Origin of the sequence: Cupriavidus oxalaticus (assembly GCF_038900635.1) — a bacterium.
Lineage (GTDB): Bacteria > Pseudomonadota > Gammaproteobacteria > Burkholderiales > Burkholderiaceae > Cupriavidus > Cupriavidus oxalaticus_B.
The window spans coordinates 1-56369 of the sequence record NZ_JAYMRX010000026.1; the positions used below are offsets into that span (position 1 = coordinate 1).

The 56369-nt window shown below is 63.6% G+C and carries 54 protein-coding genes, 1 tRNA gene and 1 pseudogene (1 of these 56 running past the window's edge); 22 read left to right on the forward strand and 34 right to left on the reverse strand.

Annotated features, from left to right (window positions below):
- Positions 1-120 precede the first annotated feature (120 nt).
- Together VSR71_RS29030 and VSR71_RS35365 are read right to left on the reverse strand one after the other, a co-directional pair.
- Positions 121-615, reverse strand: coding sequence for a GNAT family N-acetyltransferase (locus VSR71_RS29030; RefSeq protein ID WP_342917109.1), 495 nt, complete (start codon positions 613-615; stop codon positions 121-123).
- The gene (locus VSR71_RS35365; RefSeq protein ID WP_428979472.1) at positions 612-818 is read right to left on the reverse strand and encodes a YciI family protein; all 207 of its coding nucleotides are present in this window, start codon (positions 816-818) and stop codon (positions 612-614) included. Before VSR71_RS35365 ends, VSR71_RS29030 begins: the two co-directional genes overlap by 4 nt.
- Positions 819-932: 114 nt before the next feature.
- Between VSR71_RS35365 and VSR71_RS29035 the strand changes: the two genes are divergently transcribed.
- Entirely contained in the window at positions 933-1436 is a 504-nt protein-coding gene (locus tag VSR71_RS29035; protein ID WP_342917110.1) for a GNAT family N-acetyltransferase, read from the forward strand.
- A gap of 103 nt (positions 1437-1539) precedes the next feature.
- Here VSR71_RS29035 and VSR71_RS29040 read toward each other — a convergent pair whose 3' ends face one another.
- The 4 genes from VSR71_RS29040 to VSR71_RS29055 all read right to left on the reverse strand — a co-directional run bounded on the left by VSR71_RS29040 (position 1540) and on the right by VSR71_RS29055 (position 5754).
- Complete coding sequence (locus VSR71_RS29040; RefSeq protein ID WP_342917111.1) at positions 1540-2385, reverse strand: enoyl-CoA hydratase/isomerase family protein; 846 nt, start codon at positions 2383-2385, stop codon at positions 1540-1542.
- Positions 2382-3617, reverse strand: a complete 1236-nt coding sequence (locus VSR71_RS29045) for a CoA transferase (protein WP_342917112.1) — start codon at positions 3615-3617, stop codon at positions 2382-2384. Before VSR71_RS29045 ends, VSR71_RS29040 begins: the two co-directional genes overlap by 4 nt.
- Positions 3618-3675: 58 nt before the next feature.
- Entirely contained in the window at positions 3676-4644 is a 969-nt protein-coding gene (locus tag VSR71_RS29050; protein WP_342917113.1) for a tripartite tricarboxylate transporter substrate binding protein, read from the reverse strand.
- Positions 4645-4710: 66 nt separating this feature from the next.
- Positions 4711-5754: a LysR family transcriptional regulator gene (locus tag VSR71_RS29055; RefSeq protein WP_342917114.1), complete on the reverse strand. Its 1044-nt coding sequence runs from the start codon at positions 5752-5754 to the stop codon at positions 4711-4713.
- A 320-nt stretch (positions 5755-6074) separates the two neighbouring features.
- Between VSR71_RS29055 and VSR71_RS29060 the strand changes: the two genes are divergently transcribed.
- Positions 6075-6473 (forward strand): hydroxyquinol 1,2-dioxygenase, encoded by a 399-nt coding sequence (locus tag VSR71_RS29060; protein ID WP_342917115.1) that lies wholly within the window; start codon positions 6075-6077, stop codon positions 6471-6473.
- 88 nt (positions 6474-6561) lie between these two features.
- Here the strand turns inward: VSR71_RS29060 and VSR71_RS29065 are convergent, their stop codons facing one another.
- Positions 6562-7056 (reverse strand): hypothetical protein, encoded by a 495-nt coding sequence (locus tag VSR71_RS29065; RefSeq protein ID WP_342917116.1) that lies wholly within the window; start codon positions 7054-7056, stop codon positions 6562-6564.
- Positions 7053-7175, reverse strand: coding sequence for a hypothetical protein (locus tag VSR71_RS29070; RefSeq protein ID WP_342917117.1), 123 nt, complete (start codon positions 7173-7175; stop codon positions 7053-7055). The genes VSR71_RS29065 and VSR71_RS29070 overlap by 4 nt, the downstream gene beginning before the upstream one ends.
- Before the next feature lie 375 nt (positions 7176-7550).
- Between VSR71_RS29070 and VSR71_RS29075 the strand changes: the two genes are divergently transcribed.
- Positions 7551-8201 carry a PAAR domain-containing protein gene (locus VSR71_RS29075; RefSeq protein ID WP_342917118.1) on the forward strand — a complete coding sequence of 217 codons (651 nt, stop codon included), beginning with the start codon at positions 7551-7553 and terminating at the stop codon, positions 8199-8201.
- A 628-nt stretch (positions 8202-8829) separates the two neighbouring features.
- Positions 8830-9141, forward strand: a complete 312-nt coding sequence (locus VSR71_RS29080) for a hypothetical protein (RefSeq protein WP_342917119.1) — start codon at positions 8830-8832, stop codon at positions 9139-9141.
- Positions 9142-10110: 969 nt separating this feature from the next.
- Here VSR71_RS29080 and VSR71_RS35370 read toward each other — a convergent pair.
- The 4 genes and pseudogenes from VSR71_RS35370 to VSR71_RS29090 form a co-directional block, all read right to left on the reverse strand.
- Positions 10111-10305, reverse strand: a pseudogene (locus VSR71_RS35370) (M35 family metallo-endopeptidase); the annotation flags it as partial.
- Between the two features lie 30 nt (positions 10306-10335).
- The gene (locus VSR71_RS35375) at positions 10336-10611 is read right to left on the reverse strand and encodes a PAAR domain-containing protein (protein ID WP_428979473.1); all 276 of its coding nucleotides are present in this window, start codon (positions 10609-10611) and stop codon (positions 10336-10338) included.
- Between the two features lie 116 nt (positions 10612-10727).
- Entirely contained in the window at positions 10728-11711 is a 984-nt protein-coding gene (locus VSR71_RS29085) for a phosphotransferase enzyme family protein (protein WP_342917120.1), read from the reverse strand.
- 307 nt (positions 11712-12018) lie between these two features.
- Positions 12019-13005 (reverse strand): LysR substrate-binding domain-containing protein, encoded by a 987-nt coding sequence (locus VSR71_RS29090; RefSeq protein WP_342917175.1) that lies wholly within the window; start codon positions 13003-13005, stop codon positions 12019-12021.
- Positions 13006-13103: 98 nt separating this feature from the next.
- Here VSR71_RS29090 and VSR71_RS29095 point away from each other — a divergent pair, with 98 nt between their 5' ends.
- From VSR71_RS29095 to VSR71_RS35380, 4 genes are all read left to right on the forward strand, one after another.
- A complete protein-coding gene (locus tag VSR71_RS29095; protein ID WP_342917121.1) occupies positions 13104-14444 on the forward strand; it encodes a D-serine ammonia-lyase in 1341 nt (446 codons plus the stop codon).
- 41 nt (positions 14445-14485) lie between these two features.
- Entirely contained in the window at positions 14486-15805 is a 1320-nt protein-coding gene (locus tag VSR71_RS29100) for an MFS transporter (protein WP_342917122.1), read from the forward strand.
- A 34-nt stretch (positions 15806-15839) separates the two neighbouring features.
- Positions 15840-17363, forward strand: a complete 1524-nt coding sequence (locus tag VSR71_RS29105; protein WP_342917123.1) for a M81 family metallopeptidase — start codon at positions 15840-15842, stop codon at positions 17361-17363.
- 402 nt (positions 17364-17765) lie between these two features.
- Entirely contained in the window at positions 17766-17981 is a 216-nt protein-coding gene (locus VSR71_RS35380; RefSeq protein ID WP_428979474.1) for a SymE family type I addiction module toxin, read from the forward strand.
- 261 nt (positions 17982-18242) lie between these two features.
- Here the strand turns inward: VSR71_RS35380 and VSR71_RS29110 are convergent, their stop codons facing one another.
- Positions 18243-18641 carry a GIY-YIG nuclease family protein gene (locus VSR71_RS29110; protein ID WP_342917124.1) on the reverse strand — a complete coding sequence of 133 codons (399 nt, stop codon included), beginning with the start codon at positions 18639-18641 and terminating at the stop codon, positions 18243-18245.
- A 324-nt stretch (positions 18642-18965) separates the two neighbouring features.
- On the opposite strand from VSR71_RS29110, the gene VSR71_RS29115 reads away from it, so the two are divergent.
- The gene (locus VSR71_RS29115; protein ID WP_342917125.1) at positions 18966-20555 is read left to right on the forward strand and encodes an AAA family ATPase; all 1590 of its coding nucleotides are present in this window, start codon (positions 18966-18968) and stop codon (positions 20553-20555) included.
- Positions 20542-21429, forward strand: a complete 888-nt coding sequence (locus VSR71_RS29120) for a hypothetical protein (protein WP_342917126.1) — start codon at positions 20542-20544, stop codon at positions 21427-21429. The genes VSR71_RS29115 and VSR71_RS29120 overlap by 14 nt, the downstream gene beginning before the upstream one ends.
- A gap of 496 nt (positions 21430-21925) precedes the next feature.
- On the opposite strand, the gene VSR71_RS29125 is transcribed toward VSR71_RS29120, so the two are convergent.
- The 8 genes from VSR71_RS29125 to VSR71_RS29160 all read right to left on the reverse strand — a co-directional run bounded on the left by VSR71_RS29125 (position 21926) and on the right by VSR71_RS29160 (position 33491).
- Positions 21926-22966, reverse strand: coding sequence for a hypothetical protein (locus VSR71_RS29125; protein ID WP_342917176.1), 1041 nt, complete (start codon positions 22964-22966; stop codon positions 21926-21928).
- A gap of 94 nt (positions 22967-23060) precedes the next feature.
- On the reverse strand, positions 23061-24248 hold the full coding sequence (locus VSR71_RS29130; protein WP_029048109.1) for a ribonucleotide-diphosphate reductase subunit beta: 1188 nt from the start codon (positions 24246-24248) through the stop codon (positions 23061-23063).
- 148 nt (positions 24249-24396) lie between these two features.
- The gene (locus VSR71_RS29135) at positions 24397-27336 is read right to left on the reverse strand and encodes a ribonucleoside-diphosphate reductase subunit alpha (protein WP_342917127.1); all 2940 of its coding nucleotides are present in this window, start codon (positions 27334-27336) and stop codon (positions 24397-24399) included.
- 509 nt (positions 27337-27845) lie between these two features.
- Positions 27846-28442, reverse strand: coding sequence for a 1,6-anhydro-N-acetylmuramyl-L-alanine amidase AmpD (ampD, locus tag VSR71_RS29140; protein WP_342917128.1), 597 nt, complete (start codon positions 28440-28442; stop codon positions 27846-27848).
- Complete coding sequence (locus VSR71_RS29145; RefSeq protein WP_342917129.1) at positions 28439-30073, reverse strand: sigma-54 dependent transcriptional regulator; 1635 nt, start codon at positions 30071-30073, stop codon at positions 28439-28441. The genes ampD and VSR71_RS29145 overlap by 4 nt, the downstream gene beginning before the upstream one ends.
- A 29-nt stretch (positions 30074-30102) precedes the next feature.
- Positions 30103-32226 (reverse strand): sensor histidine kinase, encoded by a 2124-nt coding sequence (locus VSR71_RS29150; protein WP_342917130.1) that lies wholly within the window; start codon positions 32224-32226, stop codon positions 30103-30105.
- Positions 32223-32522 (reverse strand): PP0621 family protein, encoded by a 300-nt coding sequence (locus tag VSR71_RS29155; RefSeq protein ID WP_342917131.1) that lies wholly within the window; start codon positions 32520-32522, stop codon positions 32223-32225. The genes VSR71_RS29150 and VSR71_RS29155 overlap by 4 nt, the downstream gene beginning before the upstream one ends.
- A gap of 6 nt (positions 32523-32528) precedes the next feature.
- Positions 32529-33491, reverse strand: a complete 963-nt coding sequence (locus tag VSR71_RS29160) for a cytochrome C assembly family protein (RefSeq protein ID WP_342917132.1) — start codon at positions 33489-33491, stop codon at positions 32529-32531.
- A 131-nt stretch (positions 33492-33622) separates the two neighbouring features.
- Between VSR71_RS29160 and ffh the strand changes: the two genes are divergently transcribed.
- Together ffh and VSR71_RS29170 are read left to right on the forward strand one after the other, a co-directional pair.
- Positions 33623-35017, forward strand: coding sequence for a signal recognition particle protein (gene ffh, locus VSR71_RS29165; RefSeq protein ID WP_342917133.1), 1395 nt, complete (start codon positions 33623-33625; stop codon positions 35015-35017).
- 52 nt (positions 35018-35069) lie between these two features.
- Positions 35070-35612, forward strand: a complete 543-nt coding sequence (locus VSR71_RS29170; RefSeq protein WP_342917134.1) for a hypoxanthine-guanine phosphoribosyltransferase — start codon at positions 35070-35072, stop codon at positions 35610-35612.
- A 69-nt stretch (positions 35613-35681) separates the two neighbouring features.
- Here VSR71_RS29170 and VSR71_RS29175 read toward each other — a convergent pair whose 3' ends face one another.
- From VSR71_RS29175 to VSR71_RS29190, 4 genes are all read right to left on the reverse strand, one after another.
- On the reverse strand, positions 35682-36299 hold the full coding sequence (locus VSR71_RS29175; RefSeq protein ID WP_342917135.1) for a LysE family translocator: 618 nt from the start codon (positions 36297-36299) through the stop codon (positions 35682-35684).
- Positions 36300-36455: 156 nt separating this feature from the next.
- The gene (locus VSR71_RS29180) at positions 36456-37385 is read right to left on the reverse strand and encodes a 2OG-Fe(II) oxygenase (RefSeq protein ID WP_342917136.1); all 930 of its coding nucleotides are present in this window, start codon (positions 37383-37385) and stop codon (positions 36456-36458) included.
- The gene (locus VSR71_RS29185) at positions 37382-38122 is read right to left on the reverse strand and encodes a lytic transglycosylase domain-containing protein (protein ID WP_342917137.1); all 741 of its coding nucleotides are present in this window, start codon (positions 38120-38122) and stop codon (positions 37382-37384) included. Before VSR71_RS29185 ends, VSR71_RS29180 begins: the two co-directional genes overlap by 4 nt.
- A gap of 5 nt (positions 38123-38127) precedes the next feature.
- A complete protein-coding gene (locus VSR71_RS29190) occupies positions 38128-39849 on the reverse strand; it encodes a proline--tRNA ligase (RefSeq protein ID WP_342917138.1) in 1722 nt (573 codons plus the stop codon).
- Between the two features lie 182 nt (positions 39850-40031).
- Here VSR71_RS29190 and VSR71_RS29195 point away from each other — a divergent pair, with 182 nt between their 5' ends.
- Both VSR71_RS29195 and VSR71_RS29200 read left to right on the forward strand, forming a co-directional pair.
- Complete coding sequence (locus VSR71_RS29195; protein ID WP_342917139.1) at positions 40032-40694, forward strand: RNA pyrophosphohydrolase; 663 nt, start codon at positions 40032-40034, stop codon at positions 40692-40694.
- Positions 40687-41268, forward strand: coding sequence for a CNP1-like family protein (locus tag VSR71_RS29200; protein ID WP_342917140.1), 582 nt, complete (start codon positions 40687-40689; stop codon positions 41266-41268). Before VSR71_RS29195 ends, VSR71_RS29200 begins: the two co-directional genes overlap by 8 nt.
- A gap of 112 nt (positions 41269-41380) precedes the next feature.
- Here VSR71_RS29200 and proB read toward each other — a convergent pair whose 3' ends face one another.
- The 5 genes from proB to VSR71_RS29225 all read right to left on the reverse strand — a co-directional run bounded on the left by proB (position 41381) and on the right by VSR71_RS29225 (position 44892).
- Positions 41381-42499: a glutamate 5-kinase gene (proB, locus tag VSR71_RS29205; protein WP_342917141.1), complete on the reverse strand. Its 1119-nt coding sequence runs from the start codon at positions 42497-42499 to the stop codon at positions 41381-41383.
- Positions 42500-42544: 45 nt separating this feature from the next.
- Complete coding sequence (gene obgE / locus VSR71_RS29210; RefSeq protein ID WP_342917142.1) at positions 42545-43642, reverse strand: GTPase ObgE; 1098 nt, start codon at positions 43640-43642, stop codon at positions 42545-42547.
- Positions 43643-43803: 161 nt separating this feature from the next.
- Complete coding sequence (gene rpmA / locus VSR71_RS29215) at positions 43804-44064, reverse strand: 50S ribosomal protein L27 (protein ID WP_010814747.1); 261 nt, start codon at positions 44062-44064, stop codon at positions 43804-43806.
- A 39-nt stretch (positions 44065-44103) separates the two neighbouring features.
- Positions 44104-44415 carry a 50S ribosomal protein L21 gene (gene rplU, locus VSR71_RS29220; protein WP_006576525.1) on the reverse strand — a complete coding sequence of 104 codons (312 nt, stop codon included), beginning with the start codon at positions 44413-44415 and terminating at the stop codon, positions 44104-44106.
- 195 nt (positions 44416-44610) lie between these two features.
- On the reverse strand, positions 44611-44892 hold the full coding sequence (locus VSR71_RS29225; RefSeq protein ID WP_342917143.1) for a hypothetical protein: 282 nt from the start codon (positions 44890-44892) through the stop codon (positions 44611-44613).
- Here VSR71_RS29225 and ispB point away from each other — a divergent pair.
- The 8 genes from ispB to VSR71_RS29265 all read left to right on the forward strand — a co-directional run bounded on the left by ispB (position 44891) and on the right by VSR71_RS29265 (position 52213).
- On the forward strand, positions 44891-45820 hold the full coding sequence (gene ispB / locus VSR71_RS29230) for an octaprenyl diphosphate synthase (protein WP_342917144.1): 930 nt from the start codon (positions 44891-44893) through the stop codon (positions 45818-45820). The two genes, VSR71_RS29225 and ispB, sit on opposite strands and share 2 nt — an antisense overlap.
- Before the next feature lie 90 nt (positions 45821-45910).
- A tRNA-Pro gene (locus VSR71_RS29235) sits at positions 45911-45987 on the forward strand.
- A gap of 336 nt (positions 45988-46323) precedes the next feature.
- Positions 46324-48084 carry an ATPase, T2SS/T4P/T4SS family gene (locus tag VSR71_RS29240; protein ID WP_342917145.1) on the forward strand — a complete coding sequence of 587 codons (1761 nt, stop codon included), beginning with the start codon at positions 46324-46326 and terminating at the stop codon, positions 48082-48084.
- A gap of 69 nt (positions 48085-48153) precedes the next feature.
- Positions 48154-49425, forward strand: coding sequence for a type II secretion system F family protein (locus VSR71_RS29245; protein WP_342917146.1), 1272 nt, complete (start codon positions 48154-48156; stop codon positions 49423-49425).
- Positions 49426-49428: 3 nt separating this feature from the next.
- Positions 49429-50331 carry an A24 family peptidase gene (locus tag VSR71_RS29250; RefSeq protein WP_342917147.1) on the forward strand — a complete coding sequence of 301 codons (903 nt, stop codon included), beginning with the start codon at positions 49429-49431 and terminating at the stop codon, positions 50329-50331.
- A 51-nt stretch (positions 50332-50382) separates the two neighbouring features.
- The gene (gene coaE / locus VSR71_RS29255; RefSeq protein WP_342917148.1) at positions 50383-51021 is read left to right on the forward strand and encodes a dephospho-CoA kinase; all 639 of its coding nucleotides are present in this window, start codon (positions 50383-50385) and stop codon (positions 51019-51021) included.
- Between the two features lie 237 nt (positions 51022-51258).
- Positions 51259-52017, forward strand: a complete 759-nt coding sequence (gene zapD / locus VSR71_RS29260; RefSeq protein WP_063241554.1) for a cell division protein ZapD — start codon at positions 51259-51261, stop codon at positions 52015-52017.
- A gap of 4 nt (positions 52018-52021) precedes the next feature.
- A complete protein-coding gene (locus tag VSR71_RS29265; RefSeq protein ID WP_029048086.1) occupies positions 52022-52213 on the forward strand; it encodes a DNA gyrase inhibitor YacG in 192 nt (63 codons plus the stop codon).
- Between the two features lie 27 nt (positions 52214-52240).
- On the opposite strand, the gene VSR71_RS29270 is transcribed toward VSR71_RS29265, so the two are convergent.
- The 4 genes from VSR71_RS29270 to argJ all read right to left on the reverse strand — a co-directional run.
- On the reverse strand, positions 52241-54289 hold the full coding sequence (locus tag VSR71_RS29270; protein ID WP_342917149.1) for an OPT family oligopeptide transporter: 2049 nt from the start codon (positions 54287-54289) through the stop codon (positions 52241-52243).
- Between the two features lie 113 nt (positions 54290-54402).
- Positions 54403-54840: an NUDIX domain-containing protein gene (locus VSR71_RS29275; protein WP_133098004.1), complete on the reverse strand. Its 438-nt coding sequence runs from the start codon at positions 54838-54840 to the stop codon at positions 54403-54405.
- A complete protein-coding gene (locus VSR71_RS29280) occupies positions 54837-55742 on the reverse strand; it encodes an ATP-binding protein (protein WP_342917150.1) in 906 nt (301 codons plus the stop codon). The genes VSR71_RS29275 and VSR71_RS29280 overlap by 4 nt, the downstream gene beginning before the upstream one ends.
- A 58-nt stretch (positions 55743-55800) precedes the next feature.
- Positions 55801-56369, reverse strand: partial view of a bifunctional glutamate N-acetyltransferase/amino-acid acetyltransferase ArgJ gene (gene argJ, locus VSR71_RS29285; protein WP_342917151.1) — the final stretch only. 670 nt of this gene lie beyond the right edge of the window; only the last 569 of its 1239 coding nucleotides appear in the window; its start codon lies off the right edge, out of view; the stop codon is at positions 55801-55803.

The following is a 56369-nucleotide window of genomic DNA, read 5'->3' on the forward strand; positions in this document are numbered from 1 at the left end:
GGCACCAAGGATGAGCCGACCTCGTTGCCGATACCAGATGGCATCTTATGCCGATCCAATCGCAAGTCACCAACCGCAAGCGCGCTTCATCCTTCGGGGTCGGGCGCGCCCGATGCACAACTATTGACGGCCGAAGTCCGGCGACAGCGCAATCATGATTGCCTCGTCTGCCGAATACAGATCGGGAATCACGGCCTTCGTTACCGCGCCCAGCGTCGACGCATAGATCCGTTGCGCCACATTGTCTGTCCGTGTCGTGACCATCACGCCTTTGATCCTTGCACCTCGCTTCTCAAGCTCACCAGCAACTTGCGGCAATGACTGCCTGATAAGCGCGCGCGCAAGGCCCCTGCCTCTGTTCTCGGGAAGCACCGCCATCTGTTCCAGCTCGAGCACAACTTCCTCACGGAAGCCGCTTTTCTCAGTCCACTGGATGTAGCCGACGATCTTCTCGTCTTCAACTGCGACAAAGTAACGGATACGTGGATAGGCGGCAGCGTTGCAGGATATCCAAAGCAGTGATTCCAATTGACGCGGAAATGCGGCTTGATGAATGGCCGCGACATGCTCGATATCGCTGGCGACCAAAGGACGGACAAAAGGGGCTTGGCTCATAAAGCTCGCAGGATGCGCGCAGGACTAGACGGCCTCACAATCCACAATCCTCCGATCGGCGCCTCTTGTGGATCGTCCCTGAGCGAACCAGCCGCGATCACTTCGTCTTGATGCTGACGAAGCCATTCCAGATGCGTCGGCATGAAGGCCTTCCTCACCTCCAGTCTGGATGGATCATCATGGAAGCGAACAGCAAACAACATGGAACCACCTCCCGTAGATAGCAGCCGCTTGATTCCTGCAATGCAAAGCGTACACCGGCAGAATGGATTCCTGTACGCAATAATGATCGTGCCCGACTTCCGACCGAGACCACCATGTGCGCCCCGTTGATCCACTCGGCACGCCTCGCCCTGATCCCCTTCTGCGGCGCCGATGCCGGCGAAATCTGGCCTTGCATCACGCCAACGCTGGCCCGCTACATGGAATGGGATCCCGCCCCATCCCCCGCGGCATTCCGCGACGTCTGGCAAGCATGGCTGCCGGCGATGGATGACGGGTCGGATTACGTCTTTACCATCCGCGGGGCGAGTGACGGCCAATTCCTGGGGCTGGCCGGGCTGCATCACGCCGATACGCCGGCACCGGAGTTCGGGATCTGGATCAGGGAAGACGCCCACGGCCACGGCTACGGAATGGAGGCCGTGCTGGCGGTGAAGGACTGGGCAATGGCCGCGCTGCAGCCGTTGCGGTTCATCTATCCGGTGGCGGAAGAGAATTGGGCAAGCCGGCGGATTGCGGAGGCGATGGGCGGCGTGGTGGTGGACAGCCAGCCTGCGCCAAAGTATGTGCGGCTGATTTACGAAGTGCCCGCGCGGTGACGCGGGGAAACAGCCGGATGCCGCGGAGGTGACGGAGACCGCATCGCGGCAAACGGAAATGGTCCGGCGCGAACCGTCATTCGCGCCGGACATGCCAAAGCATTTAACGCCCCTTCCACTCCGGCGGCCGCCGGCCTACAAACGCCTCCACCCCTTCCCGGAAGTCTTCGCTCCCGTAGCACAAGCGCACGAGGTCATCGGTATCGGCCACCGCCTCCACGGTCTGCCTCCGCAGTGCCTCCTTGATGACCGTTTGCGTAACAGGCGCAAGCGCGGCGAGCCGGTTACATAGCGCAGCGACCTCGCTCTCCAGCGACTCGGCGGCGTGGACGCCCTCCAGGAATCCGCACGCCAAGGCCGCATCGGCATCCAGGATCTGCGCCAGCAGCAGCATGCGACGCACCGGCTGCAAACCCCACGCCGCGCGCAGCTTGGCGAGGTTCAGCGCCGACAGCGTGTTGCCGAGCGTCCTGGCGATCGGCACGCCGAAGCGGGCCTTGGGCGTCGCCACGCGGAAATCGCAGGCAGTCGCGATGGCCAGCCCGCCGCCCACCGCCCAGCCCTCGATGACGGCCACGGTTGGCATCGGCAGCTGTTCGACAAGGCGGATGCCCTCGTCGATGCGCGCTTCGTAGGCCACCCCGTCATCGCCGTTCGAGAACTGCCGGAACTGCGCGATGTCCGTGCCTGCGACAAAGGCCTCGCCGCCCTCGCCGCGCAGCACCACCACGCGCACGCCCGCGCTGCCATCCGCGGCGAGCGCACGGCAATGCGTGGCGAGCTGCTCGTACATCGCCCACGTCATCGCATTGCGCGCGGCCGGGCGGTCGAACGTCAGCGTCGCGACCTGTCCCTGCACCGTGAGCCTGACCTGTCCGTCGCCGCCAGCGCCGACTTCGCGCTGGCTCGCTTCGGATTGACCGCCTCCCGGCGGCAGCGCGGCGCTCATGCGCCGAAGGCGCCGGCCGCGGCCAGCGACTGCTGTTCGTCCTTCGACAACCCCAGCTCGGCCAGGATCTCTTCCGTATGCTGGCCCAGCAGCGGCGGCGGACGACGAACCTGCTGCGGCGTGCCGCCCATCTTCACCGCGAAGCCGATATTGGGCACCTTGCCTTCGATCGGATGGTCGATCTCGATGCGCATCTGGCGGTGCCGGCCGTGCTCGCTGTCGAAGGCCTGCGGATAGGTCAGGATGGGCCCGGCCGGGATGCCGACTTCCAGCAACTGCTCGATCCAGTAATCCGCGGTCTGTTTGGCGAAGCTCTCTTCCAGCGCCGCGATCAGCGGCTGCCGGTTGGCCAGCCGCAGCGGCACGGTGGCGAAGCGCTCATCCGCCAGCAGGTCTTGCCGATCGAGCGTATTGCACAGCAGCTGCCACAGCTTCTGGTTGGTGGCCCCCATGACAAAGTAGCCGTCTGCGGCCTTCATCGCCTGGTAAGGCGCGCTCATGCGGTTGGCCGTGCCCAGCGGCTCGGGCTCGCGGCCCGTGCCCCAGTACTCGCAGGTGTCCCACACAGAGAATGCCAGCGCCGAGTCGAACAGCGACGCATCGACATACTGCCCCTTCCCCGTCTCCTTGGCGCCGATATAAGCCGCCAGCATGCCGTAGGTCGCGAACAGCGCGCAGCCGATATCGGCCACCGGCACGCCCGCCTTCACCGGCGCGCCGCCCGGGTAGCCGGTGACGCTCATCACGCCCGACATCGCCTGCGCCATCAGGTCGAAGCCCGGCCGCGTGGCCCACGGCCCGCTCTGGCCGAAGCCCGAGATGCTGCAGTAGACCAGCTTCGGGTTGATCTTGCTGAGCGTGTCATAGTCGATGCCCAGGCGCTTCATCACGCCGGGGCGATAGTTCTCCACCAGGATGTCGGCCGATTCCGCCAGGCGATACAGCACCTGCCGGCCGGACTCGGTCTTCAGGTCCAGCGTGACGCTGCGCTTGTTGCGGTTCATGTTGAGGAAGCCCATGCTGTCCGGGCCCTTCATCTTGAATCCCATCGAGCCACGCGTCTGGTCGCCGCCCTCGGGCGGTTCGATCTTGATCACGTCCGCGCCAAGGTCGGCCAGCAGCATGCACGCATACGGACCGGCCATTACCTGGCTGACGTCGAGCACGCGCACGCCGGACAGCGGCAGTTTGGTGGCAGGCGCTTGTGCGCCGGTTTCGGTGAAATCGGTCATGGGTGCTTCCTGGGAAATTCGATAAGTCGGCGTATGTGGGCGCGACGGCTCCGCGCCATCAGCTCTCGGCCTTCACGCCGGCGTCCTTCACGACCTTGGCCCACTTGGTGGACTCGGATGCGATGAAGGCGCCGAACTGCTGGTTCGTGCCGCCCGAGTCCTCGGCGCCAAAGCTCTTGAGCCGCTCGGCCACGTCGGGCATCGCCAGCGCGCGGTTGACGTCCGCGTTCATGCGCTGCACCAGCGCCGGCGGCATGCCCTTGGGCCCCACCAGGCCGTACCACGATGCCGCGTCCAGTCCAGGAAAGCCCGACTCCGCCAGCGTCGGCACATTGGGATGGCTGGCCGCGCGCTTGAGCCGGGTCTGCGCGATCGCGATCACCTTGCCCTGCTGGATAAACGGCGTGGCGGCGGTCATCGTGTCGAACGCATAGTCGATCTGACCGCCGATCAGGTCCGCCACCAGCGGGCCCGAGCCCTTGTACGGGACATGCACCACGTCGATCTTGGCCTGCATCCGGAACAGTTCCAGTGCCAGGTGCTGCGCCGAACCGATGCCTGACGAACCGAAGGAAATCTTGCCCGGGTTCTTGCGGCACAGCGCCACGATGTCCGAAACGGTCCGTACCTTCTGTTCCGGACGGCAGGTCAGCATATTGGGCGTGACGCCCACCATCGAAATCGGTGTGAAGTCAGTGCGCGGGTCGTACTTGACGTCCAGCAGCGCCGGAGCGATCGCATGGCTGTTGACGTGCGCCATCAGCAGTGTGGTGCCATCCGGCGGCTGCTTGGCCACATAGGCAGCGGCGATCGCGCCGGTCGCGCCGGGCTTGTTCTCCACCACCACGCTGGTATTCCACATGACCCCGAGCTTCTGCCCGATCACGCGCGCCAGCACGTCCGTGCCGCCACCGGGGGCAAAACCCACCACGATGCGCACCGGCCCTTGCACGTCAGCGGCGGCGCGCGCCAGCCCGGGCATCGCCAGTCCGGCCGCTGCGGCCAGGATGAATTGTCTGCGCTGCATTGCGTGTCTCCGTAGTACTGATCGTTATGGAGCCATCATCCGCAATGCGCACGCCGCGGGCTATCGCTATTTTCGGGATTCTGGTTTCGCGTTTTGCGCAAGCACTTCCAGCACGCCGAGCGCGGCGGAGGAAAGTGCGCCATGGGGCCGGTGGCAAAGCACGAATTGCCGTTTCGCCCAGGGCTCGGCAACGGGCAATCGCACGAAGCGGCTGCCGGCTGCGACCTCGGCGGCGATCGCCTCCGGCATTACCCCGACACCCAGGTTCTGCGCCACCAGGGCGGCGATGCTGTCGAAGCCGCCGACCCGCATGCGCATATGGAGCACGCGGCCGGCTTCCTCCGCCAGACGCTCCAGGCCGATCGAGATGGCCGAGCTTTCGCCGAGGACGATCAGGTCGCAGTCCAGCACATCCTCCGTCGTGACCTGCTTGCGCCGCGCCAGCGCATGGCCGCGCGCCACCACCAGGACCAGCCGGTCATCGCGATACGGCTCGGTCGGCAGGTCGATCACGCCCAGGCTGCCTTCATAGATGCCGATGTCCACGGTGCCGCGGCGCAGCGACTGCTGGACTTCCTGGCTGTTCATTTCCTGCAGGTCGATGCGGACACCGGGGCAGGTGGTGTTGCAGCGCTGGATGTCGAACGGGAGGAACTGGATGACCGCCGATTTCGGCGCTGCCACCCGCACCACGCCCAGGTCGCCGCCGACGAAAGAGGCGGCATCGTCCTGCATGCGCTGGACGGTATGGGTGATGCCGCGGGCGTGGGCCAGCAGTGCACGGCCGGCTTCGGTCAGAGCCATGCCGTGCGGGAGGCGTTCGAAGACGGAGACGCCGAGCTGGGATTCGAGTTCGAGGATGCGTCTGGACGCCGCTGCGGCCGCCAGATGCAGCCGTTCCGCGCCGCGGGTGATGCTGCCCTGGTCGGCTACGGCGATAAAGAGCTGAATGGTGGTCAGGTCGAAATGCAGGCGCGGCGCGCGGAAGGGTGCGGAGGACGTCACGATGGTCGGCGCTAAGTGGGCGTCGTTTGGGGGGCGAGCTACCGTTCGAGCGCAAGGAACTCTGGTACGAAGTGCCTTGAAATGCTCTACCGCGGGCTGCGCCATTCTCCACCTATGAAGCGGTGTCAGCAAGCGGCATTCTCCCGCGAAGCCGAGCCGGGATATCCGGCATGACCGGCGAATAAACGGCGAACAATCGGCGATTTGGGGTGGCTCCCGCTGCCCAACGTGTTGGCGGAGGAGGGTCTTTTGTACGGTTTTGTATTACGCCCCGCTGACGATACGCACGCCGACAAATCCGGCCGCCGCGTTCTACAGGCGCGATACATCGGTCTCCTTTAATGCTTTCCACGGGCCCACGGCGAACTGCAACGACGCAGCCCTCAACGGACCCATACCCTGTCAAACGTTAGAGGAAATCGATCATGACCACCAACATCGCCAAGCGCTTTGCCGTCGCCATCGCCCTGGTTGCCGCTGCAGCCGGCGCACAGGCCGCCAGCCTGTCACACGCTGGCGCACGCGATCCGTTCACCGATGGTGCCCGCTCCGTCAGCGATGCACGTGACCCGTACAGCGACGGCGCGCGCTCGGTGCACGAATCGCGCAGCCCGTTTGTCGACGGTGCACGCAACGTGGATCCGTTCCTGGACGGCGCCCGCTCGCTGGCCGGCCTGGACCGCGCGGGTGTCTCGGCGGACCCTGCTCGCAGCGTCGATCCGTTTTCCGATGGCGCCCGCTCCCTGGCCGGCCGGGACCGGACGTGGCCCTCGAACGATCCCGCGCGTAATGTCGATCTCTATCTTGATGGCGCTCTGGCGTGATGCCGTGCGCCGATCGGAAGCGCTGCGCGGGCCTGCCTGAACTCCGACGGGTGGCCCGCGCCGCGGCGATCAGCGGTTGATCGACAGGCTATCGGATCGACGCCCCGCGACTCGGCCTGCAGCCGTGGATGCCGTTTCGGACGATCGAAGCAGTGTCTGCATCAAAGTAGATGCCATCGTATCTGTCACCGGTGTAGAAAAGCGTGTAGATCAGCTTGCGCTTGAACTGCCCTCGCAAGCGGACGACGGGGCTCATGCAGTCATTGCGAGAGGCGGTGATTGGATCCACGTACTTAATGAGCGGCTGGTCAGAGCCCTTGTATAGAACAACGACATCCCAGCCAATGAGCCGCATCGGGGTATCGTTCTCGTTATCGAACGTTCTGGCTTGCATCTGGCCATCTTCGCCACCAGCCTTTAGCACCCGGTACTGTACGTAGCAATCCCCGCAGGCATACTGCATGTAGATGACATCAATCGCTACGTTCTCGTCTGACAGGCTAAAGGGATACACAACGACAAGAGAAATGCCGGCCAGCAATACAAGCAAATGAGTGGAGACTGCGCGAAGGATAGGTTTCATTTCGCCAACTCACGCTCGTCCCAGGCCAGGACTCCGGCGCCCACGAGCAGCATCGAAGCCAGCACATAGCCTGCGACCTCGCAGGCAAACGATTTCATCTTTTCGGCCACCTTGCACAAAAAGGTATCTCCTCTTACGGGACTGGCGTCTAGCGAATTGGCTGTGGCCCAGGACAACACGGATGAGGGCAGGCCGTGTTGACGATATAACCAGCAATGCTGTCCGGCATTCGCGATGCAGAACTGATCGCACATAGCCATACTCGCGTCCTTTTCCCTGTTTGCAGCAAGCGGAGATTTCCAGCGCCATTTTTGGATATTCCCGATTGATTCCGTACCGGGCACCTTGTTCCATGACTCCAGTGGCGACTTGCCATGCTCATCGGAGTCGGATATGGCCTCAATCAGACACGCGATTCTCTCAGGACCAACCTACCCAGACCTTTGCGCGCCGTCAGCAATCTCTGCCGTACACATGCGTGCGGAGGTTTCGCCATGGTGACCCGGACCTATCTCATCAGAGGCGATAAGGCCAACAACGGCGCCACTATTTCCGGCGGCAGCGATTCGTACTTCTGGCACAACGTTCCGGTCGCCCGGGAAGGCGATGCCGTGTATTGCCCCGTATGCAAGCGCGCGGGCACGGCGCTGGATGAGTCTGTCAGACCGTCTTGTATCGGAAAGGCTCAACTGATGAAGCCAACGGCAAGCAAAGCCATCAGACTTGTGGATCTGTGCGCTATCGCAATGAGCCTGCTGGGCATCGCGTTTGCAGCAATCGCGGCGTGCACGCGAGTTACGCTGGCACAAGTTACGACCGGCCCTTTAGGTGCATTTGCAGGTATCACGGTCCTGTGCGCGGCAGTGATCGCCTTCGGTGGCTTGCTGCCTTTGTTCTACATACTGGTGCGCCGGCCGGGCGAACGGTTGCGGGCCTTCCTCGCCTACACGGCTGGTGTCGTCTTCTTTTCTGCGTCTTTTCTTGCGACGGATCGATGGGTGACGCGCCAACTTCCTAGTCGGCACAATATCGTCAACGCTGATGTGTTACACGCTGCAGCAACTAGCCATCGATGCGCACAAGGCGCCCGCCAAAGCAGGGTGATCAATGAATGCGACTTCGCGACTAGGCGCTCACGCTGGTAACGGCACGCCGGGCAGAGATTTGGCGATGGCTTCCACCTGATCAGCGTTGGTTTGAAATGTGGGCTCGCGTCCTAGCGCGCGATCGAAGGACTATTGAAGATGCTCACATCATCGCGGGCTACATCGTCTCTTCTGAGTAACGCGGCGGCGGTGTTCTGGCTCTCGTGCGCATCATTGCCTAGTGCGACTGCGTGCAACCCTGTCCGCTCGTTGGATCTCTCTTTTCCCGTTAAGTCGTCTGCATTGGACACCGCTCAGGCACTGCGACTTGGAAGCTGGATAGCCGACTTGAAATCAAGCTTTCCGAACTATGAGGGCTTCTTCATTACCGGACATGTTGACAAGTCGGAGAAGGGAGACAAGCACCTGGCTCATGACAGAGCTGACACGGTCCGTCGATTTCTGGCGGATCGGGGCTTTGGCATAGCCCGCATCCAAATCGACGACCCAGGAACCAGCTACAACAAGCCGATCTCAGGTTTGCCAACACGATCCGCTTCCATCGATTTTCTGCCGGCATGCCCGCATGAATGTTGCGATCGTTCAACGAACACCGCCGAGGGTCGGGGCAGCCCGATGCCGGGCAGGTAGCTAAGGGGAGCCTCTTCTGGCAAAGAGAGACCGAGCAATGATCCTACGATGGTTGTTCCTGATACCTTCGGTATTGTTGCCTGCTTCACTTGTCGGGCTGAGCCTGTTTCACATCGTCGCAGCACCAACGCGAGACGACATGTTCGTCGGATATGCAGGCGTTGTATCCGCCGCCGTGCTCCTGATTGACCTCGTCCTCGCGCTGGTATGGCTCGGCGCATTTGGATACCTGTTCTACGTCAGCCCCGGACAGCGACGGCGATTGCTGATGATTGCGGGAATGATCATTCTGGCGTTCGTCGCCTGCTATGTCCTGGACAGCAAGCTGATTCGGGTACTTCCGGGATAAGGGAACGCCACATCTGAAGCATGGGCGGCAACGTAGGCTCGACGGGATAAGGTATGAAGGTTGCGTCTCCGACAATTGGCAAAGTATTCGTGTGGAGTACATGTGCAGCTACGTTATGCCTCGCATATGCATGGTTCAGCGGCTATGTCATTGACGTCGTGGGACGAACCGCGGTAGCCCCCGTTCCGCTGCACGAAACCGCGCTTGACGTATTGCAGCGGCACGGACCTTTCAAGGGAACCGTTCAGCCGGGCACACGATGCCGACTGGTCAATGCCGAAACAAAAGCTCTAGTTTCCTACCGGATGAAATGCGGCAACCTCGACGGTTGGACAGACGAAGCCGAATCGTTTGATCCACCGCTGGGAATTGGTTTGTTCGGAAGCGCGGGCCTCAAATCATGTGCGCCATTCCACGAACTCGGCCGCGCCGACCCATGTCGATATGTCATGCGGCAACACGACACCGTCGAGCGAAGCCGAGGTCCACGACACTCCTGATACTTGGGTCAGTGCCGGATAGGTTGCGGCCCCGGACAACAAGCATGTGGGCATCTGGGGTTGATCGCAATAGCGGCAGTATTGATGTAGCGGACTACCTGCGACTTCAGATCCGTTCTTGCCAGGTGCGCTGGGTCAACGCTTCTCTCGACAACTCTGGACACCTGGAGATCAGCCACCCCGACGCCGAGATTCTGGAGGGCTTCCATTAGGTGTATCCGCCGGATTTCCGCAAGCCGAGCGGGTACGCCCGCAGCTTTGTTTGCCTGGACCTCAACGTAGAACTCGCCCGCATTTGGAAACCTGAGCCTCAGTTCAGACCGCCAGTCGGCCAATCGCAGCATCTCTTGTGCAGACAAACGAGAAGCACCCGGCTCGAAGATGGGATCCAGCTCCAGGTTACCCAAGCTGCAGCCGAAGGAAGGTATGGGCGTGACAAGCAGGAGTGCCAACAAGGCGAGGATCCTCTTCATTGCTGCCTCCAAATCGGCTTATCCCCGTTCCAGTTCGGGATGTTCACCACGTAGGCGGAAATATTGTCGGCATTGCTCAAGCAGAACATATCGCGGGCAGCCGCCCGCTCCTGCGACCGCGTCATACTGTACCAGTGGTCATCTGTATTCATCGCAGCGGGAAAATGCGACACCTCGTGAATCAACGTACCAGCTTGGAGTTCTTTGCAAGAGGCATGCCGTCAGGTGAAGTTGTTTTGGGATGAAATGACGAATGGCTTAACGGCACAAGAGCAATACACCCGCGCCCCTTCGACGAGTATCTGCTTGCCCATCAGGTCGAAGACAGGATGGCGGTCGTTGAATGCCTTTCCACCCTTCTTGCACACCGGACACGTGGCAACATCTCCTTCCACTGCTACACGAACGCCGTGGTGCCAAATATCGCCAGTACCGATGAGGGTACCTCCGGTACTTGTCCTGTCTCCGTCAACGAGTGCATTTCGGACACCAGCCATGGCTTTCCTCTTTCGTGGTTGGTGCTGAAGTCCTATACGTCGCGCCCTTAGTGCCGTGCCTCGCAGTGCGAATCTCAATCTTCATGGGAGCCGCTTCGCTGGTATTTCCTTCTTGCTTACGCGGACCAACGGTCAATGGCCAGCTGTCCTGACACTGCGCGGTAGCTCAGATCATCCACACGTTTGCACATCTCGCGCCAAGTGGTCTCCTCCAGTAGACAGTAATCAAGGAGAAAGCCGATGGACCTGATCTCGTTAAGCAGGACCAGAACAGGGATCGAATGGCGAAACCCCGGGGAGCCATACAACGCTGGCATATAGGCATTGACGAACGCGCGCCACAAAGACGCTGAATCGTCTCGGCCTTCGGTCTCGAGCCACCATCCAATGGTGGCTAGGTCAAACCATTGCGGCCCGCATCCACAGTCGTCGAAGTCGAACAACGTGACTCGCCTGCCTTCGATCCGCATATTCGCAATTCGGAAATCGCCATGGCAGAAGCCGATGGGCATGCCGGTAGGCGGCCAACCGGCAGCCGCCAAGTGCTTGCAACGGTCCCTGACAGTCGCGGCTGCGCTACCGGCAAAGGCGAACGATTCGGCCAAACGGTTCAGCGTCCGATATGCCTCACCAAGCTCTGCGATATGTCTGCTGGGTGCGAGCTCGCCCAACGCAGACTGCGCATGAAGACGCTTCAGTGCGTTCGCGGCTGCAGCAAGATCATCACAGGTCATCTCCAAAGGACGTCCCACTGCCGCGTCAAACAAAGCTGCATGACGTATAGCACCGTCGGACAAGGCAAGACGAAAGCGCCTTCCTCCCCGTAGCGTTGAATGTGCACTCGATACTTCCAGCAGGTCATCCCGCTCGATTCGCGCTAGCAAACACAGTTCGGCGTCGATCTCGACTTCAACTCGTCCATGGGTTCTGTACAGACGAAGGTAGTAGGTCCGATCGGCAGAATCCGTCAGCGAGAATGTTCGATTCACCCCGCGCACGACTTCATGCACGTCGATCGCCTCTATGCCGTAGACGGTTGCGACGGCCCGCCACACCAGTGCGACGTCGCCAGCCGATTTGGTATCGTGATCAGTGGTCATGGCCTATGCGACTTGTCTCATGAACCGCTCAAGGAAAAGGAAGATTGCCAGCGGAGCCGTCGCCGCGATATCACGCGTATCAGCGACGCGCTTCAACACGCTTTGCACCCCTTCATATCGACCAGACCGAGGTCAGCAAGTGCACATTCTCGTAGCTGGATGCGGAAAGGGGACAGATCTATTTCTGATTTCTGAAATAGATCTGTCCATTTTTTGTTCGATGCGACAACAGCTTACGACGGCGGGAGAGTGCCGACGGGTCGCTCGGCAACAGAGGGAACAACTGCCCTGCATGGCAAGCTGCGGATCAATCAGCTATCGAATTCCCCCTGCCCAGCCCTTCGCAGCATTCCGCTAGCGAAGATAACTCCATCCGCGCAATATCAAAGCGAGCACACTCTGCCTTGAGCCACGAAGAGAAAATGGTCACGCGCCGATCCTCGGGATTACGAGAAAGCAGCATGTAGCGCGCCGGCGCGCGTACATGCTTGCCGAAAACATCCACCAGCCGTCCGCTCCTGAGCTCGTCATAGACCAACGCCGTACGTCCCATCGCCACTCCCTGGTGGTTCAATGCCGCGCTGATCGCAAGGCTCGACAGATTGAATTGCGGCCCCTCCAGATGCGCAATCCATGCCGGGTGAAACGCCTCGAGCCATGTGCGCCATTCCACGAACTCGGCTGCGCCGACCCACGGCGATGCGTCATGCAGCAACACGACGCCGTCGAGCGACACCCCGCCAGACAGCCCAGGATGCTGGGCGAGGTACTCGGGCGTGGCCACCGGAATCAGGTACTCGTCGAGCAATACATCCGCATGCAACTGGCTGTAGCGGACCGGGTCGTAACGCACTGCCACGTCAATGTCTTCCGCCTCCATCGATTGCCTGTCCAGGGCCTGGAACTCGGCTTTCAGGCGCACGGACACATCCGGCTGCTCGCGGTGGAACTCGGTCAGGCGCGGCATCAGCCATTGCAGTGCAAACGACGGCAGGCAATTGACCTGCAACGGCGCGTTGGGCAGGCCGAGTCGCTGGATGGTCTGCTGGATGTCATGCAGTGCGCGCGTCGTCGTCTCAAATAGCGCCTCGCCCTTTGGCGTCAGTTTCAGGTTGCGCGGCTGGCGCACGAAGAGCATGTAGCCGAGACGGTCTTCCAGATGCCGTATCTGCTGGCTCACCGCGCTTTGGGTGAGGCTCAGCGATTCGGCGGCCTTGGTGAAGCTCAGCAGGCGCCCCGCGGCTTCGAAACACCGCAGCGCGCCGAGAACAGAGGAGTCGAGCTGCATTTGGATTAGCCTGGCTAATGCATTCGTTAGAAACGATCGCTATTCTTGCATGAATGCAGGGTCTACGATCACGGCTCTTAAGGCATTCCTTGGAGTAGGACTTTATGGCCACCCTGCCGCTGCCCCCAGAGCTATTAGCAAAACTTCAGGCGAGACAGCCGCTGCTTTGGCTGAATCCGAGGCTGGGGCAACCCCTGCCGGCTTCCGCCCCATCGACGGAACTGATCGAGGCAGCCGAGGCGCGTCTTGCGCGCTGCGCACCGCTCATGGCAACGCTGTTTCCCGAACTGGCGTCAAGCCATGGGCAAGTGGAATCGCAACTGATGCCTGCCACCGCGCTCCAGCACACGCTCATTGGCAACGACGGCGCCGAAGGCGCCTGGTTCATCAAGCGAGACGACGAACTGCCGATTGCCGGCTCCATCAAGGCACGCGGCGGCTTTCATGAAGTGCTGGCGATTGCAGAGTCCATCGCGATCGAGCATGGCATCCTCGACCCGGACGGTGACCGCCGCGTGCTCGCGACGGCGGAAGCGCGCGCGCTGTTCTCGCAATACTCGGTAACGGTTGGCAGCACCGGCAACCTCGGCTTGAGCATCGGCGTCATGGCGGCGGCGCTCGGTTTCGATGCGGTGGTGCATATGTCCGCGGACGCCAAGGCGTGGAAGAAGGACCGCCTGCGCAAGCGCGGCGTGCGCGTCGTGGAACATGAAGGCGACTACGCGGAAGCCGTGGCAGCGGGCCGGGAGCAGGCGTTGGCGGCGCCGCGCTGCCATTTCGTTGATGACGAACGCTCCGCCCTGCTCTTCTTTGGGTACGCTGCCGCCGCCCGTTACTTGTCGCGCCAGCTGGCCGAAGCCGGCCGCGTCGTGGATGCCGCACATCCACTCGTCGTCTATCTCCCCTGCGGTGTCGGCGGCGCGCCCGGCGGCATCACTTACGGGCTCAAGGCTCTGTTCGGCGAACATGTGCACTGCTTCTTTGCCGAGCCCGTGGCCTCGCCTTGCGTGCTGGTGCAGTTGGCCTCAGGTGCGGACGCGCCCGTATCCGTCTACGACATCGGCCTGGATAACCGGACCGATGCCGATGGTCTCGCCGTCGGCCAGGCATCCCATCTGGTCGGCCCGTTGATGGCTTCCCAGCTCGCCGGCGTGTTCACCGTCCCCGACGATCAACTCTACGTTCAGTTGCTGGCGCTCATGACGTCGATGGGCGTGGAAGTCGAGCCTTCAGCGGCGGCCGGCGTCGGCGGTCCGGGCTGGCTGCGGGACTCGCCCGAAGGCCAGGCGTATGTGCGCGATCACGGGCTCGACATGCGCGATGCAACGCATGTGATCTGGGCCACCGGTGGCTCGCTCGTCCCGCGCGAGGAGCTTCGCCGGTTCCAGGCTTACGCGGAGACGCTGGCAGGCCATAAGTCCGGGGCCATGCAACAAGTAGCCTGAACTCTCGTCGTCGCCCCCAAAACAAACAAGGAGACACCTTCATGGAACAGAACGCCACGCTTTCGCCCGAGGTTCAGGGGCGGCCTGACGCTTACGCATTCGCAGACGCCACCTACCGCAAGGTCGCCCTGCGCTTCATCCCGTTCCTGATGCTTTGCTACGTCGTCGCGTATCTCGACCGCGTGAACATCGGCATCGCCAAACTCAACATGCTGTCCGACCTGCAGTTCAGCGAGGCGGCCTATGGACTTGGCGCGGGGCTGTTCTTTATCGGCTACATGCTGTTCGAAGTACCGAGCAATCTCATCATGCATCGTGTCGGCGCGCGACGCTGGATTGCCCGCATCATGATCTCGTGGGGCCTACTTTCGGGGATCATGGCATTTGTCACGACGCCAGGGCAGTTCTACACGGTGCGCTTTCTGCTCGGCGTCGCCGAAGCTGGCTTCTACCCCGGCGTGATCCTCTACCTCACCTACTGGTTCCCGAATCGCCGCCGCGCCAAGGTCACGGCAATTTTTCAGGCGGGCATTCCCATCGCCGGCCTGCTCGGCAGTCCTTTGTCGGGCTGGATCCTGGAGCGCTTTCACCTCGTCGGCGGTCACGCCGGCTGGCAATGGGTGTTTGTGCTCGAAGCCCTGCCGACGCTCCCGCTTGCCATCGGCGTGCTGTGGATCCTGACGGATCGCGTCAAGGACGCCAAATGGCTGACGCCGGCGCAACGGCAGCTGATCGAGAACGATATCGCGCAGGATGACCATGGCCGCGAGCACATGCCGCTGACCGGCATTCTGCGCGACATGCGGATCTGCAAGATCATCCTGATGACGTTTCCGGCGATGATGGCGTTGTACACGCTCGGCTTTTACCTGCCCACGCTGATCAAGGACGCAGGGGCGGTCAGTGGCGTGCAGATCGGCCTGCTCAGCGCGATTCCGTATTGCGTGGCCGTGGTGGCCATGGTGCTGGTGGGGCGGAGCTCGGATCGGCATGGAGAGCGTCGCTGGCACCTTGCCGGCATCATGCTGGTGGGCGCGTTCGGGCTCGTGGCTAGCGTGTTCGCGGGACAGAATCTCGTGCTCGCCGTGATCTCGCTGTCGATCGCGGCAGCGGGGATCATCAGCTTCTCGCCGATCATGTGGACGTTGCCGACGGCATTCCTCGGCGGGGCGACGGCTGCGGCGTGCATCGGCGCGATCAACAGCCTGGCGAACCTTGGCGGCTTTGTCAGCCCGTACCTGATTGGCTGGATCCGCGACACGTACCACAGCACCGCCCCGGCCGTTTTCATCATCGCCGGCGCACTTGTCGCCGGCGCCCTGGTCGCCCTAAGCTTTGATCCAAAGAAGGTCAATCGCTGATCGTGCGCAAAACAAGACTGCAGGAGGCATTCCCGTGACTTCAGACCAATCGCCCGTCCGCCTGGCCGTTGCCGGACTCATCCACGAGACCAATACGTACGCCGCCGAATTCGCGGGCATGACGCCGCTGCGCGCGTTCGAGCAGTATCGGGGCGACGAGATCCTGGCGGCGTTCGACAAATCGAATCATCAGGTGGGCGGATTTATCGAAGGCGCACGCAAGACCGGCGCCACGCTCGCTCCCACCTACGTCGGGCAGGCGACGCCATCGGGCACCATCGAAGCCGGCGCGTATGCCGCCATGAAGCAGGAAATCCTCGATGGCATTCGCGCCGCGCTGCCGGTTGACGGCGTGCTGCTGGCCCTGCATGGCGCCGGTGTCGCCGACGGCACCGAGGACATCGAAGGCGATCTGGCGCTTGCCGTTCGCGCGCTGGTCGGGCCAGGTGTCCCGATTGCCGCGGTCTACGACTTGCACGGCAATATGACGGACGCGATGCGGGATGCTTGCAACCTGACGTTGCCGTGCAAGCTGTATCCGCATACCGACTTCCATGAACGGGGCGTCGAAGCCGTCGAGCTGCTGCTTGAGATGATTCGGGGAAGGCTCACACCGGTCACCGCAATGCGACGCCTGCCGATGCTGCCGTACATCGTGACGACACAGGACGGGTTCATCCCGGCGGAAGTCAATGACGTTTGCCGGAAGCTGGCCGCACAGCCCGGCGTGATTGACTGTTCGTGGTTCCACGGCTTCCCCTACGCGGATATCGCGGCACCCTGCCCGGTGGTCGTGTGTACCACGACCGGAGACGCCGCGCTCGCGCAGCGTTGCGCCGACGAAGTCGCGCAGTGGATCTGGTCGCATCGTGAGGAATTCCGTCCGTCGTTTCCGTCGCCGGCACAGGGCGTCGCCCTGGCCCTGTCGGCGCCAGACAGCCCGGTCGTTGTCAACGAGTACGCTGACAACCCGGGGGGCGGCACACCCGGCGACGGCACGCATTTGCTTCGCGCGTTACTGGAGGCCAATCCGCCCGCCGGTACGTGCTGCTTCGCGTCGATCAACGATGCTGCCGTGGTTGCACAGGCTCAGCACGCGGGTGTCGGCGCTACGATCAGGGTTTCGCTGGGTGGCAAGCAAGGTCGGTTCCAGGGCGCGCCGATCGAGGCCGATGCTTATGTGAAATGCATAACGGACGGTCGTTTCGTCAATCGGCCTGGTTCGATGTTTGAAGGGGTTCGCTTCGATCTGGGTGTGATGTGTCGGCTGATCATCAATGGCGTTGATGTCATCGTGGCTTCGCGGGCGGAGCAGATTTTTGATGTCGAGCCGTTTGTGCTGCATGGGCTGGATGTCACTGGGTACAAGATCGTTGCGATCAAGGGGGCCAACCACTTCCGGGCAGGATATCGGACGGTGGCCAAGCAGATCATTTCTGTCGACAGTGAAGGTTTGAGTACGGCCGCGATTGCGTCGTTTCCGCGTGAAAGGCTCGTCGGGGAGTTTTGGCCTTTGTCGGACGAGGTGCGGTTTGATGGCGGTGCCGCTGTCGCATGACGCGGGAACCAACGGCTGGCAAGGAAAGGGGACAGAGCTATTTCCAATCTTGATCTTGAAATAGATCTGTCCCCTTTCGTTCTTACTACCGCGTCGCCGGTCAATCCGAAGGTGGTAAGCGGCCGTGGCCAACCAAGACAGGACAACTCAGATTCGTCTCATTTTCCGACTCACACGTGCCGCTTACGCTTGCCCATGGTGCTGAACACACCGCCTCGCAACGGCCTCACCGCTGCCCGTCAGCTTGCGGTTAGCTTCATCTTCCGTAGCCTTCCTAAGGCCGGGTAGCGCGCATCGATACAAGACCCGAAAGGGGAAACATGCGGGCCGTTTGCGAGCGGTGTTCACGTACCTGGCCGCCCTCTGAACAGGGCGAACCTAACAATCTTCGCAAGGATTGTAATGACGAAACGAAACTCCCCGGTGCCCATTCGCACTGTCAAGATTGGCCGCACTCACTTTCCCGTTATCCCGGGCAGCAGCAATGGCTTTACCGGCCTACGAGCAATTCCTTGGATACGACTACGGGGTATTTGGCTGGAAAAGGCTGGATTCAGTATCGGGCAGTCGTTGAAGGTCAAAGTGTTTAAAAAGCGGGTCGTGATTTGGGTGGCATAGCGGCAAGGACCCTAGCTGGTACGCGTTGGCGATCTCCCGGGGACAGAGGCCTATCCGTACCTCCCAACCCAATCATGCGTCGGGAGGGCGGCACCGGCCACAATGCGACACTAAACATAAGCGCACTTGAGACGTTCGTTCGTAGGATCCATCACGCTAAGAGCCGTTGCGATCGATTGCAGGACTGACGGCCGCGCACCATCATTTCGGTGCGAGACCACTGCCGATTCGTCAGCGGTAGCAAGTCTGTGCAGGTGAGTCCTACCGTTGCGTTGCCCTGAGTTGCAACGAAATCGGTCTTTCAGGGCGCAGTCTCCTCGTCAATGCGCGTTTCATTTCGTGCGGGAAATCCTCGCTGGCCATCTTGTAGACGAGGCTCGCGGTGAAGTGAGACTCGAAGTTTAGATGCTGCACCAGTCGTTTAATGACACTGCGGGAGATGCCCACATAGACAGGCCGGTCTTTGTCGATGAAAACGTAGCAGCCGGGGAAATCTGTCGTGCGTCCCGTGCGCGCCACGGCCTCGCGTGAAGCACTCTTGTAGCCCACGAACGTGGAAGCCGGCATCGGCAATTGCATGGCCACCTTCAGTCGTTCGAGGTGGGCAGGCAGGATCGTCGCGGCGAGTTCGTCAAACGTGTGGGCGCAGTCGATGGGCATAGGTAACGGATCAGTAGAACGAGACAGCAGGTCTTAAGCCGCTCATCCCCGCGGATTTCACAAGTTCCTCAGAAGAGTGGATTCGCGACGCCGTTGTTGGAATGCCTCTCGCGCCCTGACCACTCCGCACTTGGCGCCCTCTGCGCTGGGCGTGTTGGGTAGAATGGGCGTCGAAACCGATCAGGCTACGTTTGCAATCTCACTAACCTTGACACGGAAATGCCGAAACTAAATGTGGGACGGTGTAGTTAATTATGGCTGTCATGTGAAGCGTAAAAGTCTTGCCAGCCAATCGCGCCATTATTAACATTACTATTGACGAAAATGACCTCCTCCCGCCTTTTGGCGATAACAATTAGCAGATTTAAAAGCATCTATGAGGCGACTCGTGTTGAGTTCGGCCTTATGACGGTCTTCTTGGGAAAAAATAACAGCGGAAAGAGTACGATCACGCAAGCGCTCCTTCTGCTTAAGCAAACACTTGAGCTTTCGCGGGTTGAAACTACGTTGCACCTTGACGGCTACGTGTCCACAAATAGTCTAAGAGAGATTATTTCTGGATGGCCAGATGGGGACGAACGCATTGAAGGCCCTACTTTTTCTTTAGAGTGGTCGTCGTGGGTGGATGTGAATTCAGCCCTGGAAATTTCAGGATCCCCTGATATTAGCACGTTGGCTGACAGAGCGGAAATTCCTTGGATAACATCCGCGCTTAGTGGTCGGGTTCAAATTTTTACTCGTATCGACCTCGGTTATTCTGACATAAGAGGCAAAGTAAGTCTCGATTACGTTGAACTGCGCTCATCATTAACCAATGACCTTTCAAACCAAGCGACACTGTCCGCGGCAGTAAAATTAACGAAGGGTGAGGACGGTAAATATGAATGTAGATGGAATGGACAAGTCGCAAAAAAAATGGAGGTGAGCTTTCACCACTTCATTCCTTCCCTGTCAATTGATCGTCGAAATGTTGGGCCAAGGGATAGGCAAAGGTCATTTGCAAATGCATTCAACATTTTATTCGCCCAACCTTTGGATAGTTTGGAAGGCCTCTTAAAGGGATTTTCCTATCTCAGTTCTACCCGTGGGCTTCCGCCACCTTTCTATCCCCCGGCACTCTCAGGCGGCGATGATCTTGGCATGAGTGGAGAATTCGCCCCACAGTTGCTTTATGCGCATCAGGCCGATTTGGTTCATTATCTTCTTCCAAATTTTGAAGATATAAATGCACCCTCCCAATTTAGAGAAAAACCATTGGCGGAGGCAATTAATGAAGTGCTCGGCGGCTTAGGGATTGATACGCCGCTTTCTATTCATGAAATCGAAAAAGTGGGATTCAGGCTGATGTTTGGCCGGGCTACGCTTTCTCATGTCGGACGTGGCCTCACATATTTGTTGCCGATCGTTCAACTCGGGCTATTTAGTGACCCGCTGCGTTTTAAGAAGGTGACGGAAGAAGCTATGCCTTCTCGGGCGACCGAAAATAGGCTGTGTGCCTTTGAGGAGCCCGAATCGCATCTTCATCCCAAAGTGCAGAGTCGCTTGGCGAGTTGGTTTGTGGCATTGAGTCGCGCCGGCCGCCAAGTTATCGTCGAAACACACAGTGACCACCTCGTACGTCGCTTACGTGTACTGATTGCGCAAGCCTCACCTAATAGTGAGATAGAGACTTGGTTATCCGAAAATATTCGCATCGTAAGCGTGAATCAGATCGATGGGAAAACGTCTATCGAAACTACTCGGATTCACAGAGATGGTGGCTTGGAAATCTGGCCGGCGGATTTTATGGATGCAGCGGTCAAGGGTGAGCAAGAAATCTATTACGCCGCGATGGATAAAGAAGAAGAATCAACAAATCATTCTGATGGCGCAATCGTGCACGAAGACGAGGACGAGCCCGATGCTAATCATTGATCCGTATTTGTTTTGCCCAGATAATATTAAATCCGAATATGATAGAGATAGAATTCAGCAAATAAAAGAGCAGCTACATGAAATTATTTCCATATGCCGAAAATTTAATTGGAAGGTTATTTTTGATCGCAAAGGCTGGCGAAATATCGAACTAAATTTTATCCGCAAAATTACTGCACAATGCCAGGATGCCGATCTCAACGTTGCACTATCCGCGCTGCGCCGCGACTTTCTTCAGATGGTTGACATAGATGGCGTCGAAGGGATTCGCACCTGGGGAATAAAGCCGCTTTTCAATGGAGTTAACACGCCGATTGATTCTGATTTTGCTGACAGCGTTGCTAGAAGCGCATCAATTTCTTTTGAGCATTACGGAAGAGCATTATTATTCGTCCGCGAAATTGAAGGCAGAAACATAACAACTCGCGCTGCCGGTAATTCTTATATTTGCGAGCGAACCAGATGGAGGATTTATTTCTCGAAAACCGGCCTTAATGGGGCCATTCCAGTCCCGTGTGTTACGCGGGTTCGTAATGTGTCAGTGGAATGGACAGCCAGATATGACGTGGGACTGCCGGATTGTGGGAGGTATGCATTTCAACCGTCAGCTCACTGGCATCTTAGAAGAACCGTCGTAGTTGGCGTTATGCAGGCGAAGCCAGTTTTCCTCGACACAAAGGCGAATGGCTGGGCCAAGCCAAACACACCAGGCGCTGGCTATCACTGGGATGTCTATTTATCTGACCGAGAATGGATCGATGCAATTCGATTGACGCAGATTAATGTTTGCCGCAGTGACGTTCCAGCAAGTCAAGGTGCACCTGGAGAAATTCATCATATACCCGCGGCAAAAGCCGGCCGAGCAAGAGCGTGAGGAGAAGATTTAGAGGATCCATGGCGCTTGAGGCTGCTATGATCGCCCAGATGTGAGCATCAAGGGACCCACCCAGTTTGAAAATTGATTTGATAGCCGTCTGCGGAACCCGCTCAACCACACGCTGGCACGCGCTCGGTGTTGCGATGGTCGTAGTGTAGTAGGAGGCGGCGCTGGCGTTCGTCAAGCGATTGCTTCGAGTCCCCCCGTCTTCTTGGCCCGACTCCTCGTCAAGTTGGGTGAGGTCGCCGTTGTTTCGCTTGCGCGAATTTGTACGGCCGTTCAGGGTCCCGAATCGGTCGCAGCTTCCTCATGGGTCGAAGAACGGCTTAGCGGCCACCTCGGCGGTCTGCCAAAGCAAGGGGGGCCAAATTTGGCAGGTAGCACGCGGCACTATGCGGCTCCATCGGTTGTTCCAATATCCCGATGACTGCTGCAATGCTAGCCATTTGCACACATTTGACATTGATACAAAGCCCATGCTCCTGCACTGAACCTATATTGTCGTTGCCATGATCTGCTCATGAAACTCTAGCTTGACGATCCGCTTCTTGATCAAAGCTTGCAGCGTTGCAATAAGCAAAGCAGCACCGAATTGATTAAGTTCGTAAAGATTACGCATGTGGCCATCTAAACTCCGATCGATTACTTCACTGGCAATCGGATGTGGCACAGCGTAGCCGCCATGCACAAACGAGCTACGCAGATCGTAAAGCTGACGCAATCGCTTGTTCAAATTCTTCTGCATCGTCGCGTCCATCTCCAGAATCTCGCCCAGACGCCGCACCAGACCAGACACGCTCTCCCCAACTCTAGTCGACACTAGAGCTTCGAGCCCATGAAAGATCCAAGTTATGGAGTCGATTCGAGTATTGTCTTTGGCGATATGCAATAGCACATACAATGCCTTTTCGATTCCCGTATCGGCGCGCTGCTTATAGCCGATTTCCAGCGCCCTAAACCACTCGCATACCTCCTCCCGTGGGATCGTCTGAAACCTTGGCCACTCCCCATTTAGCGAATCGACCCAACCATTCTCGAACACGAAGGCTGAAAGCCCCATCTCTGTTGGATGGCGCTCCTCTGCGCCCGCGATCGATAGTGTGTAGAAGTTCGCCGAGCCCGGTACTGCGAGATTGGCGATGAGGAATACTTCGTGAACAAACATTTCGACGAAGAAGGCTGGGTACCACTGATAGGATGCGGTATCGTTTGTACCGCTGACCGTTACTTCAGCTTGAAGCTTCAAAGGTCGGGAGATTTTCCGGAACCAGTCGTTGTCGGAGCGTGCCCCCGTTCTAACAGGACGTAAGAGTTCATTGTCACGACGGATTCGATTTGCCAAACGTTGCCAGTTAATATCAACACGAATGGTACAACCATTATGCTTGTACTCGCGTTGATTCAGCGCACTTGGAGCCTTGTGCCAAAATCCCTCAATCAGCGGATCAATGGTTTCATAATGCTCCTCCCCATCCCTCCCCACACGCTTAAACTCTAAAACCCGGACATATGAGGCCAACTTTGATTCTGGCATATTCAATTATTATATTTCGAGCAAAAAAATAGGAGCCTTCTGGCTCCTATTCCTCATTACATCACCGGCGAGAGGGTTGAAGAAGAACGAATCCTCAATCCCAAGACAACGCCCCACCCGTCTGATACTCAATAACCCGAGTCTCAAAGAAGTTCCTCTCCTTCTTCAGATCGATCATCTCGCTCATCCACGGGAACGGGTTCTCCTCGTTCGGGAACAGCTGATCAAGACCAATCTGCTGGCAACGACGGTTGCAGATAAACCGCAGATACGACTTAAACATCGGCGCATTCAGCCCCAGCACGCCACGCGGCATCGTGTCCTCAGCGTACCGGTACTCAAGATCAACAGCCTTCTTGAACAACTCAGTAATCTCAGCCTTGAATTCCGCCGTCCAAAGATGCGGATTCTCCAGCTTGATCTGGTTAATCAAATCAATCCCAAAATTGCAGTGCAGCGACTCATCCCGCAGGATGTACTGATACTGCTCCGCCGCACCAGTCATCTTGTTCTGCCGCCCCATCGCCAGGATCTGCGTGAAGCCCACATAGAAGAACAGCCCTTCCATGATGCAGGCGAACACGATCAGCGACTTCAGCAGCTTCTGGTCGTTTTCCGGCGTGCCGGTCTTGAACGACGGGTCGGTCAGCGTGTCGATGAACGGGATCAGGAACTCGTCCTTGTCGCGGATCGACTGCACTTCGTGGTACGCGTTGAAGATCTCGGCTTCGTTCAGGCCCAGCGATTCAACGATGTACTGGTAGGCGTGCGTGTGGATGGCCTCTTCAAAGGCCTGGCGCAGCAGGTACTGGCGGCATTCCGGCGCGGTGATCTGGCGGTAGGTGCCCAGCACGATGTTGTTGGCGGCCAGCGAGTCGGCGGTGACGAAGAAGCCGAGGTTGCGCTTGATGATGCGGCGCTCGTCTTCGGTCAGGCCGTTGGGGTCTTTCCACGTCGCGATGTCGCGGGACATGTTGATTTCCTGCGGCATCCAGTGGTTGGCGCAGCCGGCCAGGTACTTTTCCCACGCCCACTTGTACTTGAACGGGACGAGCTGGTTGACGTCGGTCGAGCCGTTGATGACGCGCTTGTCGGCGGCATTGACGCGGCGGTTGCTTTGCGCGGCGGCGGCGTTGGGGTTGTTGCCCAGGATGCCGGCTTGCGTGGCGCTCGGCGGCAGGACGCCTTGCTGGTCAGCGGTGGCAGCCGATGCAGCGGGTTGCAGGGCAGGCTGCGGTGCAGCCTGCGGGGTGGCTTGAACGTCGTCGTCCCAGCTCAGCATGATTTGTTCTCCGTGATTCGGTTTGGGGGGCGCGGTGGTTGGTCAGGTTTGACGCTTCACTTCGTTGATGCGCCGGCCCTCACCCCCGCCCCTCTCCCGCGAGCGGGAGAGGGGCGGGGGTGGTTTTTGCTCTCTAGTCTTTTTTGCCTTATTGGCAGGCTTCGCACTCTTCGAAGCCAGGGTCGCCCGGGCGCATCGTGCAGACCGCGCCTTCCGCTTCCGGCATGGCCGGTGCTGCGGCTGCTGCGGCGTCCATGGCGGAGCTGCTGTCGCTACCCGACGACACTGCGTTCAGCGAGCCGCGCGACACGGTGGACTTCTCCACGTGCGTGGCAGCCATCGTGCGCAGGTAGTACGTGGTCTTCAGGCCGCGCAGCCAGGCCAGCTTGTAGGTGTCGTCCAGCTTCTTGCCCGAGGCGCCGGCCATGTAGATGTTCAGGGACTGGGCCTGGTCGATCCACTTCTGGCGGCGGCTGGCGGCTTCGACCAGCCAGGTCGGCTCGACTTCGAACGCGGTGGCGTAGATGTCGCGCAGGTCTTGCGGAATGCGGTCGATGCGCGACAGCGAGCCGTCGAAGTACTTCAGGTCGGCGACCATCACTTCGTCCCACAGGCCGCGTTCCTTCAGGTCGCGCACCAGGTAGTCATTGACCACGGTGAACTCGCCCGACAGGTTGGACTTGACGTACAGGTTCTGGAAGGTCGGCTCGATGCAGGCGGACACGCCGATGATGTTCGAAATGGTCGCGGTCGGAGCGATCGCGATGCAGTTCGAGTTGCGCATGCCGTGCTGCTTGATGCGGGCGCGCAGGCTGTCCCAGTCCATGCTGCTCGACAGGTCCACTTCCAGGTAGCCGCCGCGCTCTTCGGCCAGCAGCTTGAGCGAGTCCTGCGGCAGGATGCCGCGGTCCCACAGCGAGCCGGTGTAGGTCTCGTAGCGGCCACGCTCTTCGGCCAGTTCGGTGGAGGCCTGGTAGGCGTAGTAGCACACGGCTTCCATCGAGCTGTCGGCGAACTTCACCGCGGCGTCGCTGGCGTACGGCGTGCGCAGCACGTGCAGGCAGTCCTGGAAGCCCATGATGCCCATGCCGACCGGACGGTGGCGCAGGTTGGAGTTGCGGGCCTTTTCGACAGCGTAGTAGTTGATGTCGATGACGTTGTCGAGCATCCGCATGGCGGTGCGGATGGTCTTCTGCAGCTTGGCGTGGTCGAGCACGTACGAGCCATCGGCCTGCTTGGCCAGGTGGGCGACCAGGTTGACCGAGCCCAGGTTGCACACGGCGATTTCGCTGTCATTGGTGTTCAGCGTGATTTCCGTGCACAGGTTGGAGCTGTGGACGACGCCGACGTGCTGCTGCGGGCTGCGGATGTTGCACGGATCCTTGAAGGTGATCCACGGGTGGCCGGTTTCGAACAGCATGCCCAGCATCTTGCGCCAGAGCTGCATGGCCGGGACCTTCTTGAACAGCTTCAGTTCGCCATTGGCGGCCTTGGCTTCATAGCCGAGGTAGGCCTGCTCGAACGCCTTGCCGACCTTGTCGTGCAGGTCCGGGCAGGTGGACGGCGAGAACAGCGTCCATTCGCCGTTTTCCATCACGCGCTTCATGAACAGGTCCGGAATCCAGTTGGCCGTGTTCATGTCGTGGGTGCGGCGGCGGTCGTCGCCGGTGTTCTTGCGCAGCTCCAGGAATTCTTCGATGTCCAGGTGCCACGTTTCCAGGTAGGCGCAGACAGCGCCCTTGCGCTTGCCACCCTGGTTCACGGCCACGGCGGTGTCGTTCACCACCTTCAGGAACGGCACCACGCCCTGCGACTTGCCGTTGGTGCCCTTGATGTGCGAGCCGAGCGCGCGCACGTTGGTCCAGTCATTGCCCAGGCCGCCGGCGAACTTGGACAGCAGCGCGTTTTCCTTGAGCGCTTCGTAGATGCCTTCCAGGTCGTCCGAGACGGTGGTCAGGTAGCACGACGACAGCTGCGAGCGCTGGGTGCCCGAGTTGAACAGGGTCGGCGTGGACGACATGAAGTCGAACGACGACAGCAGCTGGTAGAACTCGATGGCGCGCGCTTCGCGGTCGGCTTCGTTGAGGGCCAGGCCCATGGCGACGCGCATGAAGAATGCCTGCGGCATCTCGATGCGAGTCTCGTCGATGTGCAGGAAGTAGCGGTCATACAGCGTCTGCAGGCCCAGGTAGTTGAACTGGAAGTCGCGGCCGGCGTCCAGCGCGGCGCCCAGGCGGGCCAGGTCGTACGTGGCCAGCTTTTCGTCCAGCAGCTCGGCGGCGATACCGCGCGCGATGAACTTCGGGAAGTACTCGGCGTAACGCGTGGTCATTTCGGCCTGCGTCACTTCGGCACCGAGGATTTCCTTGCGGATGGTGTGCAGCAGGATACGGGCGGTAACCTGGCTGTAGTCCGGGTCCTTTTCGATCAGGGTACGCGCGGCCAGGATGGCGGAGTCGTACACCTGCGTCATCGGCACGCCTTCGTACAGGTTCTTCAGCGTTTCCTTGAGGATCGGCTCGGCGCTGACGGTCTTGCCCAGGCCGGCGCAGGCGTTGTCGAGCAGTTCGTGCAGGGCGACGATGTCCAGCGGCTTGGTCACGCCGGCGTCGGTCACGTTGATGTTGATGCCGGCTTCCTGCACGCGGGCCACGGCCTCGGCGCTGGCGCTGGCGCGCTCGGCCTTGCGCTTTTCGCGGTACAGAACGTAGGCGCGGGCCACTTCATGCTCGCCCGAGCGCATCAGCGCCAGTTCGACGTGGTCCTGCACGTCTTCGATGTGGATGGCGCCACCGCTCGGGCGGCTGCGCACCAGCGCGCGCACGACGTTCTGCGTCAGTTGCTCGACGATCTCGCGCACGCGCGCGGAAGCGGCGCCCTGCCCGCCGTTCACGGCGAGGAAGGCCTTGGTCATGGCGACGTTGATCTTGGACGGCTCGAACGCCACCACGGCGCCGTTACGGCGGATGATCTTGTAATCCTGGTAGTTCGTCGTGCCGGCTTGGGCTGCGGGGGCCTGTTGCGCGGTACCTGCAATACCGGCGGCGCCCGTCGCGCCCGTGGTGATTTCGTTCTGGGCCGTTTGCATATAGGAACTCCTGTTTTTAGCCTGTTTTAAGAGACAAAAGAGTCCCTGGCGAAATGCGGCTGCGAAAGCTTCCGGCCGCGCACAGTGGGCGGCTGGACTGACTGCCTTTTGCTGAACATTTCGCCAGGGACTCTTGTGATGCGCCGACCCCACATCAGGGTTTCAACCACTATCGCCACGTCTGCGACAGCGCCCCTCGTTGCTAGGTCAGCTCCCCGGTTGAACCACTACATATAGTGGTCACTGCGGAAATCTGGCCCAAGTATAGTGAAAGAAATCGGAAAGACCAGTCTTGACAAGCGTGGTTGCGACACCCGGATGACACGTGCGGCAGCGCCACATTCCCGGGAACCGCGCTACGACAAGGGATCGCGCCAAGTCGTTCGCAAGCGCACATTTTTCTTTAAATTTTTTTATTCGTGCGGCCCGTCCGATAGCCCCACTCCAGCGTGGGGAATTGCCATGTGACATGGCACAGACATGATGCTGGGGCAGACCCCGCCGGCACCTTAGTTGTGCGGGGGGCGGTAGGGTAACAGGTTTCGCGGAACGCCTGCCAGACGGGCGAAATGGTCCCAGTCGAAGTGGGGTCCGGGATCGGTCTTGCGGCCCGGTGCGATGTCGCTGTGGCCGGCAATCGCGCGCACCGGGTAGGCGACCATCAAGGCGGGCACCAGCGCGGCCACGGTGTCGTACTGGGCCAGGGTGAATGGCAGGTCGTCGCAACCCTCGATCTCGATGCCGATGGAAAAATCGTTGCAGCGCGCGCGGCCGAAGAAGTCGGACTGTCCGGCATGCCAGGCCCGCTGCGTGCACGGGACGAACTGCACCAGCTCACCCTCGCGGGTCACCAGGAAGTGCGCGGACACCTGGACCTGGTGGATGGTGGCAAAGAACGGGTGCCTGTCGGGATCGAGCCGGTTCTGGAAGAAGGCCTCGATGTCGCCGCTGCCGAACTGGCCGGGCGGCAGGCTGATGTTGTGCAGCACCACCAGGTCCACCGGCATGCCGGCCGGGCGTTCGTCAAAGTTGGGCGACGGTACGCGGCGCGCGGCGGGCACCCAGCCGTCGGCATCGGGCAGGTAGTTGTGCGCGGGCGAGTTCATGGCGTGCCTTCGCCGTCGGCGGCGTCCATGCCCTCGCGGATGCCCAGCTGCTGGATGCGGTAGCGCAGCTGGCGCAGGTTCAGGCCCAGCAGCGGCGCGGCGGCGGTGCGGTTGAAGTTGGTCTGCGCCAGCGCCTGCAGGATCAGCTCGCGCTCCACGGCTTCGAGCCGGGCCGGCAGGTCGATCGGGAAGACGATGCCGCGGCAGGCGCGCTCGGTGGCGTCGCCGGCGGGTTCGGGCTGGGCGGCGGGCGTTGCGGCGACCTGTGGCGCGGCAGCGGGCTCGGTCACAGTTGCGGCCACGGTTGCGGGAACGGCTGTCGCCGTGGGCGGCATCGGCGCCCACATGCCCGGCGCGCCCCAAGGGGCGTACTGCGTCGCGGGGACCGGTGACGCCATCGCGGGCGCGGGCGCCATCAGCCCGGCGCCGGGGGCGCCGGCATCCAGCGGACCGAGGTCGGCCACTTCGATCTGCTCGCTCTCGGCAAAGGCGTAGGCGCGCTCGAGCAGGTTCTCCAGTTCGCGGACGTTGCCGGGGAAGCGGTAGGCGGCCAGCTGTTCCAGCGCGGCCGGTGCCAGGCGCTTGGGATGCGGGTCGCCATAGCGCACCGCCAGGTGGTCCAGGATGGCGCGCGCCAGCACCGGGATGTCTTCGCCGCGCTCGCGCAGCGTGGGCATGCGCAGCGCCAGCACGTTCAGGCGGTAGTACAGGTCCTGGCGGAACTGGCCGGCGGCGACCATCGCGGCCAGGTCCTTGTGGCTGGCGCACATCACGCGCACGTCCACGGCATCCTCGCGGCTGGCGCCGATCTTGCGCACCCGGCGCTCCTGCAGCGCGCGCAGCAGCTTGACCTGCATGGCCAGCGGCAGGTCGGCCACCTCGTCGAGCAGCAGCGTGCCGCCGTTGGCGGCGTGGAAGAAGCCGCCGCGCTCGCCGTCGGCGCCGGTGAAAGCCCCCTTGACGTAGCCGAAGAATTCCGACTCCATCAGCGTCTCGGGAATGGCGCCGCAGTTGACCGCAATAAACGGGTGCGACGCGCGGGCGCTGATCGCGTGGATGGCGCGCGCGGCGCGCTCCTTGCCGCTGCCGGATTCGCCGCTGATGACCACCGGGGCCATGCTGCGCGCCAGCCGCGACAGCGAGCGGCGCACTTCCTGCATGGCGGCGGAATGGCCGGGCAACAACGCCGCGGCGCGATCGGCGGCGGCGTCCGCGCCGGCGCTGCCGCCGGCATCGGCTTCGGTGCTGTCGCGCTGCTGGCGGCCGAGCGCGTTCAGCACCAGGCTGCGCAACTGCTCCAGCGAGACCGGCTTGGCGATGTAGTCGAAGGCGCCGGCCTTGAGCGCCTCGACGGCGTTGTCGGCGCTGCCGTAGGCGGTGATCACCGCCACCGGGATGCGCTCGGGCGCGGCCGACAGCTGCCGCACGATCTCGATGCCCAGGCCGTCGCCCAGCCGCATGTCGGTCAGCACCAGGCTGTAGCGGCCCTGCGCCAGCTTCTGCCGCGCCTCGGCCAGCGAGCCCGCCAGCACCACGTCATGGCCCATGCGCCGGATGGAGATGTCGAGCAGCTCGCGCAGGTCGGCCTCGTCGTCGATGACGAGAATGGGATCGGGCGTTCGGGGTGGCATGGCGGTGGGTGTGGATGGGCGGACGCCGTTCATGCGACGGCCGCATCGGCGGTCTCGATGCGCAGCGTCAGCACGAAGGCTTTGGCCGGCAGTGTATCGCGCGCGGCCGCGGCCAGCACGCCGGTGCGTTCGATCAGCGCCGGCACCGAGACCGCGCCGTAGCGCACCTGCGCGTCGTTGGCGCCGCACAGCTCGCGCGCCATGAACAAGCCCAGGCCGGTGCCCTGGGCGTTGCTGGTGAAGAACGGTTCGAACAGGCTGCGCTGGTGCTCGCGCGAGACCTCGGCGCCGTCGTTCCAGACGATTAGCTCGGCATGGTGCTGGTCCAGCGCGTGCGCCAGCAGCCGGATCGAGCCCGGCAGCCGGCTGCAGTAGCGCCAGGCGTTGTCGAGCAGGTTGCCCAGCACCTGTTGCAGCTGCGCGGCGTCGAACACCACCGGCTGGGACACGTCCACGGTCAGGCGGATGGCATTGGCGTTGACGTCGGCTCGGCCGGCCGGGCGGGTCTCGCCGGCTTGCGGGCGGCGCGAACGCATTTCCAGGCGCCAGCGCTCGACGATCTCGGGCAGCGCCTGCGCCAGGTGCACGGTGCTGCGGCCGGTGCGCGGGCGGCGCGACATCTGCAGCACGTCGGACACCACCTGGTCGAGCCGGCGCACGTTGTCATTGATGATGCGCAGCAGGCGCGCGTCGATATCGACATCGGCGCCGGCGGTACCATCTGAACGATCGGTCCCTGCAGGCTCCTGCCGCGCGGAGTCGGCCAGCAGTTCGCTGGCCTGGCTGATGGCCGCCAGCGGGTTGCGGATCTGGTGCGCGATGCTGGCCACCAGGCGGCCCATCGCGGCCAGCTTTTCCTGCTGCACCTGTTCGGCGATACGCTCCCAGCTTTCGATATGGACCAGCACGGTGTCGCGCATCTCGCTGCGCAGCAGCGCTTCGTCTTCCTGCGACCAGGCCATGGCCTCGTTCTGCGCGATGGCCAGGCGCAGGCGGGCGGCGGCCTCGGGTGAGAGTTCGTTCCAGGCTGCGGTATCGAGCTGCGACGGCACCGTGCGCCCCTGCGCCAGCGTCGAGCGCAAACCCGCCAGCCCCGGCAGCACGAAGCGCAGCCGCAGCCGTGTGTGCTGCATGGTGCCGTCGGCCAGCGCGGTGCCGGTGGCCATTGGCAGCAGTTGCAGGATGCGCGGCACGTCGTCCTTGCTGCGCAGCCAGTCGCGCAGCATTTCCATCAGCGGCTGCAGGCGCGGGATGCGGCGCAGGTCGAACAGCACGGTGTCGCCATCGCTGCCCTGCCCCGCCGGCGCAGCCAGCCGGCGCGAATAGATCCGCTCATGCGCCTGCACGCCCAGCAGCACCACCGCCGCCGGGTTGGCCGCCACCACCGCGCCGTTGGCGCGCACCAGCATCACGCCGTCCTGCATGTCGTTGACCATCAGCCGGTTGACCAGCTGCTGCATGCGCAGCTCCTGCTCGCGCGCCAGCGCCAGCCGCTCCTGCGCGATCTGGCGGTTGGCCAGCATATACATCAGCAGCGCCGCGATCATGAACACCAGGCCGAACAGGCCCGAGCCGAGCAGCCCGGCATCGGCCTGGCGCAGCAGGATGGTGTGCATGAAGGGGCCGCCCATCACCACCAGCGCGGAGATCGACGCGGCAAACAGCGCGAACGGCAGGCTGGTGAGCGCGCCGGCTTGGAGAGCGGGCAGCAGGAAGATCATGGCGAGGCCGTCGGCCTGGCCCTGGCTGGCCGGGTGGCCGATGGCGTGGAACACCAGCGCCAGCAGCGCCAGGTCGGCCATCACCTGCACGCGCACGCGCAGGTGGAAATGGCGGCGCCAGAGCGTGCCGGCGAGCATCGCCAGCGCAATGCCAAGGTAAGGCACGGCGACCGTCATGGCCGCCGCGTGCTCGGCGCCGGCCAGCCCGAAGGGCAAATCCGGCAGCAGCGATGGCGCCAATGGCGCCGGGGTGGGCTCGCCGCGCCGCATCAGTGCGTAACCGAGCAGCAGCAGGCCCACGGCCACGCGGGTCCAGCAGAAATAGCGCAGCAGGCGCCAGTGGAATTCGGGCGGTTCAGCCTGCCGCCACAGCTGGGCCAGGCCGCGCCAGGCGTTCAGCCGCTGCCAGCCTGACGGCGCCGGCTGGGTCATGGGCGGGCACCGCCGCCGTCGGTGTGGCTGGCCTCGTCAGGCAGATGGCTGCGGCGGCAGTAATGCAGGCCGCGCCAGGCGATGGCCTCGCCTTGCGGCAGGTGCACGCCGCACTGGGCGCACTGGACCATCGGTTCGGCGGATTCGGCCTGGCCAGCGTTGGCACTGGCCCGGGCGGCGCTCTCGCGCGCTTGCTGCTGCTGCGCCCGTTGCTTCGCCAGCCGCGCTTCGGCGCGGGCGCGCAGCCACCAGAAAACACACAGCACCACGGCCAGCAGGATCAGGATACGTGCCATGGTGCCTCAGATACGGTGCAGGACCACTTCAATCACAAAGCGGCTGCCCACATAGGCCAGCAGCAGGATGCCGAACGAGGCGATGACCCAGCGCAGCGCCACCTTGCCGCGCCAGCCGCGGAAGATACGCCCGGCCAGGATGCCGCCGAACATGGCCCACGAGATCAGCGCGAACACGGTCTTGTGGTCCATCCGGAAGGCGCGGCCGAACAGTTCTTCGGAGAACAGCAGGCCCGAGCCGATCGTCAGCGTCAGCAGCACGAAGCCGGCGCCGATCAGGCGGAACAGCAGCTTTTCCAGCGTCAGCAGCGGTGGCAGCAGGTCCAGCCAGCGGCCCAGCCACTGGCTGGGCTGCGTGGCTTTGCCATCGGCCGGGCGCGCCGGCGCGTGGCGGAATCCGTGCAGCCGGCGCTCGGCCAGCAGCATCAGGAAGGCATGGAACGCCGCCAGCGTGAACAGCCCGTACGCCACGTTAGCGATGATGAAGTGCAGCTTGAACAGCGGCTGCGCCGCGTAGCCCAGGATCTGCGCGCCGGGAAAGGCCAGCGGCATCAGGCTGGCGACGAGCGCCACCGGAATCACGATCAGCCCCAGCCCGGCCAGCGAGAAGAAGAAGCTCTCGATCCAGTAGATGCCCACGCCCAGCCACAGCATCGCCGACAGCGCGAAGGCAAAGCCGAACACCATGCGCTCGGCCGGGAAGATGGTTTCGTGCAGCAGCATGCCGTGGCTGGCCAGCGCCGCCAGCATCAGCACGTGCCACCAGGCCGGCCGGCCCTCGCCGTGCGCGCCGCCCGCCGGTGGCAGGGCGCCGCCCGGGCCGCCGGCGACCAGCACGGCCGAGGCCGCGCCGCCGGCTTGTCCGGCCTTGGCGGCGGTAGAGGCAACGCCGGCATGGCGCGTGGCCCAGCCGTGCCAGGCCAGGCCGCAATAGAGAAGTGCCGTCAGGGCATACAGTACAATGACCATTTGCGCAGTTTACCTTAGTGCCCACGGACGGTGGCGGCCGGTTGAACCGGTGCTCCGGCCCTGCAACAGGCGCGGGACTGCCCCCGATTTCAGACCGAGCCCCTGCTCCGATTTCTCCCCCGATTCCTGCCATGCTGGACAATCTCACTCAACGCCTGGCGCGTGTGGTCAAGACCATGCGCGGCGAGGCGCGCCTGACCGAGGCCAACACCGCCGAGATGCTGCGCGAAGTGCGCCTTGCCATGCTCGAAGCCGACGTGGCGCTGCCGGTCGTGCGCGAATTCATCGCCCGCGTCAAGGAAAAGGCCTTGGGCGAGGATGTGATCACCAGCCTCACGCCGGGCCAGGCGCTGGTCGGCGTGGTGCAGCGCGAGCTGACTTCAGTCATCGGCGGCGCCGAGGCCGCCGGCGGCAACAATAAGGAAGCCGAGCTGAACCTGAACGTGCAGCCGCCCGCCATCATCCTGATGGCCGGCCTGCAGGGTGCCGGCAAGACCACAACCGTCGGCAAGCTGTCGAAGTGGCTCAAGGAAAACAAGAAGAAGAAGGTGCTGACGGTCTCTTGCGACGTCTATCGCCCCGCCGCTATCGCCCAGCTGAAGACCGTTTCCGAGCAGGTCGGCGCTGACTTCTTCCCGTCGCAGCCGGACCAGAAGCCGGTCGAGATCGCCCGCGCGGCGGTGGACTGGGCGCGCAAGCACTACCACGACGTGCTGATCGTCGATACGGCCGGCCGCCTCGGTATCGACGAGTTGATGATGCAGGAAATCGCCGCCCTGCACGCCGAACTGAAGCCCGCCGAGACCCTGTTCGTGGTCGACGCCATGCTCGGCCAGGACGCGGTCAACACCGCCAAGGCCTTCAACGACACCCTGCCGCTGACCGGCGTGGTGCTGACCAAGCTTGATGGCGACGCGCGCGGCGGCGCCGCGCTGTCGGTGCGCCATATCACCGGCCGGCCGATCAAGTTCGTTGGCGTCGGCGAAAAGCTGGACGGGCTCGAGCCGTTCTACCCCGACCGCATGGCCCAGCGCATCCTGGGCATGGGCGACATCATGGCGCTGGTCGAGGAAGCCCAGCGCGGCGTCGACATGGACGCGGCCGAGAAGCTGGCCAAGAAGATCAAGAAGACCGGCGATTTCGACCTGGAAGACTTCAAGGCGCAGATCGGCCAGATGAAGAAGATGGGCGGCATGGCCAGCCTGGTCGACAAGCTGCCGGCGCAGTTCGCCCAGCAGGCGCAGGGCGCCAACATGGACCAGGCCGAGAAGCAGGTGGCCCGCATGGAAGGCATCATCAACAGCATGACGCCGGCCGAGCGCGCCAAGCCCGACCTGATCAAGGCCAGCCGCAAGCGCCGCATTGCCGCGGGCGCCGGCGTGCCGGTTCAGGAAGTCAACCGCCTGCTGAACCAGTTCGACCAGATGCAATCCATGATGAAAAAGCTCAAGGGCGGCGGCATGATGAAGATGATGCGCCAGATGGGCGCGATGAAGGGCGGCATGAAGGGCCTCTTCAATCGTTGAGCCCGGGCTGCACCGCGATCCGCCTCCCCCGCAAAAGAACAGGAAAGACATCATGATGAGCGCCGTACAGGCCCGCGAACTGTGGGCCAACTCCGAAGAAATCGTCTCGGCCGAGGAAGTCCAAGAGTCGCTGGACCGCATGGCCGCCGAGATCACCGCCAAGATGGGCGATGCCTTCCCGCTGGTGCTGTCCGTGATGGGCGGCGCGGTGGTGTTCACCGGCATGCTGCTGCCCAAGCTGGCGTTCCCGCTGGAGTTCGACTACATCCACCTCTCGCGCTACAACAACAAGACCGTTGGCGGCGAGATGCAGTGGCGCGTGGCCCCGCGCGAATCGGTCAAGGACCGCGTGGTGCTGGTGTTGGACGACATCCTGGATGAAGGCGAAACCATGGCCGCGATCCGCCAACGCATCATGGAGATGGGCGCCAAGGAATTCCACGCCGCGGTGCTGTGCGAGAAGACGCTGACCAAGCTCAAGCCGATGCACCCGGACTTCTGCGGCTTTGCGGTGCCGGATCGCTATGTGTTCGGGTGCGGGATGGATGCCAAGGGGTATTGGCGGAACCTGGGCGCGATCCGGGCGCTGATTTGATCTTGCTGCACTGACGGTTTGCTCCCCTCTCCCGCAGGCGGGAGAGGGGAGCCACTTCGCTGGTCAGCTTTAATGCGAGGCCAAAATCGGCCACAGCGACGCCAGCAGCAACAGCGCCATCCCGACATTGAACGCCCGCAGCACCTTCGGCCGCGCCAGCCAGCGCCGCAGCGCCGAGCCGCACAACGCCCACATCGCCACGCTGGGCAGGTTCACCATCCCGAATATTCCGGCCAGCATTAGCACGTTGAGCCACAGGTTGCCGTGCAACACATAGGTGCTACACGCGCCCACGGCCATCACCCAAGCCTTGGGATTGACCCACTGGAACGCCGCCGCGGCCCAGAAGCCCATCGGCCGCGCCACCTGCTGGTCCTGCACACCTCCGGCCGTGGCGAGCTTCCACGCCAGCCAGACCAGGTAGACCGTCGCCACCACGCGTAGCAACTGCCAGGTCCACGGGAAGGCGTGGAACAGCGATCCCAGCCCCAGCCCGACCATCCCCACCATCAGCGCAAAGCCAATGCTGACGCCGAGCAGGTGCGGCACCGTGCGCAAGAACCCGAAGTTCACGCCGGAAGCCAGCAGCATCGTGTTATTCGGACCGGGGGTGATCGACGATACTAGCGCAAAGCCGGCAAAAGCGGCAAAGACACCGGTGCCGGCGGCGAGTTGGGATACTTCCATGACTGACTCCAGGGGCGTTCAGGAAGTCAGTCTACGGCCAGTTGACAGTACAGTACCGGTACACTTTTTCAGCAAATTGCCGATACAGGATCGGCCGGACCAGACCTTCAAACTGCTGGCCGCTCATGGCTTTCCTGGAAAAGCCCGACGGCGCCGTCAGGCCTCGCTGCGATACGGCCGCTCGCGCAGCCACTTGGTCGCAATCCACTTCTCGCCCTCGGCGACCGGCAGGCCGGCATGCAGCGTGCGCTCGTCCAGCATGCCGTCGGGCAGCAGGTAGCTGAAGTAGACCGCGTTGCCCCTTACCGGTGCCACTTCCAGCCCCAGGCGCGGGAACGCGGTGGCGCCGCCAGACTCGGGCGTGTTCAGGTAGATCACCAGCGTGGCGATGCGCTGGCCGCCTACGGTCAGCTGGCGTGCCTCGCCCGGCCGTTGCGGATTGAAGAAATCGAAATGCGGCTGGTATTCGCCGCCGGGCTTGTAGTTGAGGATCTGCAAGCCTTCGCCATGTTCGGCCGGCACGCCGGTGACCGCGGCGATACGCGCCTCGATGCGTTCGATCAGCGCATGCTCCCCCACCTGGAACATGGCGCCCATGCTGGTGCGGGCGTCGATCAGGTTCTCGTCGCCGGTGTCGGGGTTGACCACCGGCGAGCGTGCCAGCCGGCCGCGCGACAGCGCCACCAGCGCGTCGCATTCTTCGGCGCTCAACAGCTGCTGGTATAGCCGGATCTGCGGCGAGGCGAGCCGGAACAGGATCGGCACCTGGCGATCGCCGCCGTCGGCCACATAGGACGCCGGACGTGCCGAGGGTCCGGACTCGGCGCCTGCCACGGCCTTGGCATGCGGGGCCACGGCGCGCGCCGGCGCCAGCTTGTCCGCGCCGGCGAGCGCGGCGTCCGCACCGAACGCCGCCGCCACGGCCCGGCGCGCAAAGCTGTCGTCATAGCCCGAACGCAGCATCGACAGCACCAGCGCATCGGCGCCAAAGCCCTGCGCGATATGCCGGGCCAGCCATTGCTCCAGCTCGGGCGAGGATTCGGTATAGCCGGCCTTGCCGCCGGCAACGGATGCTTCGCGGATCATGACGGGTTGGCGACGCGGCGCGGCGAGAAAGGGTTGCGTTCCGGCGGGTCGGACGGCTGCGTGCGCGGGGCGCGTGCCTGCGTATTGTCCGGATCGCCGGCGACGGTGACCGAGGCTTCGGAATACTGCCAGCGCTTCCACGCCGCCAGTACCGCGTTGGGATATTCGGGGCGACCGCGGCTGCCGTTGTAGCGGCCCAGCGCCAGGTACAAATCGCCCTGCTCGCGGTCGAGGTAGTAGCGCAGGATGGTGCAGCCGTAGCGCAAGTTGCTCTGCAGGTGGAACAGCTTGCGCGGATCGTTGTCGCCGATGGCGCGGACCCAGAACGGCATCACCTGCATCAGCCCGCGCGCGCCGGCCGAACTGATCGCGTACTTGCGGAAATTGCTCTCGACCTGGACCAGGCCCAGCACCAGCGAAGGTTCCAGCCCGGCGCGCTTGGCCTCGTAGTAGGCGACCTCGATCAGCTCCACGCGCACCTGCGGCTCGGGGATGCGCGTGGCCAGCCGGGAAGACATTTCGCCCAGCCACTTCAGGTAGGCCAGGCGCTCGCCGCCGGAAGCAAAGACCGGCCGCGTGGGCCGGTCATCGGCAATCGCGGCGGCCAGCGCACCGCGCACGGAATCTGCCAGGTCTTCTTCCTTCTGCGCGCCGGCATGCGCGGCCGCCGCGGCCAGCGCCAGCAGCAGCCCGCCGGCAAGGCGGCGGGCGGCGGGCATTGCGCGTGCGGCGCGCATCGGGCTCAGTTCGCCAGCTGGTTGCGCACGTGGCTGACCACGTCGGCCACGCTGACCGCGGTGGCCTGCGCGTCACGCCGGCCCTGGTACTCGACCTTGCCTTCCTTCAGGCCGCGGTCGCCCACCACCACGCGGTGCGGCACGCCGATCAGTTCCCAGTCGGCGAACATCACGCCCGGGCGCTCGCCGCGGTCGTCGATGATGACATCGATGCCGGCAGCCAGCAGCTCGGCATGGATGCGGTCGGCCTCGGCCTTGACGGCCTCGGAGCGGTCGTAGCCCACCGGGCAGATCACCACCTCGAACGGCGCGATCGCAGCCGGCCAGATGATGCCGCGCTCGTCGAAGTTCTGCTCGATCGCGGCGCCCAGGATACGGGTGACGCCGATGCCGTAGCAGCCCATCTGCATCGGCTGGGTCTTGCCGTTCTCGTCCAGGAAGGTGGCGCTCATCGATTCCGAGTAACGCGTGCCCAGCATGAACACGTGGCCGACCTCGATGCCGCGGCAGATTTCCAGCGCGCCCTGGCCGTCCGGCGAGGCATCGCCCGCCACCACGTTGCGCAGGTCGGCCACGATCGGCTCGGGCAGGTCGCGGCCCCAGTTGACGCCGGTGTAGTGGTAGTCGCGGTAGTTGGCGCCGCAGACAAAGTCGCTCATGTTGGCGACGGTGCGGTCGGCGACCACCTTGACCGGCTTCTTCATGTCGATCGGGCCCAGGTAGCCCGGGGGCGAGCCGAAGGCGTCGACGATCTCGTTCTCGGTGGCAAAGCGGAAGTCGGCCAGCCCCGGCACCTTGGAGGCCTTGACCTCGTTCAGTTCATGGTCGGCACGGATCAGCAGCAGCCAGATCTGGGCGCCGGCTTCGCTGTCCGTGGCCAGCACGATCGACTTGACGTTGGTTTCCAGCGGGATGTTCAGGAATTCGGCCACCTGCTCGCACTTGACCTTCTCCGGGGTGAAGGTCTTCACCAGGTCTGCCTGCGGCGCCGCGCGCTCTGCCAGCAGCGGCAGCGCCTCGGCGGCCTCCATGTTAGCGGCGTAGGCAGAGGTCGGGCAGTAGACGATGGCGTCCTCGCCGGTATCGGCGATCACGTGGAATTCATGCGAGCCCGAACCCCCGATGGCACCGTTGTCGGCGGCCACCGCGCGGAATTCCAGCCCGAAGCGGCGGAAGATGCGCACATAGGCGTCGTACATGTTCTCGTACGACTTGCGCAGGCCATCGGTGTCGCGGTCGAAGGAATAAGCGTCCTTCATGGTGAACTCGCGGCCGCGCATGATGCCGAAGCGCGGCCGGCGCTCGTCCCGGAACTTGGTCTGGATCTGGTAGAAATTGAGCGGCAGCTGCTTGTAGCTGCGGATCTCGCTGCGGGCGATGTCGGTCACCACCTCTTCCGAGGTGGGCTGCACGGCGAAGTCGCGCTCATGGCGGTCCTTCAGGCGCAGCAGTTCGGGTCCCATCTTGTCCCAGCGGCCGGTCTCCTGCCACAGCTCGGCCGGCTGGATCACCGGCATGGACATTTCCACCGCGCCGGCGCGGTTCATTTCCTCGCGCACGATGTTCTCCACCTTGCGGATCACGCGCAGCCCGATGGGCATGTAGGAGTAGATGCCGGCGCCCAGCTTCTTGATCATGCCGGCGCGCATCATCAGTTTGTGCGACACGATTTCCGCGTCGGCGGGCGCTTCCTTGAGGGTGGAAATGAAGAATTGCGAGGCTTTCATCCGTAGCTTTCTCTCGAGGCCGCAACGCCTGCCCGGCCAATTCCGGGAGCGGCGGCACTGATTTGTCGCGCACGCGCCTGAAACTGCCCTTCTGCTCGGGGAAAACCAGCATCCCCCCGCCAGAGCCCGGCTGCGCGCTTCCTTTATAATCAGCGTAATTCTAAAGGATTCGAGGTGCAGTCATGCTCGATCGTGAAGGCTTTCGCCCGAACGTCGGCATCATCCTCCTCAACGCACGCAACGAGGTTTTCTGGGGCAAGCGCATCGGCGAACACTCCTGGCAGTTTCCGCAGGGCGGCATCAAGTACGGCGAGACGCCGGAACAGGCCATGTACCGCGAACTGCATGAGGAAACCGGCTTGCTCCCGGAGCACGTCAGGATCGTTGGTCGCACGCGCGACTGGCTGCGTTACGAGGTGCCGGACAAGTTCATCCGCCGCGAAATCCGCGGCCATTACAAGGGCCAGAAACAAATCTGGTTCCTGCTGCGCATGGCCGGCAGGGACTGCGATATCCACCTGCGTGCCACCGACCATCCGGAGTTCGATGCCTGGCGCTGGAGCCACTACTGGGTGCCGCTGGATGCGGTGATCGAATTCAAGCGCGATGTCTACCAGATGGCGCTGACGGAACTGTCGCGCTTCCTCAACCGGCATCCGCGCGTGCCGCTGAGCCCCTATGGCACGCATGCGCACGGCCGTCATGGCGGCGGGCAGCGCGGTATCCCGCCCGTGGTCGCCGGCCAGCCGTCAAGGCCCGCCGCTGTCGATGGTGGCGGCGCGGCTGCGCAAGAAACTGTTTCGCCGGCGGCGCCGGTTACCAACTCACGGAGTACTGATGACTAGTTGCACCGGCCCGGGCCGCCGCGGCGGCCTGAGCGCTGCCGGCCTGCTGCTTGCCGCCGCCACGCTGGCGCTGGCGGGCTGCAAGACCACCGGCAAGGAGATGGCGGAAGAAGAAAGTACCTGGCTCAGCCCCTTCGCGCCCAAGACCTTCGAGGAAGCCAAGGCAATGCTGCCGGCGCTGCCGCAGGATTCCAACCTGGTGCCGTTCTCGGTTTCCGGCACCGGAACGCTGTCGTTTGCGGTGGACAGCAAGTCGGTCTCGGTAGGCAAGGACAACGTGGTGCGCTACACCGTGGTCACCACCAGCCAGAGCGGCGCCCGCAACGTGACCTTCGAGGGCATGCGCTGCGACGCGTTCGAGCGCAAGCTCTACGCCACGCTGCCCAAGGGCGCCACCGAATGGGTGCCCAACACCAGCGACTACGGCGAGGCCTGGCACCGCATGGAAACCGGCGTGCGCAACGCCTATGCTGCCACGCTGGCCATCGAGTTCTTCTGCGAAGGCCGCACGGTGGCCGGCAAGCCGGAGGACATGGTGCGCGAACTGCAATCGCGCGCGCCCAGCCGCCGCTAAGCCGCCGCTAAGCCGCCGCTAAGCCAGGCGGCATCGGGATAAAAAAAACGGCGGGACTGCCTGGCAGTTCCGCCGTTTCTTGTTGGACCACGCAGTGGCGCTCTGGCGCCGCTCAGACCAACACGAGGTTGTCGCGGTGGATCAGCTCGGGCTCGTTCAGGTGGCCCAGCACCGATTCGATTTCCGACGAAGGCTTGCGCGCGATCAGCCTCGCCTCGGCGCTGGAATAGTTGGTGATGCCGCGCGCCACTTCCTTGCCCTGCGTATCGACGCAGGCGATCACCTCGCCGCGGGCGAATTCGCCCTGCACTTCCACCACGCCAATCGGCAGCAGCGACTTGCCGCCGCCGGTCAGCTTCTCGACCGCGCCGTTGTCGATCACCACTCGCCCGCGCAGCTGCAGGTGGTCAGCCATCCATTGCTTGCGCGCGGTGAGCCGCCCGGTCGGGGCCAGCAACTGGGTGCCGATGGCCTCGCCCGCGGCCAGCCGCTCAAGCACGTTGGCCTCGCGCCCGGAGGCGATGGTGGTGTGCGCGCCGGACTTGGCGGCACGCTTGGCCGCCAGGATCTTGGTCAGCATGCCGCCGCGCCCGATCGACGTGCCGGCGCCGCCAGCCATCGCTTCCAGCTCGGGCGTGCCGGCCAAGGCCTCGTCGACGAACTGCGCCGCGGGGTCCTTGCGGGGATCGGCGGTGTACAGGCCGCGCTGGTCGGTCAGGATCACCAGCGCGTCGCCTTCGATCAGGTTGGTGACCAGGGCGCCGAGCGTGTCGTTGTCGCCGAACTTGATTTCGTCGGTGACCACGGTGTCGTTCTCGTTGATGATCGGCACCACGCCCAGCGAAAGCAGCGTCAGCAGCGTGGAGCGCGCGTTCAGGTAGCGCTCGCGGTCGGCCAGGTCGGCGTGGGTCAGCAGCACCTGCGCGGTGCGGATGCCGTAGCGGGTGAACTGGCTTTCATAGACCTGCGCCAGGCCCATCTGGCCGACGGCGGCGGCGGCCTGCAGCTCGTGGATTTCCTTCGGCCGGCGCACCCAGCCCAGGCGCTGCATGCCTTCGGCGATGGCGCCGGAGCTGACCAGCACCACTTCCTTGCCCGCCACGCGCAGTTTGGCGATCTGCGATGCCCAGCGGGCGATGGCGTCGTGGTCCAGCCCCTTGCCATCGTTAGTGACCAGGCTGGAGCCGACTTTGACGACGATGCGCTTTGCCTGCGCGATGACCGATTGCATGGCGGGAATCCTGTCTCCGGAACTCGTTTCTAACCGTTGGTTTTGTTATGCCTCGCGCTCGCCCTGGTCGACGTTATGCAGCCGATCGTCGAGCCGGATGTCCGGTTCGGCCAGCGCCGCGGCCTCTTCGGCCTTGATCGCCGCCAGATGGTCCTTGATCGCGTAGATCAGCTCGCGGCAGCCTTCGCCGGTCAGCGCCGAGATCTGGAACACCGGGCCCTTCCACTTGTAGCGCTTGAGGAAGTCCTTCACCTTCGCCGCGCGCTCGTCCTCAGGGACCACGTCGAGCTTGTTCAGCACCAGCCAGCGCGGCTTGTCGTGCAAGTCCTCGTCATACTTCTTCAGCTCGTTGACGATGGCCTTGGCCTCGGCGACGGGATCGACCGCCTCATCGAACGGCGCCAGGTCGACGATGTGCAGCAGCAGGCCGGTGCGCTGCAGGTGGCGCAGGAACTGGTGGCCCAGGCCCGCGCCCTCGGCCGCGCCTTCGATCAGGCCCGGAATGTCGGCGACCACGAATGACTGCTCATGGTCCACGCGCACCACGCCCAGGTTGGGATGCAGCGTGGTGAACGGATAGTCCGCCACCTTGGGTCGCGCGTTGGAAACATGCGAGATGAAAGTCGACTTGCCGGCATTGGGCATGCCCAGCAGGCCGACATCGGCCAGTACCTTCAGTTCGAGCTTGAGCATGCGGCGCTCGCCCGGCTTGCCGTCCACCTGCTGGCGCGGCGCGCGGTTGGTACTGGACTTGAAATGCAGGTTGCCCCACCCGCCCATGCCGCCTTCCGCCAGGCATACGCGCTGGCCATGCTCGGTCAGGTCGGCGATGACTTCGCCGGTGTCCATGTCGGAGATCAGCGTGCCGACCGGCATGCGCAGCGTGATGTCGTCGCCAGCCGCGCCGTAGCAGTCGGAACCACGGCCGTTCTCGCCGTTCCTGGCCACGTGCTTCTTGGCGTAGCGGAAGTCGATCAGGGTATTGATATTGCGGTCCGCCTGCGCGAACACGCTGCCGCCGCGGCCGCCGTCGCCACCATCCGGGCCGCCGAAGGGCACAAACTTCTCGCGCCGGAACGAGGCGCTGCCATTGCCGCCGTTGCCGGCGATGGCTTCGATTCGGGCTTCGTCGATGAACTTCATGATGGGTTTTCCGTGATGGATTGGCGGGTCCGCGGGACCGGCAGGCTCGGTGCGAACGTGCGGCAATACGCCACATCATCCGAACCGGCCAATGTTATTGTCGCCAGAAAAGAAAAAGCCCCGCAAGCGTTGCGGGGCCTTTCATCCTGCAAAGGCTGTTATCAGGCCGCCGGAACGACGCTGACTTGCTGCTTCTTGGCAGGGCCCTTGACGGCGAACTGCACGTGGCCGTCAACCAGGGCGAACAGCGTGTGGTCCTTGCCCACGCCGACGTTGTCGCCGGCATGCACGCGGGTACCGCGCTGGCGGATGATGATGCCGCCGGCGTTGATGGCCTGGCCACCAAACACCTTCACGCCCAGACGCTTCGATTCGGAATCACGGCCGTTCCGCGTGGAACCGCCGCCTTTTTTCTGTGCCATGTCTTACTCCTGTCGCTTTACCGGATTACGCTCGATCGATCAGGCAACGATCGCTTCGATGCGCAGTTCGGTGTAATTCTGACGATGGCCCTGACGCTTCTGGTAGTGCTTGCGACGGCGCATCTTGAAGATCTTCACCTTGTCGTGACGACCCTGGGAGATAACGGTAGCCTTGACGGAAGCCCCGCTAACCAGCGGCGTACCAAACTTGATTTGGTCGCCGGCGCCCACTGCGAGCACCTGGTCGAGCGTGATTTCTGCGCCAATGTCTGCCGGTATCTGTTCTACTTTCAGTTTTTCGCCAGCAGCAACCTTGTATTGCTTGCCGCCGGTTTTTACGACCGCGTACATTGTCGAACCTCTCGGATGTGAATAAAACGCCCAGACCGCGCGATGCGGCCCGGTTATCTCCCGCCGGCAAGGACCCGCAAGGCGAGCGACTACCGGAGGAAACCGGGAATTGTAAACGAGATCGGGGAAAACTGCAAAGAAAACAGGCACATAGCCTGTGAGCGGCGCGGCCGGCACAATCGGCGGCGGCCCTGCTCAGGTCAGATCGGCGAGAAGGAATCCCGCCAGTGCGGCAAACGCCACCCACCACGCGGTGCGGCGCAGCTGGCGGCGGGGTACGGGCTTGTCCATGTCCGCATTATAGTTGCGCCGCTTGTCCACGCCGCTGCGCGCATACCCTGAGGCGCCGCCAGACAAGAATGCGGGCATGCGTAGAACGCCGCGTGCATCGCATATAATCGTGCGGTTTTGCGTAACGGTGATCATCTTGTCCCAGCCTTCCGCCACTGCCTTGCTTGCCCCGGTCGCTGCAGACATGCGCGCGGTTGATGCTGTCATCCGCCAGCGGCTGTCTTCCGAAGTCCCCCTGATCGAACAGATCGGTGAATACATCATCAGTGCCGGCGGCAAGCGCCTGCGCCCGGTGATCCTGCTGCTGACGGCGCGCGCGCTGGGCTATGACGGCAACCGCCACCACGAGCTGGCCGCGGTCGTCGAGTTCATCCACACCGCCACGTTGCTGCACGACGATGTCGTCGACGAATCCGAGCTGCGCCGCGGCCGCGACACCGCCAACGCGGTGTTCGGCAATGCCGCCAGCGTGCTGGTCGGCGACTTCCTCTACTCGCGCGCGTTCCAGATGATGGTCGACGCCGGCAGCATGCGCATCATGGAAATCCTGTCCAACGCGACCAACGTGATCGCCGAGGGCGAGGTGCTGCAGCTGCTGAACATGCACGACCCGGACGTCACCGTCGAGCGCTACCTGCAGGTGATCCGCTACAAGACCGCCAAGCTGTTCGAGGCCGCCGCCCAGCTGGGCGCCGTGCTGGCCGGTGCCGACGCGCAGATGGAAGAAGCCGCCGCAGAATACGGCCGCCGCATCGGCACCGCCTTCCAGCTGATCGACGACATGCTGGACTACACCGCCAGCGCGGAGCAGATGGGCAAGAACGCCGGCGACGACCTGCGCGAAGGCAAACCCACGCTGCCGCTGCTGCACCTGCTCGAGCACGGCACCGCGGAGCAGCGCCAGCTGGCGCGCGACGCCATTGTGCAGGGCGGCACCAAGCACTTCGACGCGGTCTTCGCGGCGATCCACGCCAGCGGCGCGCTCGAGGTCACCTTCGAGGCCGCGCGCCAGGAAGCCGAAGCCGCCGAACGGGCCGCGCAACAGTTCCCGGATTCCGCGCTGAAGGAAACGCTGATCCAGCTGTGCGCGTTCTCGCTGCAGCGGCAGTCGTAGGATTCTCCGCGCCCTCTTCCATTTCAGCAAAATCGCTGTTATAGTTACCTTCTTTGCTGCTGACGCCCAGCGCCTGCAGGAAAAACAAATCGGGGTGTAGCTTAGCCTGGTAGAGCGCTACGTTCGGGACGTAGAGGCCGGAGGTTCGAATCCTCTCACCCCGACCAGATTTAAAAAGCCGAATCGACGAAAGTTGATTCGGCTTTTTGTCTTTCTGGCCTGCGTTTCTGGCCTGCGACTCCTCAGCCCATGATTGCCTTGCGCTGTCGCCGAGGCTGAGGCATTTCTCAAATCGCCATCCACTGATGGCTTGCGTTCCCACCGCGGGCACCCCCGCCCCCGCGCAGGTAGGGTTGCGCCCGTGTCGCGCAAATGCCAACACGTCCCGCCGTCGCCTTTACAAAAAGTGACCCCAGCGGCAAACTGCCCCGATCCCAAGACATGGGACTGCCTCGTCCAGCCCTGGCCGGTGGCAGCCACTGTCCAACCACCGCGCACCTGTCATGACACTCGGTCTTGCCCTGACCCAGAGCCGGCGTATCGCGCCCGCCCTGCTTGCTCAGCTGGAGCAGGCCGCCCGTGAAAAGCAGTCGCAGCTGATCGACGAGATCGTCGGCAGCGGCACCATGAGCGCGCACGACCTGGCGGTGTTCGCCGCGGACAAGTACCAGCTGCCGCTGCTCGACCTGAACCAGTACAACCTGACCAAGGTGCCGCCGGGGCTGGCTGGCAACCGCGAATTCCATGCGCACCGCTTGCTGCCGCTGGGCCGGCGCGAAAACCGGCTGGTGCTCGGGCTATCCGATCCGTCGAACCAGGCCGGCCTGGACGCGATCAAGGAAAAGTACAAGGTGCCGGTCGAAGCGGTGGTGGTCGAGCACGACAAGCTGATGAAGCACGTGCGCTCCGCCGGCGAGGCGCTGGGCACGCTGAAGAACATCTCGCCGGTGCAGGCCGAGCGCAAGATGATCGAGTACGACCCGGTCGCGGCCGCCGGCGCGCAGCGCAACCGCACAGCCGCCGATGCCATCGACGACGCGCCCGTGGTGCGCTTCCTGCAGAAACTGCTGACCGAAGCCTTCCACCGCGGCGCCTCCGACCTGCATTTCGAGCCGTTCGAGACCTTCTACCGGATCCGCTTCCGCGTTGACGGGGTGCTGCAGGAGGTGGCAAGGCCGCCGCTGGATATCCGCGACAAGATCGCCACCCGCATCAAGGTGCTGTCCCGGCTGGATATTTCTGAAAAGCGCGTGCCGCAGGACGGCCGCATGAAGCTGCTGATCGCCCTGCCCAAGGATACGAAGGACAGCAAGGACGCGAAGGATTCCAAGGACAAAGACACCAGGGAAACGGTCGAGAAAGCCGTCGATTTCCGCGTTTCGACGCTGCCGACGCTGTTCGGCGAGAAGATCGTGATGCGTATCCTGGAGTCGTCGAGCGACAAGCTCGACATCGACCAGCTCGGCTACGAGGCGCAACAGAAGGCGCTGCTGCTGGACGTGATCAAGCGCCCGTACGGCATGGTGCTGGTGACCGGCCCCACCGGCAGCGGCAAGACGGTGTCGCTGTACACCTTCCTGAACCTGCTGAACCAGGGCGACATCAATATCTCGACCGCCGAGGACCCGGCCGAAATCCAGCTGCCCGGCATCAACCAGGTCAACGTCAACGACAAGGCCGGCCTGACCTTCGCCGCCGCGCTGCGTTCGTTCCTGCGGCAGGATCCCGACGTCATCATGGTCGGCGAAATCCGCGACCTGGAAACCGCCGATATCTCGATCAAGGCCGCGCAGACCGGCCACCTGGTGCTGTCGACGCTGCACACCAATGATGCGCCCACCACGCTGACGCGACTGATGAACATGGGCGTGGCGCCTTTCAACATCGCCTCCAGCGTGCTGATGATCACCGCGCAACGGCTGGCGCGGCGGCTGTGCACCTGCAAGCGCCCCGGCGATCTGCCGCGCGAGACGCTGCTGGACGCCGGCTTCCGCGATCACGATCTGGACGGCAGCTGGCAGCCCTATCATCCGGTTGGTTGCGAGCGCTGCAACGGCAGCGGCTACAAGGGCCGCTGCGGCATCTACCAGGTCATGCCGATCACCGAGGCGATGCAACAGATCATCCTGTCGCATGGCACCGCCCTGCAGATCGCCGAGCAGGCGCGCAAGGATGGCGTGCTATCGTTGCGCGAAGCGGGGCTGCTGAAGGTCAGGGCGGGCGTCACGTCACTCGAAGAGGTGCTGGCGACCACGAATACGTAGCAAGGCAGTCAGGTCACAACGTAAATACAAGACGTACCAGAAACGTCATTTACACCGGGGGTCAACAACATGGCGACGCGCGCACCAGCGGCGGGTGCCCGGACGGGAACACCGTCGCGGGCAAAATCAGGCAAGGGGCGCAAGGCCCCCACCCAGTACATCTTTGAATGGGAAGGCAAGGACCGCAAAGGCAAGACCTTCACTGGCGAGCTGCGCGCGGAGAGCCAGGCCGAGGTCACCGCCACGCTGCGCAAGCAGGGCCTGACCATCGTCAAGCTCAAGAAGCGTAAGGCCGCGCGCGGGCGCAAGATTACCGAGAAGGACATCGCCTATTTCACCCGGCAGCTGTCGACCATGCTCAAGGCGGGGATTCCGCTGCTGCAGTCGATCGACATCATCGCGCGCGGGCACGCCAATCCCAACTTCACCCAGCTGCTGTCCGAAATCCGCTTCGATATCGAATCGGGCAGCAGCATGGCGGCGGCATTCCGGCGACAGCCCAAGTACTTCGACACGCTCTACTGCAACCTGATCGATGCGGGCGAACAGGGCGGTATCCTGGACGCGCTGCTGGAGCGCCTGTCGCTCTACATGGAAAAGACCATCGCGCTGAAGGGCCAGATCAAGTCGGCGATGATCTATCCGATCGCGGTGCTGACGGTGGCCTTTGCCGTCACCGTGATCCTGATGCTGTTCGTGATCCCGGCGTTCAAGGGCGTTTTCTCCAGCTTCGGCGCCAACCTGCCCGCGCCGACGCTGCTGGTGATCGCGATCTCGGACTTTTTCGTGCAGTACTGGTACCTGGTCATCGGTGCGCCGGTGGCCGGCATCACGTCCTACCTGCGGGCGCGCAAGAAGTCGGAGAAGGTGCAGCGCTGGTCCGACCGCGCGCTGCTGAAGCTGCCGATCTTCGGCAGCCTGTTCCGCAAGGCGGTGATAGCGCGCTGGACACGAACGCTGGCGACCATGTTCGCCGCCGGCACGCCGCTGGTGGAGTCGATGGAGTCGGTGGCCGGCGCCGCCGGCAACTGGGTCTACTACGACGCCACGCGCGAAATCGAACAGTCGGTGCGCATCGGTACCAGCCTGACCAACGCCATGCAGGCCACGCACGTGTTCGACAACATGGTGCTGCAGATGACGCAGATCGGTGAAGAATCCGGCGCGCTCGACAACATGCTGCTGAAGGTGGCCGAGTTCTACGAGCGCGAGGTCGACGACGCGGTGGCCGCCATCTCCAGCCTGATCGAACCGATCATCATCGTGGTGCTGGGCGTGCTGATCGGCGGCATGGTGGTGGCAATGTACCTGCCGATCTTCAAGCTGGGACAGGTGGTGTAGCGAATGGCGCTGGCGTATTCCGTTTCGCCGTTTCCCGCCGGCAGCGGGCAATTGCTGCAAGCGCTGGCGGCGCTGCCACCTGCCTTCATGGTGGCGGCGGCGGCCATGCTGGGCCTGGTGGTAGGCAGTTTCCTTAACGTGGTGATCCACCGGCTGCCGCGCATGATGGAGCGCGACGAAGCCAACTATATCGCCGAGCTGCGCGGCGATCCCCAGCCCTACCCCGCCCGCTACAACCTGATGGTGCCGCGCTCGGCCTGTCCGCACTGCGGCCACGCGATCGCGCCCTGGGAGAACGTGCCGGTGCTGAGCTGGCTTGCGCTGCGCGGCCGTTGCTCGGCCTGCAAGACCCGGATCAGCGCGCGCTACCCGCTGGTGGAGCTGGCCTGCGGCATGCTGAGCGCGCTGGTGGCGTGGCGCTTCGGCCCCAGCGTGCAGGCCGTGGCGGCACTGGTGCTGGTGTGGGCGCTGCTGGCGCTGACCCTGATCGACGCCGACACCCAGTTGCTGCCGGACCAGATCACGCTGCCGCTGCTGTGGCTGGGACTGGTGCTGAACCTGGGCGCGTTGTTCGTGCCGCTGGCCGACGCCGTGATCGGCGCCGCCGCCGGCTACCTGGCGCTGTGGGCGGCGTACTGGCTGTTCCGGCTGGTGCGTGGCAAGGAAGGCATGGGTTTCGGCGATTTCAAGCTGATGGCGGCCCTCGGCGCGTGGTTTGGCTGGCAGGCGCTGCCGGCGCTGGTGCTGCTGTCATCGGTGGCCGGCGTGGTGTTCGGGCTGGCCAGCATCGCGCTGCGCCGGCAGGACCGCGACACGCCCTTCCCCTTCGGCCCCTTTATCGCGCTGGCGGGCCTGGTGGTGCTGGTGTTCGGCTCCGGCGTGCTGCCGCTGACCGTGCTGCCGTGAAGCTGGTATCGTGACGGCAACATCGTCAACTGGCCTTCACGGCATCCCCACATGCTGGAAATCGGACTGACCGGCGGCATCGGCAGCGGCAAGACCCGCGTGGCCGACATGTTCGCCGCGCGCGGCGCCGCGATCATCGATACAGACCTGCTCGCCCACCAGATCACCGCGCCGGGCGGGCGTGCCATCCCGGCGCTGGTCGAGGCCTTCGGGCCTGAATGCCTGCGCCCTGACGGCGCCATGGATCGCGACGCGATGCGCGCGCTGGTGTTCGCCGACCCGGCCGCCAAGGCGCGCCTCGAAGGCATCACCCATCCTCTGATCCGAGCGCTGACTAACGAGCATGCCCAGGCGGTCCGCGACGCCGGCGAGCATCCTTACCTGATCTACGTGGTACCGCTGCTGGTCGAGTCCGGCTCATGGCGCGAGCGCGTGGGCCGCGTGCTGGTGGTCGACTGCACGGAAGCCACCCAGGTGGCGCGCGTGATGGCGCGCAACGGCTTCAGCCGCGAACAGGTGCAGGCGATCATGGCCAAGCAGGCGACGCGGCGCGCGCGGCTGGCATGTGCCAACGACGTCATCGACAACGACGGGCCAGTCGATGCGCTCGCGGCGCAGGTGGACCGCCTCGACCGCTATTACCGCGAACTGTCGGCGTCCGGGAAGGTCCATCCCGAAGCCGGCGCATGATGCGCGGGCCCGGCCCGGCGGCACGCGGAGAACGCGCGTCCGACATTGTCCTCGGCCCGGGTCTCGCATAGAATGCGCTGGAACATGCCGGGAAATCGCCGCATACTGCGGGCATTGGACACCGTGGATCCCTCCGACAAAGTCCACCCAGCCCCTTCCGGCGTTCCCCGGGCCACATTCCGCACCGGGCCTGCTCCTCTCATGGAGCCCGCCCGGCGCCCTGCACGGACATAGCACTTGATTCTGTACGAATATCCTTTCAACGAACGCATCAGGACACTCCTGCGGCTGGAGGACCTGTTCGATCGGCTGGAATACTTCCTCGGCCAGGATCACCCCCAGCAGCACCATGTCGCGCTGACCACGCTGTTCGAGATCATCGACGTAGCCGGCCGCGCCGACCTCAAGACCGACCTGATCAAGGAACTGGAACGCCAGCGCCAGGCGCTGGCGCCGCTGCGCGCCAACCCTCAGATCGACCAGGAAGCGCTGGACAGCGTGATCGGCGAGATCGAGCAGGGCATCGCCATGCTCAACCAGACCGTGGGCAAGGCCGGGCAGCTGCTGACCGACAACGAGTGGCTGACCAGCATCCGCAGCCGCGCCATCATTCCAGGCGGCACCTGCGAATTCGACCTGCCGGCCTACTACGCGTGGCAGCATCGCCCTGCGGAGGACCGCCGCGCCGATATCCTGAAGTGGGCGCGCCCGCTGGTATCGCTGCGCATGGGCACCACCATCGTGCTGCGCCTGCTGCGCGAAGCCGGCCAGAGCGGCAAGGTGATCGCCACCGGCGGCAGCTACCAGCAGATGCTGTCGGGCCGCAGCTACCAGCTGATGCAGGTGTGGCTGGATGATTCGCTGCTGGCCTTCATCCCGGAAATGAGCGCGAACAAGTACATGCTGTGGGTGCGCTTCACGCAGCAGGACGGCGACCTGCGGCCGCGCTCGGTCGATGCCGATATCCCGTTCCTGCTGAAACTCTGCAATTTCTGAAGCCATGCCCGCAGTCGTCAAATGCCCCACCTGCGGCACCGAGGTGGCCTGGGTGCCCGACAACAAGTTCCGCCCGTTCTGTTCCGAGCGCTGCAAGCAGATCGACCTCGGCGCCTGGGCGTCCGAAAAGTACGTGATTGGCGGCAAGCCGGGCGAGACGCCCTCGCCTGACCTGCCCGGCGACGAGGACGACTGACATAGTCGCCCCGTCCGCACAGACCGCTCAGTGCGCCGCCGCCAGCACGCGGCGGTAGAACCCCACGCACACCAGCACGAAGACCGCCAGGCCCAGCCACTGCGCCGTTGCCTCAAAGCCGGCGCCCACCAGCGCCAGCGGCGCTTCCGTGCCCGACAGGCCGATCACCGCGGCCAGCATCACGCCCACCAGGCTTTCGCCGACGATCAGGCCGGATGCCAGCAGCGTGCCGCGCCGCTCGGCATGTTCCAGCGCCAGCTTGACGTCGTCGCCGCGCGCGGTGGCACGGCGGCGTTCGGCGCGCAGCAGCACCCACGACAGCACCGCCCCGACGACCAGCGCCGAGCTGATCGTGGGCGGCAGGTAGATACCAATCCCCACCGCCAGTACCGGCAGGCGCGCCGGCCCGGCGCGGCGCCGCAGGACCTCGTCGATCACGATCAGCACCACGCCAAGTGCGATGCCGGTCAGGATCATGTTCCAGTTCAGCTGGTGGGTGAAGATGCCGGTGGCGATCGCCGTCATCAGCGTGGCCTGCGGCGCGGCCAGCGCCTGGCCCGGGTCCATGCCCGCGCGTGGCAGCGCGCCGGCAAACCCATAGGCGTTGTAGAGCAGTTCCAGCACCGGCGGAATTACCGCCGCGCCCACCGCGCAGCCGATCAGCAGCGCCAGTTGCTGGCGCCACGGGGTGGCGCCCACCAGCCAGCCGGTCTTCAGGTCCTGCAGGTTGTCATTGGCAATGGTGGCCACGGCGAGCACGGCGGAGGTCGTGAAGATGGCCAGCGCGATGGCAAACTTGCCGCCTTCCGGCGTATCCAGCAGGCCGTCCGCGGTGCCGAGCGCAAGGATCAGCAGCGAGACCAGGATCACCGCAATGATGCCGATGCCCGAGATCGGGCTGGCCGACGAACCGACCAGCCCTGCCATGTAGCCACAGGCCGCCGCAACCAGGAAGCCGAACACGAAGGCAAACAGCACGGCGCAGCCGACCAGGCGCCAGCGAGTGCCGGCGTCCAGCGGCGCCGGCTGCATGAAATATCCGAACGTGGCCGCCAGCACGACCGCCAGCGCGACGGCAATGACGCCGATCCAGCGCACGGGCAGGTCCTGCTGCGTGCGCGGCATGCCGTCGCCACGCGCGCCGCCGGCTCCCCTGATCGCGCCAAGCGACGCACGGATGCCATCGAGCATCGGCCGCGCAAGCGTGATCAGGGTCCAGATAGCCGCAATGCCGATCGTCCCGGCGCCGATAAAGCGCACTTGCGTGCTCCACACCGTCGTGCCGAAGGCCTGCAGCGTGGCGCCATCGGGCCGCGGCGTGACGGCAGTCAGCCAGGGCACGGCGACACCCCAGGTCAGCAGCAGCCCCAGCAGCATGGCCAGCCCGCCGACGATGCCGACCAGGTAGCCGGCCCCGACCAGCGCCAGCGAGAAGCCCATCGAAAAGCGCATCACCGAGGCGCCCGCAGCGAGCCACAGGTTGGCCCCTTCGGCCAGCAGGCGCAGCCCGCCCGCGGCAAAACTGAACAATCCCGCCACCAGCCCGCCGTCGAGCAGGTCGGCCAGGCCGGTGCCCTGGCGCTTTGCACCGGGCGCGCCGGGTGCGGCCTCATGCGCCGCGCTGCCGACGCGCAGGATTTCCGCCGCCGCCACGCCTTCGGGGTACGGCAGCTCGCTCTGCACCACCATCGCATGCCGCAGCGGGATGCTGAACAGCACCCCCAGCATGCCGCCGGCGGCGCAGATGGACAGCGTCTGCCAGAACGGAAAGCCTTGCCAATGGCCGAGCATCACCAGGCCCGGCAGCACGAAGATGATGGACGAGAGCGTGCCCGCGGCCGAGGCCTGCGTCTGCACCATGTTGTTCTCGAGAATGTTGGCGCCGGGGAACAGCCGCAGCACCGCCATCGAGATGACCGCGGCCGGAATGGCCGAGGAAAATGTGAGCCCTACCTTGAGGCCGAGATAGATATTGGAGGCGGTGAACACCACCGTGATCAGCGCCCCCAGGATGATGCCGCGCAAGGTCAGCTCAGGCAGGGAAATGTCGTCGGCAACGCGGTCTGCACGCAGCATACGGATCCTTTATTGCTGTTATTGTCGATCGGCGCAATCACGGGCGCCGCGGCCGCGGGGCGCGGGGCGCGGGGCGCGGGTATGTCAGGCAGGGCCGGCCCGGGGTCTGTGCCCTAGGCTTCTTCGCCCAGCCATTCGACCACCGGAATGGTGGCCGGCAGCAGCGGCGCGACCGTCACGGGCACCGTCTGCCAGGAAAAGGCCTGGCCTTCGCGGCCGACCGGGTCACCGCGCCAGGCAGTGACCTTGCAGAAATGCAGCCGCACATAGGCGTGCGGGTAGTCGTGCTCGAGCACATGCCAGCGCTCGCACGCGGTAATGTCGAGTCCCAGCTCCTCATGCAGCTCGCGGGCGAGCGCGGCTTCCACGGTCTCGCCTGGCTCGAGCTTGCCGCCGGGGAATTCCCAGTAGCCTTCGTACGGCTTGCCCGCGGGGCGCTGCGCCAGCAGGAAGCGGCCGTCGGGCTGCACCATCACGCCGACGGCGACTTCGGTGACCTTGCGCGGCGGGTTGCCGGCGGTCTCTGCGGGCTTGTCCATGGCCGCGCTCATGCCTTGTCGTTCCCCGGCACGTCGGCGATGTACGGCTGGCCATGCTTGCCGCCCCAATCGCGCGCGAACTGCCACGCCACGCGGCCCGAGCGTGATCCGCGCTCCAACGCCCACACCAGCGCGTCACCGCGCGCGGCGGCGATGTCTTCGTCGGTGCAGCCGAAGTGCCTGAGCCAATGGCCGACAATGGTCAGGTACTCATCCTGCTTGGGCGGGTAGAACGACAGCCACAGCCCGAAGCGCTCGGACAGCGAGATCTTCTCCTCGACCACTTCGCCGGGATGGATCTCGCCGTCGTCGGTGTGGCGGTAGGTCTCGTTGTCCTTCATGTACTCCGGCAGCAGGTGCCGGCGGTTGGACGTAGCGTAGATCAGCACGTTGTCCGACTGCGCCGCGACCGAGCCGTCAAGCGCGGACTTCAGCGACTTGTAGCCCGACTCGCCTTTTTCGAACGACAGGTCGTCGCAGAAGATGACGAAGCGCTCGGAGCGGGCCGAGACCAGCTCGACGATATCGCCGAGGTCGCCCAGGTCATCCTTGTCGACCTCCACCAGCCGCAGCCCGTCCTTGACGAAGGCATTCAGGCAGGCCTTGATCAGCGACGACTTGCCGGTCCCGCGCGCGCCGGTCAGCAGCACGTTGTTGGCCGGCAGCTTGCTCACGAACTGGCGCGTGTTGGCGACGATGGCGTCCTTCTGGCGCTCGATGTTCTTCAGGTCGTCCAGGTGGATCGGCGGCAGCTGGCGCACCGGCTGCAGGTAGCCGATATTGCCGAACAGGCTCTGGCGCTTGCGCCAGCGGAACGCTACCGCCTCCTGCCAGTCAGCATCGTTCAGTTGCGGCGGCAGCCATTGTTCGAGGCGGGAGAGGAAGTTATCGAGGCGGGCGGCGAGGTCGGACATGGTGGGGCGGCGGATGGGTTCGTGCGCCCTGCCCGCGTGCACGGGCAGGAAAGCTTGCTCAGGAACGGTAGTCGGCGTTGATCGACACGTAGTCGTGCGACAGGTCGCAGGTCCACACCGTGGCTTCGGCATTGCCGCGGCCCAGCGCGATGCGCACCGTGATCTCGGTTTGCTTCATCACGCGCTGGCCGTCTTCCTCGCGGTATTCAGGATTGCGGCCGCCGTCGCGTGCGACCCAGACATCGTCCAGCCACAGGTTGACGCGGCCGACGTCGAGGTCGTCCACGCCGGCGTAGCCCACCGCGGCCAGGATGCGGCCCAGGTTGGGGTCCGACGCGTAGAACGCGGTCTTGACCAGCGGCGAATGCGCAACCGCGTAGGCGATCTGGCGGCACTCGCCCACGTCCTTGCCGCCTTCGACGCGGATGGTCATCAGCTTGGTCGCGCCTTCGCCGTCGCGCACGATCATCTGCGCCAGCTCTTGCGCCAGGCTCGTCACCACATCGCGCAGCGTTTCAAAGGCCGGGCCTTCGGCACGGTCGACCACGGCACCGGACTTGCCCGAGGCGATCAGCACGAATGAATCGTTGGTCGAGGTATCGCCATCGATGGTGATGCTGTTGAACG

Coding starts and splice junctions, on each gene's coding strand:
- VSR71_RS29030 (WP_342917109.1), bottom strand. CDS start 615: ATGAGCCAAGCCCCTTTTGTCCGTCCTTTGGTCGCCAGCGATATCGAG.
- VSR71_RS35365 (WP_428979472.1), bottom strand. CDS start 818: ATGTTGTTTGCTGTTCGCTTCCATGATGATCCATCCAGACTGGAGGTG.
- VSR71_RS29035 (WP_342917110.1), top strand. CDS start 933: ATGTGCGCCCCGTTGATCCACTCGGCACGCCTCGCCCTGATCCCCTTC.
- VSR71_RS29040 (WP_342917111.1), bottom strand. CDS start 2,385: ATGAGCGCCGCGCTGCCGCCGGGAGGCGGTCAATCCGAAGCGAGCCAG.
- VSR71_RS29045 (WP_342917112.1), bottom strand. CDS start 3,617: ATGACCGATTTCACCGAAACCGGCGCACAAGCGCCTGCCACCAAACTG.
- VSR71_RS29050 (WP_342917113.1), bottom strand. CDS start 4,644: ATGCAGCGCAGACAATTCATCCTGGCCGCAGCGGCCGGACTGGCGATG.
- VSR71_RS29055 (WP_342917114.1), bottom strand. CDS start 5,754: ATGGCGCAGCCCGCGGTAGAGCATTTCAAGGCACTTCGTACCAGAGTT.
- VSR71_RS29060 (WP_342917115.1), top strand. CDS start 6,075: ATGACCACCAACATCGCCAAGCGCTTTGCCGTCGCCATCGCCCTGGTT.
- VSR71_RS29065 (WP_342917116.1), bottom strand. CDS start 7,056: ATGAAACCTATCCTTCGCGCAGTCTCCACTCATTTGCTTGTATTGCTG.
- VSR71_RS29075 (WP_342917118.1), top strand. CDS start 7,551: ATGGTGACCCGGACCTATCTCATCAGAGGCGATAAGGCCAACAACGGC.
- VSR71_RS29080 (WP_342917119.1), top strand. CDS start 8,830: ATGATCCTACGATGGTTGTTCCTGATACCTTCGGTATTGTTGCCTGCT.
- VSR71_RS35375 (WP_428979473.1), bottom strand. CDS start 10,611: ATGGCTGGTGTCCGAAATGCACTCGTTGACGGAGACAGGACAAGTACC.
- VSR71_RS29085 (WP_342917120.1), bottom strand. CDS start 11,711: ATGACCACTGATCACGATACCAAATCGGCTGGCGACGTCGCACTGGTG.
- VSR71_RS29095 (WP_342917121.1), top strand. CDS start 13,104: ATGGCCACCCTGCCGCTGCCCCCAGAGCTATTAGCAAAACTTCAGGCG.
- VSR71_RS29100 (WP_342917122.1), top strand. CDS start 14,486: ATGGAACAGAACGCCACGCTTTCGCCCGAGGTTCAGGGGCGGCCTGAC.
- VSR71_RS35380 (WP_428979474.1), top strand. CDS start 17,766: ATGACGAAACGAAACTCCCCGGTGCCCATTCGCACTGTCAAGATTGGC.
- VSR71_RS29110 (WP_342917124.1), bottom strand. CDS start 18,641: ATGCCCATCGACTGCGCCCACACGTTTGACGAACTCGCCGCGACGATC.
- VSR71_RS29115 (WP_342917125.1), top strand. CDS start 18,966: ATGACCTCCTCCCGCCTTTTGGCGATAACAATTAGCAGATTTAAAAGC.
- VSR71_RS29120 (WP_342917126.1), top strand. CDS start 20,542: ATGCTAATCATTGATCCGTATTTGTTTTGCCCAGATAATATTAAATCC.
- VSR71_RS29125 (WP_342917176.1), bottom strand. CDS start 22,966: ATGCCAGAATCAAAGTTGGCCTCATATGTCCGGGTTTTAGAGTTTAAG.
- VSR71_RS29130 (WP_029048109.1), bottom strand. CDS start 24,248: ATGCTGAGCTGGGACGACGACGTTCAAGCCACCCCGCAGGCTGCACCG.
- VSR71_RS29135 (WP_342917127.1), bottom strand. CDS start 27,336: ATGCAAACGGCCCAGAACGAAATCACCACGGGCGCGACGGGCGCCGCC.
- ampD (WP_342917128.1), bottom strand. CDS start 28,442: ATGAACTCGCCCGCGCACAACTACCTGCCCGATGCCGACGGCTGGGTG.
- VSR71_RS29145 (WP_342917129.1), bottom strand. CDS start 30,073: ATGCCACCCCGAACGCCCGATCCCATTCTCGTCATCGACGACGAGGCC.
- VSR71_RS29150 (WP_342917130.1), bottom strand. CDS start 32,226: ATGACCCAGCCGGCGCCGTCAGGCTGGCAGCGGCTGAACGCCTGGCGC.
- VSR71_RS29155 (WP_342917131.1), bottom strand. CDS start 32,522: ATGGCACGTATCCTGATCCTGCTGGCCGTGGTGCTGTGTGTTTTCTGG.
- VSR71_RS29160 (WP_342917132.1), bottom strand. CDS start 33,491: ATGGTCATTGTACTGTATGCCCTGACGGCACTTCTCTATTGCGGCCTG.
- ffh (WP_342917133.1), top strand. CDS start 33,623: ATGCTGGACAATCTCACTCAACGCCTGGCGCGTGTGGTCAAGACCATG.
- VSR71_RS29170 (WP_342917134.1), top strand. CDS start 35,070: ATGATGAGCGCCGTACAGGCCCGCGAACTGTGGGCCAACTCCGAAGAA.
- VSR71_RS29175 (WP_342917135.1), bottom strand. CDS start 36,299: ATGGAAGTATCCCAACTCGCCGCCGGCACCGGTGTCTTTGCCGCTTTT.
- VSR71_RS29180 (WP_342917136.1), bottom strand. CDS start 37,385: ATGATCCGCGAAGCATCCGTTGCCGGCGGCAAGGCCGGCTATACCGAA.
- VSR71_RS29185 (WP_342917137.1), bottom strand. CDS start 38,122: ATGCGCGCCGCACGCGCAATGCCCGCCGCCCGCCGCCTTGCCGGCGGG.
- VSR71_RS29190 (WP_342917138.1), bottom strand. CDS start 39,849: ATGAAAGCCTCGCAATTCTTCATTTCCACCCTCAAGGAAGCGCCCGCC.
- VSR71_RS29195 (WP_342917139.1), top strand. CDS start 40,032: ATGCTCGATCGTGAAGGCTTTCGCCCGAACGTCGGCATCATCCTCCTC.
- VSR71_RS29200 (WP_342917140.1), top strand. CDS start 40,687: ATGACTAGTTGCACCGGCCCGGGCCGCCGCGGCGGCCTGAGCGCTGCC.
- proB (WP_342917141.1), bottom strand. CDS start 42,499: ATGCAATCGGTCATCGCGCAGGCAAAGCGCATCGTCGTCAAAGTCGGC.
- obgE (WP_342917142.1), bottom strand. CDS start 43,642: ATGAAGTTCATCGACGAAGCCCGAATCGAAGCCATCGCCGGCAACGGC.
- rpmA (WP_010814747.1), bottom strand. CDS start 44,064: ATGGCACAGAAAAAAGGCGGCGGTTCCACGCGGAACGGCCGTGATTCC.
- rplU (WP_006576525.1), bottom strand. CDS start 44,415: ATGTACGCGGTCGTAAAAACCGGCGGCAAGCAATACAAGGTTGCTGCT.
- ispB (WP_342917144.1), top strand. CDS start 44,891: ATGCGCGCGGTTGATGCTGTCATCCGCCAGCGGCTGTCTTCCGAAGTC.
- VSR71_RS29225 (WP_342917143.1), bottom strand. CDS start 44,892: ATGTCTGCAGCGACCGGGGCAAGCAAGGCAGTGGCGGAAGGCTGGGAC.
- VSR71_RS29240 (WP_342917145.1), top strand. CDS start 46,324: ATGACACTCGGTCTTGCCCTGACCCAGAGCCGGCGTATCGCGCCCGCC.
- VSR71_RS29245 (WP_342917146.1), top strand. CDS start 48,154: ATGGCGACGCGCGCACCAGCGGCGGGTGCCCGGACGGGAACACCGTCG.
- VSR71_RS29250 (WP_342917147.1), top strand. CDS start 49,429: ATGGCGCTGGCGTATTCCGTTTCGCCGTTTCCCGCCGGCAGCGGGCAA.
- coaE (WP_342917148.1), top strand. CDS start 50,383: ATGCTGGAAATCGGACTGACCGGCGGCATCGGCAGCGGCAAGACCCGC.
- VSR71_RS29265 (WP_029048086.1), top strand. CDS start 52,022: ATGCCCGCAGTCGTCAAATGCCCCACCTGCGGCACCGAGGTGGCCTGG.
- VSR71_RS29270 (WP_342917149.1), bottom strand. CDS start 54,289: ATGCTGCGTGCAGACCGCGTTGCCGACGACATTTCCCTGCCTGAGCTG.
- VSR71_RS29275 (WP_133098004.1), bottom strand. CDS start 54,840: ATGAGCGCGGCCATGGACAAGCCCGCAGAGACCGCCGGCAACCCGCCG.
- VSR71_RS29280 (WP_342917150.1), bottom strand. CDS start 55,742: ATGTCCGACCTCGCCGCCCGCCTCGATAACTTCCTCTCCCGCCTCGAA.